Source organism: Curtobacterium sp. UCD-KPL2560, from assembly GCF_001705035.1.
Lineage (GTDB): Bacteria > Actinomycetota > Actinomycetes > Actinomycetales > Microbacteriaceae > Curtobacterium.
Map to the genome: position 1 here is coordinate 1 of NZ_MCIG01000023.1, position 40,558 is coordinate 40,558.

39 protein-coding genes and 1 pseudogene are annotated in these 40,558 nt (G+C 72.0%); 31 read left to right on the forward strand and 9 right to left on the reverse strand.

Annotated features, from left to right (window positions below; genetic code table 11):
* A pseudogene (locus BEP24_RS16540) lies at window positions 1-203 on the forward strand (TerC family protein); the annotation flags it as partial.
* 272 nt (window positions 204-475) lie between these two features.
* Here BEP24_RS16540 and BEP24_RS07565 read toward each other — a convergent pair.
* A complete protein-coding gene (locus BEP24_RS07565) occupies window positions 476-1,504 on the reverse strand; it encodes a TerC family protein (RefSeq protein WP_065961968.1) in 1,029 nt (342 codons plus the stop codon).
* Window positions 1,505-1,736: 232 nt separating this feature from the next.
* On the opposite strand from BEP24_RS07565, the gene ftsY reads away from it, so the two are divergent.
* A complete protein-coding gene (ftsY, locus tag BEP24_RS07570) occupies window positions 1,737-2,606 on the forward strand; it encodes a signal recognition particle-docking protein FtsY (RefSeq protein WP_065961969.1) in 870 nt (289 codons plus the stop codon).
* Between the two features lie 114 nt (window positions 2,607-2,720).
* On the forward strand, window positions 2,721-2,879 hold the full coding sequence (locus tag BEP24_RS17505) for a hypothetical protein (protein ID WP_171898750.1): 159 nt from the start codon (window positions 2,721-2,723) through the stop codon (window positions 2,877-2,879).
* 100 nt (window positions 2,880-2,979) lie between these two features.
* On the opposite strand, the gene lipA is transcribed toward BEP24_RS17505, so the two are convergent.
* From lipA to BEP24_RS07585, 3 genes are all read right to left on the reverse strand, one after another.
* Window positions 2,980-3,963 (reverse strand): lipoyl synthase, encoded by a 984-nt coding sequence (lipA, locus tag BEP24_RS07575; RefSeq protein ID WP_065961971.1) that lies wholly within the window; start codon window positions 3,961-3,963, stop codon window positions 2,980-2,982.
* Complete coding sequence (gene lipB / locus BEP24_RS07580; RefSeq protein ID WP_253181625.1) at window positions 3,960-4,583, reverse strand: lipoyl(octanoyl) transferase LipB; 624 nt, start codon at window positions 4,581-4,583, stop codon at window positions 3,960-3,962. Before lipB ends, lipA begins: the two co-directional genes overlap by 4 nt.
* 166 nt (window positions 4,584-4,749) lie before the next feature.
* Window positions 4,750-5,547 carry a nucleotidyltransferase domain-containing protein gene (locus BEP24_RS07585; protein WP_065961974.1) on the reverse strand — a complete coding sequence of 266 codons (798 nt, stop codon included), beginning with the start codon at window positions 5,545-5,547 and terminating at the stop codon, window positions 4,750-4,752.
* Between the two features lie 77 nt (window positions 5,548-5,624).
* Between BEP24_RS07585 and ffh the strand changes: the two genes are divergently transcribed.
* Complete coding sequence (ffh, locus tag BEP24_RS07590; protein ID WP_065961977.1) at window positions 5,625-7,181, forward strand: signal recognition particle protein; 1,557 nt, start codon at window positions 5,625-5,627, stop codon at window positions 7,179-7,181.
* A 162-nt stretch (window positions 7,182-7,343) separates the two neighbouring features.
* A complete protein-coding gene (locus tag BEP24_RS07595; protein WP_065961979.1) occupies window positions 7,344-9,317 on the forward strand; it encodes a hypothetical protein in 1,974 nt (657 codons plus the stop codon).
* Window positions 9,318-9,504: 187 nt separating this feature from the next.
* On the opposite strand, the gene BEP24_RS07600 is transcribed toward BEP24_RS07595, so the two are convergent.
* Window positions 9,505-10,635, reverse strand: coding sequence for a glutamate--cysteine ligase (locus BEP24_RS07600; RefSeq protein WP_065961983.1), 1,131 nt, complete (start codon window positions 10,633-10,635; stop codon window positions 9,505-9,507).
* A gap of 78 nt (window positions 10,636-10,713) precedes the next feature.
* Between BEP24_RS07600 and BEP24_RS07605 the strand changes: the two genes are divergently transcribed.
* The 5 genes from BEP24_RS07605 to trmD all read left to right on the forward strand — a co-directional run bounded on the left by BEP24_RS07605 (window position 10,714) and on the right by trmD (window position 14,935).
* Complete coding sequence (locus tag BEP24_RS07605; RefSeq protein WP_065961986.1) at window positions 10,714-12,834, forward strand: FAD-dependent oxidoreductase; 2,121 nt, start codon at window positions 10,714-10,716, stop codon at window positions 12,832-12,834.
* A gap of 175 nt (window positions 12,835-13,009) precedes the next feature.
* Complete coding sequence (gene rpsP, locus BEP24_RS07610; protein WP_065961987.1) at window positions 13,010-13,417, forward strand: 30S ribosomal protein S16; 408 nt, start codon at window positions 13,010-13,012, stop codon at window positions 13,415-13,417.
* 4 nt (window positions 13,418-13,421) lie between these two features.
* Window positions 13,422-13,658 (forward strand): RNA-binding protein, encoded by a 237-nt coding sequence (locus tag BEP24_RS07615; RefSeq protein WP_065961989.1) that lies wholly within the window; start codon window positions 13,422-13,424, stop codon window positions 13,656-13,658.
* The gene (gene rimM / locus BEP24_RS07620; RefSeq protein ID WP_253181626.1) at window positions 13,651-14,238 is read left to right on the forward strand and encodes a ribosome maturation factor RimM; all 588 of its coding nucleotides are present in this window, start codon (window positions 13,651-13,653) and stop codon (window positions 14,236-14,238) included. The genes BEP24_RS07615 and rimM overlap by 8 nt, the downstream gene beginning before the upstream one ends.
* A 7-nt stretch (window positions 14,239-14,245) precedes the next feature.
* The gene (gene trmD, locus BEP24_RS07625) at window positions 14,246-14,935 is read left to right on the forward strand and encodes a tRNA (guanosine(37)-N1)-methyltransferase TrmD (protein ID WP_065961993.1); all 690 of its coding nucleotides are present in this window, start codon (window positions 14,246-14,248) and stop codon (window positions 14,933-14,935) included.
* Between the two features lie 145 nt (window positions 14,936-15,080).
* On the opposite strand, the gene map is transcribed toward trmD, so the two are convergent.
* Window positions 15,081-15,869 carry a type I methionyl aminopeptidase gene (map, locus tag BEP24_RS07630; RefSeq protein ID WP_065962033.1) on the reverse strand — a complete coding sequence of 263 codons (789 nt, stop codon included), beginning with the start codon at window positions 15,867-15,869 and terminating at the stop codon, window positions 15,081-15,083.
* Window positions 15,870-16,037: 168 nt separating this feature from the next.
* On the opposite strand from map, the gene rplS reads away from it, so the two are divergent.
* The 9 genes from rplS (at window position 16,038) to BEP24_RS07675 (ending at window position 23,320) form a co-directional block, all read left to right on the forward strand.
* Window positions 16,038-16,394, forward strand: a complete 357-nt coding sequence (gene rplS / locus BEP24_RS07635; protein ID WP_065961995.1) for a 50S ribosomal protein L19 — start codon at window positions 16,038-16,040, stop codon at window positions 16,392-16,394.
* A gap of 198 nt (window positions 16,395-16,592) precedes the next feature.
* On the forward strand, window positions 16,593-17,339 hold the full coding sequence (gene lepB, locus BEP24_RS07640; protein WP_065961996.1) for a signal peptidase I: 747 nt from the start codon (window positions 16,593-16,595) through the stop codon (window positions 17,337-17,339).
* Window positions 17,336-18,040, forward strand: coding sequence for a ribonuclease HII (locus BEP24_RS07645; protein ID WP_083230194.1), 705 nt, complete (start codon window positions 17,336-17,338; stop codon window positions 18,038-18,040). Before lepB ends, BEP24_RS07645 begins: the two co-directional genes overlap by 4 nt.
* 185 nt (window positions 18,041-18,225) lie before the next feature.
* Complete coding sequence (locus BEP24_RS07650) at window positions 18,226-18,549, forward strand: DUF2469 family protein (RefSeq protein WP_065962000.1); 324 nt, start codon at window positions 18,226-18,228, stop codon at window positions 18,547-18,549.
* A 114-nt stretch (window positions 18,550-18,663) separates the two neighbouring features.
* Window positions 18,664-19,014: an Lsr2 family protein gene (locus BEP24_RS07655; RefSeq protein WP_065962001.1), complete on the forward strand. Its 351-nt coding sequence runs from the start codon at window positions 18,664-18,666 to the stop codon at window positions 19,012-19,014.
* Between the two features lie 153 nt (window positions 19,015-19,167).
* Window positions 19,168-19,536, forward strand: a complete 369-nt coding sequence (locus BEP24_RS07660; RefSeq protein ID WP_065962003.1) for a YraN family protein — start codon at window positions 19,168-19,170, stop codon at window positions 19,534-19,536.
* The gene (locus tag BEP24_RS07665) at window positions 19,533-21,053 is read left to right on the forward strand and encodes a YifB family Mg chelatase-like AAA ATPase (protein WP_083230195.1); all 1,521 of its coding nucleotides are present in this window, start codon (window positions 19,533-19,535) and stop codon (window positions 21,051-21,053) included. Before BEP24_RS07660 ends, BEP24_RS07665 begins: the two co-directional genes overlap by 4 nt.
* Window positions 21,050-22,363, forward strand: a complete 1,314-nt coding sequence (gene dprA / locus BEP24_RS07670; RefSeq protein ID WP_083230196.1) for a DNA-processing protein DprA — start codon at window positions 21,050-21,052, stop codon at window positions 22,361-22,363. The genes BEP24_RS07665 and dprA overlap by 4 nt, the downstream gene beginning before the upstream one ends.
* A gap of 27 nt (window positions 22,364-22,390) precedes the next feature.
* The gene (locus BEP24_RS07675; protein ID WP_065962006.1) at window positions 22,391-23,320 is read left to right on the forward strand and encodes a tyrosine recombinase XerC; all 930 of its coding nucleotides are present in this window, start codon (window positions 22,391-22,393) and stop codon (window positions 23,318-23,320) included.
* A gap of 97 nt (window positions 23,321-23,417) precedes the next feature.
* On the opposite strand, the gene BEP24_RS07680 is transcribed toward BEP24_RS07675, so the two are convergent.
* The gene (locus BEP24_RS07680) at window positions 23,418-24,047 is read right to left on the reverse strand and encodes a M23 family metallopeptidase (protein WP_083230197.1); all 630 of its coding nucleotides are present in this window, start codon (window positions 24,045-24,047) and stop codon (window positions 23,418-23,420) included.
* 257 nt (window positions 24,048-24,304) lie between these two features.
* Here BEP24_RS07680 and BEP24_RS07685 point away from each other — a divergent pair, with 257 nt between their 5' ends.
* From BEP24_RS07685 to BEP24_RS07730, 10 genes are all read left to right on the forward strand, one after another.
* Window positions 24,305-25,747, forward strand: a complete 1,443-nt coding sequence (locus BEP24_RS07685) for a sugar porter family MFS transporter (protein ID WP_065962008.1) — start codon at window positions 24,305-24,307, stop codon at window positions 25,745-25,747.
* A gap of 286 nt (window positions 25,748-26,033) precedes the next feature.
* Window positions 26,034-26,930, forward strand: a complete 897-nt coding sequence (rpsB, locus tag BEP24_RS07690) for a 30S ribosomal protein S2 (protein WP_065962010.1) — start codon at window positions 26,034-26,036, stop codon at window positions 26,928-26,930.
* Between the two features lie 80 nt (window positions 26,931-27,010).
* Window positions 27,011-27,838, forward strand: a complete 828-nt coding sequence (gene tsf, locus BEP24_RS07695; RefSeq protein WP_065962012.1) for a translation elongation factor Ts — start codon at window positions 27,011-27,013, stop codon at window positions 27,836-27,838.
* Window positions 27,839-27,993: 155 nt separating this feature from the next.
* The gene (gene pyrH / locus BEP24_RS07700) at window positions 27,994-28,713 is read left to right on the forward strand and encodes a UMP kinase (protein WP_065962014.1); all 720 of its coding nucleotides are present in this window, start codon (window positions 27,994-27,996) and stop codon (window positions 28,711-28,713) included.
* A gap of 47 nt (window positions 28,714-28,760) precedes the next feature.
* The gene (gene frr, locus BEP24_RS07705) at window positions 28,761-29,315 is read left to right on the forward strand and encodes a ribosome recycling factor (RefSeq protein ID WP_065962015.1); all 555 of its coding nucleotides are present in this window, start codon (window positions 28,761-28,763) and stop codon (window positions 29,313-29,315) included.
* Complete coding sequence (locus tag BEP24_RS07710) at window positions 29,315-30,310, forward strand: phosphatidate cytidylyltransferase (protein WP_065962018.1); 996 nt, start codon at window positions 29,315-29,317, stop codon at window positions 30,308-30,310. The genes frr and BEP24_RS07710 overlap by 1 nt, the downstream gene beginning before the upstream one ends.
* A gap of 119 nt (window positions 30,311-30,429) precedes the next feature.
* The gene (locus BEP24_RS07715; protein ID WP_065962019.1) at window positions 30,430-30,987 is read left to right on the forward strand and encodes a DivIVA domain-containing protein; all 558 of its coding nucleotides are present in this window, start codon (window positions 30,430-30,432) and stop codon (window positions 30,985-30,987) included.
* A 60-nt stretch (window positions 30,988-31,047) separates the two neighbouring features.
* The gene (locus BEP24_RS18035; RefSeq protein WP_253181624.1) at window positions 31,048-32,004 is read left to right on the forward strand and encodes a lytic transglycosylase domain-containing protein; all 957 of its coding nucleotides are present in this window, start codon (window positions 31,048-31,050) and stop codon (window positions 32,002-32,004) included.
* Between the two features lie 12 nt (window positions 32,005-32,016).
* Complete coding sequence (locus BEP24_RS07725) at window positions 32,017-32,319, forward strand: hypothetical protein (RefSeq protein ID WP_065962021.1); 303 nt, start codon at window positions 32,017-32,019, stop codon at window positions 32,317-32,319.
* Complete coding sequence (locus BEP24_RS07730) at window positions 32,316-33,056, forward strand: alpha/beta family hydrolase (RefSeq protein ID WP_065962023.1); 741 nt, start codon at window positions 32,316-32,318, stop codon at window positions 33,054-33,056. The genes BEP24_RS07725 and BEP24_RS07730 overlap by 4 nt, the downstream gene beginning before the upstream one ends.
* 129 nt (window positions 33,057-33,185) lie before the next feature.
* Here BEP24_RS07730 and BEP24_RS07735 read toward each other — a convergent pair whose 3' ends face one another.
* Window positions 33,186-35,042: a hypothetical protein gene (locus BEP24_RS07735; protein ID WP_065962025.1), complete on the reverse strand. Its 1,857-nt coding sequence runs from the start codon at window positions 35,040-35,042 to the stop codon at window positions 33,186-33,188.
* A 205-nt stretch (window positions 35,043-35,247) separates the two neighbouring features.
* Here BEP24_RS07735 and BEP24_RS07740 point away from each other — a divergent pair, with 205 nt between their 5' ends.
* A complete protein-coding gene (locus BEP24_RS07740) occupies window positions 35,248-36,981 on the forward strand; it encodes a hypothetical protein (protein WP_065962027.1) in 1,734 nt (577 codons plus the stop codon).
* Window positions 36,978-37,994 carry a tetratricopeptide repeat protein gene (locus BEP24_RS07745; RefSeq protein WP_065962029.1) on the forward strand — a complete coding sequence of 339 codons (1,017 nt, stop codon included), beginning with the start codon at window positions 36,978-36,980 and terminating at the stop codon, window positions 37,992-37,994. The genes BEP24_RS07740 and BEP24_RS07745 overlap by 4 nt, the downstream gene beginning before the upstream one ends.
* A gap of 168 nt (window positions 37,995-38,162) precedes the next feature.
* Here BEP24_RS07745 and glgB read toward each other — a convergent pair whose 3' ends face one another.
* Window positions 38,163-40,523: a 1,4-alpha-glucan branching protein GlgB gene (gene glgB, locus BEP24_RS07750; RefSeq protein ID WP_253181627.1), complete on the reverse strand. Its 2,361-nt coding sequence runs from the start codon at window positions 40,521-40,523 to the stop codon at window positions 38,163-38,165.
* Between the last annotated feature and the right edge of the window lie 35 nt (window positions 40,524-40,558).

Genomic DNA, 40,558 nt, shown 5'->3' on the forward strand with positions numbered 1-40,558 from the left:
ACAACCTGTTCGTCTTCCTCATCATCATGACGACCTTCGCGGTGCCGAAGGAGTTCCAGCAGAAGGTCCTGCTGGTCGGCGTCGCGATCGCCCTCGTCGCCCGCGGTGTCTTCATCGCCCTCGGCGTCACGATCATCGAGAACTTCTCGTGGGTGTTCTACCTGTTCGGCGCCCTGCTGTTCTGGCTCGCCTGGTCGCAGGCCACGTCAGCGGCGGATCGCGCCTCCCGCCCGCCCGGGTGTGCTCCGCGAAAGCGACAGTTCGCGGGTCCCGTCCGGCGGCTGGTGCGCGAAAGCGACACATGGGCGCGAACAGTCCGGAGCGATCTGTCGCTTTCGCGAGGGCGCCGCAGACAGAGGGCGCCGCAGACAGGGGGCACCGCAGACGGAGCGCGCGGCAGACAGGACGTGCCGCAGACGGACGGGAGGCGCGGTGCCAGCTGGCACCGCGCCTCCCGTCCCTCAGGCGGTGGCGACTACTTCGCGTCCGCCTCGGTGGCCGTCTTCGGCTCGCCCGTCGGAGTCAGCCCGCGCTCCTGGCGCTTCTTCGAGACCACGAGCGACGCGATCGTCGCGACGGTGATCGTCAGCGCGATGAAGCTCAGCGAGAACCAGATCGGGATCTCCGGGGCCCACTCGATGTGCTCGCCGCCGTTGATGAAGGGCAGCTCGTTGACGTGCATGGCGTGGAAGACGAGCTTCACGCCGATGAAGGCGAGGATGACCGCCAGCCCCTGACCGAGGTAGATGAGCCGCTCGAGCAGTCCCGCGATGAGGAAGTACAGCTGGCGGAGACCGAGGAGCGAGAACGCGTTCGCGGTGAACACGATGAACGCGTCCTGCGTGAGACCGAAGATCGCGGGGATCGAGTCGAGGGCGAACAGCACGTCGGTCAGGCCGATGGCGACCATGACGAGCAGCATCGGGGTGAACAGGCGCTTGCCGTCGACGCGGGTGGTGAGGCGGTCGCCGTCGTAGTCCTTCGACGTGGGGATGATGCGACGCAGGACCCGGATCAGGCGGGAGTCGCCCTCGGACGCGTCGTGCTCGCCGCTGCTGCGGGCCTGCGACCAGGCGAGCCAGAACAGCAGGGCGCCGAACAGGTAGAACACCCACGAGAAGTTCTCGATGATCGTGACGCCGAGGGCGATGAAGACACCGCGGGCGACGAGGGCGATCGCGACGCCGACCAGCAGGACCTTCTGCTGGAACTCCTTCGGCACCGCGAAGGTCGTCATGATGATGAGGAAGACGAACAGGTTGTCGACCGACAGGGCCTTCTCGGTCAACCAGCCGGCGAAGTACTCACCGCCGGCCTGGCCGCCGCCGAACACGAGGATGCCGACACCGAACAGGATCGCCAGGCCGACGTAGAACGCCGACCAGAAGGCGGACTCCTTGATGTGCGGGACGTGCGGCGTGCGCACGTGCGAGTAGAAGTCGAACACCAGCAGCGCGAGGATGCCCGCGAGGGTGATGAGCCATACGTACAGGGGGACGTCCAACAGAGTTCCTTCAGGGAGGGGCGCACCACGAGGAGTGGGTACGCCGAAGCCTGAAGGTCTCTTCCGCCGCCTGACCGTGCCGCCGGGATCCGACGGGCCGTGCAGGAGACCGGTGCCCCGGGCCTGGATCGTCCCAGACCGTACTGACGGGCACACCGCGAGAGGAATACTCCCCTTCTCACGACGAGCGTAGCGGGCGACCGGCACCTCCGCCGCGGCCTAAGCTGGGAACATGGCGAGTTCCTGGTCCCTGTCCTCCCGGCTCCGCGGTCTGTTCCAGCGGAAGACCATCGACGAGACCACGTGGGACGACCTCGAGACCGCGCTCATCGGTGCGGACTTCGGCCCCGACATCGCGGACGAGGTCATCGAGGACCTGCACGCCCGCGTCGACCGGTACGGCACGACCGACCCGGCGGACCTCCAGCGCATGCTCCGCGAGGTGCTCGAGGAGCGCCTGTCGAAGCTCGACACCACCCTCAAGCTGAGCAACCGCCCCGCGGTCGTGCTCGTGGTCGGGGTGAACGGTGTCGGCAAGACCACGACGATCGGCAAGTTCGCCAAGTTCCTGAAGACGTACGACCGCACCGTGCTCGTGGGCGCGGCGGACACGTTCCGTGCCGCCGCGGTCGAGCAGGTCGCGACGTGGGCCCAGCGCGCCGGCGTCGACGTCGTCCGTCCCGCACAGCCCGGGCAGGACCCGGCGTCGGTGGCGTACCAGACCGTCGAGAAGGCCATCCACGACGGCACCGAGATCGTCGTGATCGACACCGCCGGCCGCCTGCACACCAAGGCCGGGCTGATGGACGAGCTCACCAAGATCAAGCGCGTGGTCGAGAAGCAGACCGAGATCGCGGAGGTCCTGCTCGTCCTCGACGCCACGACCGGCCAGAACGGCCTCGCCCAGGCGCAGGCGTTCATCGAGGGCGCGGGCGTCACCGGGCTCGTCATCACCAAGCTCGACGGCTCCGCGAAGGCCGGCTTCGTCCTCAGCGTGCAGGAGAAGACCGGCATCCCGATCAAGCTCATCGGGCAGGGCGAGGGCATCAACGACCTCACGGGCTTCACGCCGCACGTCTTCGTGCAGAACCTCGTCGGCTAGGCGCTGCGGTCACCAGGCCTCGGGGTACGACAGCCTGACGATCGCCTGGGCATCGCCTGTGCGACACGTGTACCGTCATCGCCGTACTGCCCCGTGAGACCAAGGAGACACCCCATGCCCGCTCTGCTGATCATCGCGATCATCGTCGGCCTCGTCCTGCTCTTCAGCGGCATCTTCGTCGGTGCCCTCAAGTTCCTGCTGTGGATCGGCATCGTCCTCATCCTGCTGTCCGTCATCGGCTGGCTGCTGCGGAGCATCCGCGGTCGCGCGTAGCGATCGCGGGTCACGTCGCGACGTGACCGCTTGACGGACGGGAGGCGCGGTGCCAGCTGGCACAGCGCCTCCCGTTGCGTCGTCCGGTCGCGTCCGTCGCCTACACGGCCTGGCGACCCGGCGATGCGTCGAGCAGGTGGGCCAGGTGCGGCGGCACCGCGCCGCCGCGCGCGACGGTCGCCCGCGCCCACAGCCGGCCAGCGCGGTAGGACGAGCGGACCAGGGGTCCGGCGAGGACGCCGGCGAACCCGATGCCCTCGGCCACCTCGCGGAGCTCGACGAACTCCTCCGGGCGGACCCAGCGCGCGACCGGCAGGTGACGGGGTGACGGCCGGAGGTACTGGGTCAGCGTGATGATGTCCGTCCCGGCGTCGTGGAGCTGGTGCAGGGCGTCCTCGACCTCGGCGCGCTCCTCGCCCATGCCGAGGATGAGGTTCGACTTCGTCACGAGTCCCGCGTCGTGCCCCTGCGTGATGACGTCGAGCGACCGGTCGAAGCGGAAGGCGGGTCGGATGCGCTTGAAGATCCGCGGCACGGTCTCGACGTTGTGCGCGAAGACCTCGGGCCGGGCGTCGAACACCTGCCCGAGCTGGTCGGGCCGGCCGGAGAAGTCGGGGACGAGGATCTCGACGCCGGTGCCGGGGGAGTGCTCGTGGATCGCTCGGATGGTCTCGGCGTAGAGCCAGGCACCGCCGTCCTCGAGGTCGTCGCGGGCGACCCCGGTCACCGTGGCGTACCGCAGGCCCATCTCGGCGACGGAGTCCGCGACCCGGCGGGGCTCGTCGCGGTCGAGCGGCTCGGGCTTGCCCGTGTCGATCTGGCAGAAGTCGCACCGTCGCGTGCACTGGGACCCGCCGATCAGGAAGGTGGCCTCGCGGTCCTCCCAGCACTCGAAGACGTTCGGGCAGCCGGCCTCCTGGCAGACGGTGTGCAGCTGCTTGTCGCGGACCAGGCCGGAGAGCTCGCGGAACGCCGGGCCCTGCACCGCCCGGGTCTTGATCCACGCGGGCTTGGTCTCGATCGGGGTCTCGGCGTTCCGGGCCTCGACGCGGAGCATCCGGCGGCCCTCGGGGGCGAGTGTCATGCGGTGGTCTCCTGTCGGGCGGTGCTGCTGATGCGTCGGCCGGCGCGCATGCCGTCGACGGCGTGCTGGACCCGGTCGGCGACGACGCCCGCGACCTCGTCCACCGTGACGGTGCGCCCCGCGGCGGCGCTCAGCGTGGTGACGCCGGCGTCGGCGATGCCGCACGGGACGATGGCACGGTAGGCGTCGAGCGCGTTCGTGCAGTTGAGCGCGATGCCGTGGCTGGTGACGCCCTCGGCCACGTGGAGCCCGATCGCTCCGACCTTCGCGTACGGCGCGTCGGCAGGTCCAGGGACCCAGGCGCCGCTCCGGCCCTCGACTCGCTCCGCTCGGACCCCGGCGGCGGCTGCGGCGTCGACGAGGACCTGCTCGAGGTCCCGGACCCAGGCCACGACGTCGAGCGGCTCGGCGAGCCGGACGATCGGGTACGCGACGAGCTGCCCCGGACCGTGCCACGTGATGCGGCCGCCGCGGTCGACCTCGACGACGGGGGAGCCGTCGGTCGGCAGGTCGGACGGCTCGGTCCGGCGGCCCGCGGTGTACACGGACGGGTGCTCGCATAGCACGACGACGCCGGGAGAGCGCCCTGCGACGACGTCGGCGCGCAGGCGTCGCTGCAGCGCGAGGCCGTCGTCGTACCGGAGCGGGCCCTGCGGGCGGAAGACCTCGAGTGTCGGCACGGGATGACCGTACGCTTGTTGTTGGACGGAGTCCAGTAACTCGGCGATCCTCGCGGATCGGGTCGCCGTGCGCCCTGCGACCGTCAGGAGCTGCGACCGGGCCCGGTCACCGCGTCAGTCGTGTGACCTCGCCGCGGAAGAAGTCGTCCGCCCGGGCGCGTGCCTCGTCGGTGGGGCCGCCCGGGGGCAGGTGGTCGAAGGCCGCGGCCCGCTCGAGCTCGTCCGCGACGAATCGCTCGAGCACGCCGGGGGTCGATCCGGAGCCCAGTTCCCGGGTCGCGGCCTTCACCTCGATGAGATCGGCCACGGCCTCCCGAACCCCGGCCGGCACCGAGGTCTCCTGCACGAGCGTGGGCAGGTCCATCGGTGGGAGCGCGGAGTCCGGGTGCTCGCGCAGCCACCGCAGGGTCGTCACCGGGCGGAGCACGTAGAAGAAGCGCTTCAGCGTCGTCTGCCGTTCCTGCTGCCGGAGCGCCACGTGCAGGTGGTGCCGACCGATCCGACCTCGGTCGGCGACGGCCGCCAGGAACGCCAGGGCGCGGTCGCGGAAGCCTTCGTCCCCGGAGTAGACGATGGGGGACCGGAGCCACTCGCCGACCGTCGCGTTCCCGTTCACCGCGAGACGGACGGCCTTCCCGAGGTCCCAGCCGTTGACGTCGAAGACCGCGTCGAGCGGGGTCTCGATGACGTCGCGCGCCGGCCAGAGCGACAGGTAGTCGTCCGGCTGCCGGACGTAGACGAAGCGACAGTCGTAGTCGCTGTCCGGCGACGGGAAGCCCCACGCGCGGCTCCCGCTCTCGATCGCCCAGGGCACGGCGACGCCGTGGTCCGTCCGGACGCCGGCCAGTCGCGCGTCGATCTCGTCGACGACGGCAGGGTCGAGGGAGTCGGGGACGTTCCGCATGTCGCCGAGGCTACCCGTGGACCCGGCCGGGACCCGGTCCCGGCCGGTCGGGGACGGCCCTGTAGGATCGACGGATCATGGCGCAATTCGGCTCTCTCTCCGACCGGCTGACCGAGACCTTCCGCAACCTGCGGAGCAAGGGTCGGCTCACCCCGTCCGACGTCGACGGCACCGTCCGCGAGATCCGACGGGCGCTCCTCGACGCCGACGTCGCGCTCGAGGTCGTGAAGTCCTTCACCGCGGCCGTCCGCGAGCGTGCGCTCTCCGACGAGGTGAACAAGGCGCTCAACCCGGCGCAGCAGGTCGTCCAGATCGTCAACGAGGAACTCGTCGGCATCCTCGGCGGCCAGCAGCGGCGGCTCGAGTTCGCCAAGCGACCGCCGACGGTCATCATGCTCGCGGGCCTGCAGGGTGCCGGCAAGACGACCTTGGCGGGCAAGCTCGGCAAGTGGCTCAAGAAGGACGGCCACACGCCGATGCTCGTCGCGGCGGACCTCCAGCGCCCGAACGCCGTGCAGCAGCTCCAGGTCGTCGGCGAGCAGGCCGGCGTCCACGTCTTCGCCCCGGAGCCCGGCAACGGTGTCGGTGACCCGGTCAAGGTCGCGAAGAACGCGATCAAGGCCGCGGTCGACCAGCAGTACGACACCGTCATCGTGGACACCGCCGGACGACTCGGCGTCGATGCCGAGCTCATGAAGCAGGCCGCGAACATCCGCAAGGCCGTCGACCCCGACGAGGTCCTGTTCGTCATCGACGCGATGATCGGTCAGGACGCCGTGAACACCGCGCGCGCCTTCCAGGAGGGCGTGGACTTCACCGGCGTCGTGCTGTCGAAGCTCGACGGCGACGCCCGCGGTGGTGCGGCCCTGTCGGTGGCGAGCGTCACCGGCCGGCCGATCATGTTCGCGTCCACGGGTGAGGGCCTCGACGACTTCGAGCCGTTCCACCCGGACCGCATGGCGAGCCGCATCCTCGACCTCGGCGACATCCTCTCGCTCATCGAGCAGGCGCAGGGTGCCTTCGACGAAGAAGAAGCCCGCAAGGTCGCCGAGAAGATCGCGAGCGACTCGTTCACGCTCGACGACTTCCTCGGGCAGATGCAGCAGCTCCGCAAGGCCGGCTCGATCAAGGGCATGCTCGGGATGCTCCCGGGCGCCAAGGGCATGCGCGAGGCGCTCGACAACTTCGACGAGAGCGAGATCGTCCGCACCGAGGCGATCATCCAGTCGATGACGAAGCAGGAGCGCCAGCTGCCGAAGCTGCTCAACGGCTCCCGTCGTCTCCGCATCGCCCGCGGTTCCGGCACGACCGTGACCGAGGTCAACGCCCTCGTGAACCGCTTCGAGCAGGCCGCGAAGATGATGAAGACGGTCGCCCGCGGTGGCGTGCCGCAGATGCCCGGCATGGGCCCGATCCCCGGGATGCACGGCGGCAAGAAGAAGCAGCCCGCCGGCGGCGCGAAGAAGAAGAAGGTGGGCAACCCCGCCAAGCGCGCCGCGCTGGCCTCGGGTGCTCCGGCACAGCCGCAGCAGCAGGCCCCGAGCGGTTCCGGCTTCGGCTTCGGCGGTGCCAAGGGCGGCAAGGCCCCCACCGAGGAAGAACTCGCGAGCCTGCAGAAGTTCCTCGGTCGCTGAACCCGCGTCGCCGACGCGACGACAGCACGGACGGGAGGCCCGTGGCGAGACCGCCACGGGCCTCCCGTCCGTCTCCCGACCGGTAGCAATGGCATGCAAAATACTGTCAGATCACATGGTGTTCGCTGATCGCACGCAATCCGCGTGAACGAGAGGAACTCCATGAAGCGCAACACCCGCCGTCTCTGTGCGGTGCTCGGTGCCGCCACGATCGTCGGTACCGCGATCATCTCCGGTCCGTCCGCCGCACTCGCTGCGCCCGGCGCGTCCTTCGGGCTCGCCGCGTCCTCGGCGCCGCACGCCGACGGGCTCCGGATCCAGACCGTGGAGGGCAAGGAGAGCGAGTCGGACAGCTCGGCCTCCTTCACGGTGTACTCGACGCACCCGGAACTCGTCGCCGAGGGCCCGGCGTTCGACCGGTTCGAGGTCGTCGTCCGCTACGGGGGCGAGCGTGTCTGCAGCATCGACGAACCGTCGTCGACCGGGGCCGCGCGCTGCGCCCTCGACCTGTCGACGATCCCCGGCCCGCAGCTCGTCGCGAAGGCGTACCGCGACGGCGAGGTCGTCGCGTCCACCGAGCTCCGGGTCACGTACCGTGCCGAGCCGCCCGTGATCGACCGCGTGGAGCGCGCCGCCGACGGCGCCTTCACGATCGCCGGGCACACGCTCTTCGAGAACCCCGGCAACCGCTTCCGCGCCGCCGTCCGGGGCCTGCCGCAGCTCGGTTCGACGAACGTCGCGGCGGACGGCACGTTCCGGCTGCAGGTGCCCGCTCGGTACGCCGGACAGACGCTCGGTGTCTACTTCGAGTACGACGGCGGCACCACGTCGTACGCACGTCGCGTCGAGCTGACGGTCGGCGAGGACGGGGTGCAGCTGCCGCTCACCGTGACCTCGGTCGGCGGCCACTCCTCGGGGCTCGCGGCCGGCCTCCCGCTGTACTCGGTGGGCGCCTCCGCGGTGGACTTCGCGGCGCACGGACCCGCGTTCGACCGGTTCGAGGTCGTCGACACCGCGACCGGCACGACGCTGCTCGACCTCCGCGAACCGTCGAGCACGGGCGACGTCGCGTCGACGATCGACTTCTCGTCGGTGCCGGCCGGGCCGTTCGAGGCACGTGCGTTCCGCGGCGACGAGCAGATCGCCTCGATGAAGTTCCAGGCGATCGTCCTGCTCCGTGACGCCCCGGCGGTCGCCGGCGTGCACGAGACGGCCACGGGTTTCCAGCTCGACGGCTCGATCGACGCGAAGCCGACCGGGAGCCGGCTCTTCGCCGAGGTGTCCCTCGGGGACGACCAGTGGACGGCCGTGGTCCGCCCGGACGGCACGTTCAGCGTGGACCTGCCCGCCGAGCTCGCCGAGCGCGAGGTCTCGGTGCGGGTCGCGCACGTCGGGCGCCCGAACGTCTCGTCGCCGTCGGTCACCACCACGGTCCCGGCGCGCGAGGGTGGCTCGGTCGAGCCGGAGCCGATCGTGGCCGTCCCGGCCCCGGGGCCGGTGGACGGGGGCTTCACCCCGACGCCCGGCGGTGGTGACGGTGGCGACAACGGCGGTGGTGACAACGGCGGTGGTGACAACGGTGGTGGTGACAACGGCGGTGGCGACAACGGCGGCGGCGACGAGGGCGGCCCGTCCGACGGCACCCCCGTCATCCGCGGCGCCGAGGACCAGGGCGGCAAGTGGGTCGCGGTCGTGCAGACCGCGCCCGGCCTCGAGGTCCACGTCACGGCCGACGGCGGCCTCTCGGCGACCGGTCGTGCCGACGAGCACGGCGTCGCACGGATCCCGACGCAGCTGAGCTCGTCGTTCGACTTCCCCGTGATCATCGACGCGTACCGCTCCCGCTTCGACCGCGTCCGCACCGAGGGCGTGCTCGGGGACACCGGCGCGAACGTCGCCGACGGTGCCCACGCCCGCGTCGTCCGCGGCGCGACGGGCACCGCACGCTTCGACGCCGCCGGGTTCGAGGGCCGCGCGTCGATCACGCTGGCCGACGGGACGCACCTCGCCGACGCCCTCGTCGGGTACAACGGCCTCCTCCGGGCCGTGACCCTGCAGGGCGTCCCGGCCGACGCGGACCACGTGCTCGTCCGCTTCGGCGCCGGCGCGCCGGTCTCGGTCCCGATCGAGGGCTGACCCGGGATCGGCGTCGCCTGCGGGCGGCGCCGGCCGGGTGCCGTCCCGATCCAGCGCGGTCCCGTCCGGCGCTGCGCTGACCGGGACCCGGCCTGGTCGAGCGGCGCCGTCACGGAGCGCGCGTCCCACCGGACGGGAGGCGCGGTGTCGGCCGGCACCGCGCCTCCCGTCCGACAGGTGGTGGCGTCTAGAGCGAGTCGCGCAGCTCGGTGACCAGGTGGCGGACGACCGCGCGCAGGTCGCCGCCGTGCTCCTGCGCGACCTGGAGCTGCCGCTGGTACGAGGCGCCGTCCGCGATCATCGTGTCGAGGTGGTGCAGCTCCTGCTGGCAGCCGAGCCGTTCGGCGATCGGGTCGAGGCGCTGCACGAGGTCGTGCACCTCGTCGGTGACGAGGCGTTCGTCGCCCGCCGCGTTCGTGATGATCTCGGCGTCCATGCCGTAGCGGGCGGCGCGCCACTTGTTCTCGCGGATGAACCACGGCTGCATCGACGGCAGCGTCTCGCCACGGTCGAGCCGGTCGGACAGGGCCGTGACGAGGCACTGCACGAACGCGGTCACCGCACCGACCTCGTGCAGGGTCGAGATGCCGTCGGAGACGCGGTTCTCGAGCGTGCCCCAGCCCGGCGAGGGCCGGATGTCCCATCGCAGGTCCTTGAACCCGTCGATCACGCCGGTCTTCGTCAGGTCGTCGACCACGGTCTCGAAGCCCGACCACTCCTCGATCGACGGCGGGAGGCCACCGGTCGGCAGCTGCTGGAACATGAGCGCACGGTTCGAGGCGTACCCGGTGTCGGTCCCGCCCCAGAACGGGCTCGACGCGGTGAACGCCTGCAGGTGCGGGACGTAGGCGAGCATCGCGTTCATGATCGGCACGGCCTTGTCGCGGTCGTCGATGCCGACGTGCACGTGGACACCCCAGATGAGCATCTGGCGACCCCACCAGCGGGTCCGGTCGATGAGCGTCGTGTAGTGCTCGCTGTCAGCCGTGATCTCCTGCTGGTCCCAGACCGCGAAGGGGTGCGTGCCGGAGCACATCACCTGCGCGTCGAGCGGCTCCGCGGCGTCGACGACCTCGCCGATGATGCCCGCGAGCTCGCTCGTGGCACCCCCGACGGTCTCGTGGACACCCGTGACGACCTCGACGGTGTTGGTGAGGAGTTCCTCGGTCACCCGGTCGTGGTCCCCGAGGCGCTCCTGCACCGCGGCGATCACGGCGGGTGCCCGGGGAGCGAGGTCGCCGGTGTCCCGGTCGACCAGCGGGAGCTCCCACTCGACGCCGATGGTCGACGGGCGGGACTCGGTGAAACGGATGTCCATGCGGCCATCCTGCCCGTGATGTTGGAGGGTCGGCACAAGGAACACCGGCCCGGGAGCGGCGTCCGGCAGAGTAGGGGCATGAGCACCGTCGCCCAGCCGGACCTCGCGGTCCTGTCGTCGCCCTGGACCCTCGGCCCCCTGCACCTGTCGAACCGCGTCGTGATGGGGTCGATGCACACCGGACTCGAGGTGCGCGACGACGGCGGAGCAGCGATGGCGGCCTTCTACCGGGAGCGCGCGGCAGGCGGGGTCGCGTGCATCGTGACCGGGGGCATCGCGGTGAGCGACGAGGCCCGCGGCGGCCCCGACTTCGCGGTGTTCGGGGCGGACGGCGCCGACGAGCGCTTCCGGGTCGCCGTCGACGCCGTGCACGACGAGGGCGGCACCGTGCTCGCGCAGCTGTTCCACGCGGGTCGGTACGCGCTCGTGCAGGGCGTGACCGACCGGCACGGCCGACCCCAGCGGGCGGTCGCGCCGTCCGCCCTGCCGTGGGCCGCCGCGCGCGGGGTCGTCCCGGAGGAACTCACCGGGGACGAGGTCCGGTCGACGATCGAGGACTTCGCCGCCGCCGCGCGGTCCGCCCGGGACATCGGCTTCGACGGCGTCGAGATCATGGCGTCCGAGGGCTACCTCGTGAACCAGTTCCAGTCGCCGCTGACGAACCACCGCGAGGACGAGTGGGGCGGCACCCCGGAACGCCGTCGGCGCTTCGCGGTCGAGGTCGTCCGTGCCGTCCGGGCCGCGGTGCCCGACCTCGCGGTGACGATCCGGCTCTCCGGCGCGGACCTCATGCCCGGGTCGACGACCGACGACGAGGTCGACGCGCTCGTCCGGGACCTGCTGCCGCTCGGGCTCGACGGCGTCTCGGTGGGCATCGGCTGGCACGAGTCCCGCACGCCCACCGTGCAGGCCTCGGTGCCGCACGGGGCCTGGGTGTCCTACGCGGAGCGCATCGCCCGCGTCGTCCGGACCTCGGACCACCCGGACGTCCGCGTGATCGCGTCGAACCGGATGACCGACCTCCGCGACGGCGAGACGGTGCTCCGCGACGGCCTCGTCGACGCGGTCGCCCTCGCCCGCCCGTTCCTCGCCGACCCGGACATCGTCGCGCGGTCGCTCGGCGGCAGGTTCGACCTCGTGAACACCTGCATCGGCTGCAACCAGGCCTGCCTCGACCGGTCGATCGTCGGCGCCCCGGTGTCCTGCCTGGTCAACCCGCGCGCCGCGCGCGAGCTCACGTTCCCGGCCCGACCCACGCGTCGGGCGCTGCGGGTCGACGTCGTCGGCGGGGGACCGGCCGGCCTGGCCGCCGCGGTCGACGCCGCACGACGCGGCCACACCGTGACGCTGTGGGAGGCCGACGCGTCGCTCGGCGGCCAGTTCGCCCTCGCCGCCGCGATCCCCGGCAAGGAGGACTACGCGGCGACCGTGCGGGCGGCCGTCGCCGAACTCGCGGACCGCGGTGCCACGGTGCACCTCGGGCGTCGCGCCGCCGTCGCTGACCTGGCCGGGAGCGACGCGGTGCTGCTGGCCCTCGGCGTCGTCCCGCGACCGCTCGACGTGCCGGGCGCGGAGCTGCCGCACGTCGTCTCCTACGAGCAGGCCCTCCGCGAGGGCGTGCCGGCGGGGACCGTCGCGATCGTCGGCGGCGGCGGGATCGGCGTGGACACGGCGGCGTTCCTCGTCGAGTCGCCCGACGAGGTCGTCCGCGCCGCGGAGTTCGCCGAGCGCTGGGACGTCGACGTCGCCCGGGACGTCCTCGGCGACGTACCGCAGCGGCTGCCCGCGGCCGACCGGGTCACGCGGCCCGGCCCCGAGGTCACCGTGCTCCGGCGCGCCGGCAAGATCGGCCAGGGGATCGGCATCACCTCCCGCTGGGTGGCCGTCGGGCGCCTGCGGGACGCGGGTGTGCACCTCGTCGCCGGGGTCCGCGCGTACCTGCGGATCGAACCGGGCACGCTGTGGATCCTCGACGAGGCGGGCGTCGAGCGCGCCGTCCCGGCCGACCACGTCGTGGTGTGCGCCGGACAGGAACGCGCCCTCGGGGCGGAGGAGACCGGACCCGACGGGCTGGTGGCGGGCCTCCGGGCTGCCGGCGTGCCGGTCGCCGTCGTCGGCGGGGCCCGCGACGCCAGCGGGGTCGACGCGGTCCGGGCGACGAGCGAGGCGCTCGAGGCGGTCCGGCGGCTCGCGCCCTGACGTCCCCGGCGGGTCGCGGCTCGCTTCTCGCGCGGAAACCTGCAAGAATGAACGGTCGAATCGCGTCTGCTCGACCCTCTATCCAGCAGGTCGCGACTTCCCTCGAGCTTCCACCGCGCGTGCCCCCACGCCCGCGGTTCCGGTTCAACCACAACATCACGCAACAGGAGTAATTGTGGCTGTCAAGATCCGTCTCAAGCGCCTCGGCAAGATCCGTGCGCCCTACTACCGCATCGTCGTCGCCGACTCGCGCACCAAGCGCGACGGTCGTGTGATCGAGGAGATCGGTCAGTACCACCCGACCGAGGAGCCCTCGGTCATCAAGATCGAGTCCGAGCGTGCGCTCTACTGGCTCGGCGTCGGCGCACAGCCGACCGAGCAGGTCGCGGCGCTCCTCAAGCTCACCGGCGACTGGGGCAAGTTCAAGGGCGAGGGCAACACCGAGTCCACCGTCAAGGTCGCCGAGCCGAAGCAGGCCTTCGTCGCGGACACCGCCAAGAAGGCCGTCCTCAAGCCGAAGTCGGAGAAGACGGCACCCGCCGCCGCTCCGGCCGACGACGCCGCCGAGACGACCGAGGCCTGATTCCTTGCTCGAATCCGCGCTGACGCACCTCGTCAAGGGGATCGTCGATCACCCGGACGACGTGCGCGTCGCCAGCTCCACCTCCGCGCGGGGCGAGGTCCTCGAGGTGCGTGTGCACCCCGAGGACCTCGGCCGCGTGATCGGTCGTGCCGGTCGCACCGCGAAGGCGCTCCGCACCCTCGTCTCGGCGCTGGCCGACGGCAAGCGGGTGCGCGTCGACGTGGTCGACTCCGATTCCTAGGGAGACGACCATTCCCAGCGAGACGACCCAGCTCCGGGTGGGGCGGATCACGAAGGCGCACGGGCTCAAGGGCGGCATCAAGCTCGAGCTCTACACCGACGACCCGGACCGTCGGTTCACCCCCGGAGCGGTCTTCACGCTCCAGGTCCCGGCGGAGTCCCCGTGGGCAGGCAAGACCCTCACGCTGGATGAACTCCGTTGGTACAACGGTCACCCGGTCGCCTTCTTCGAGGGCGTCGAGGACCGGACCGGTGCCGAGACGCTCGCCCGCGCGATCCTCTGGATCGAGCAGGACGCCGACTCCGACACCGGTGAGGACGACGCCTGGTACGACCACCAGCTCGTCGGGCTCCGCGTGCTGCGGGACGGCGTCGAGGTCGGCACCGTCGCGCGTGTCGACCACCTGCCCGCCCAGGACCTGCTGGCGATCGACACCCCCGACCGCGGCGAGGTGCTCGTGCCCTTCGTGGCAGCGATCGTCCCGGCGGTCGACATCGCCGCCGGCACCGTCACGGTGACCCCGCCCACCGGTCTGTTCGAGGACCCGGAGGACACGTCCCGTCCCGAGACGGTCTCGTAGGCACCGCGTGCGCATCGACATCGTCACGATCTTCCCGGAGTTCTTCTCCGTGCTCGACGTCTCCCTGCTCGGCAGGGCCCGCCAGGAGAAGCTGCTCGACGTGCACGTGCACGACCTGCGGCACTGGACGACCGACCGGCACCGGACCGTCGACGACACCCCGTACGGCGGCGGCGCCGGCATGGTGATGAAGCCCGAGCCGTGGGCCGAGGCCCTCGCCTCGGTCCTCCGCGAGGACGGCTCCTCCACGCTCGTGGTCCCGACACCGGCCGGCACCCCGTTCCGCCAGTCGATCGCCCGGTCGCTCGCCGAGCACGAGCACCTCGTGTTCGCCTGCGGGCGGTACGAGGGCATCGACGCCCGGGTGTTCGAGTGGGCGTCGACGCGGGCGACCGTGGTCGAGCTCTCACTCGGCGACTACGTCCTGAACGGCGGCGAGGTCGCGGCCATGGCCATGATCGAGGCCGTCGGTCGACTCGTCCCCGGCGTGGTCGGCAACCCGGAGTCGCTCGTCGAGGAGTCCCACGAGGACGGCCTGCTCGAGTACCCCTCGTACACGAAGCCGGCGGTCTGGCGCGACCTCGCGGTCCCGGACGTGCTGCTCAGCGGACACCACGCACGCGTCGCCGCATGGCGGCACGAGCAGCAGGTGGAGCGGACGCGTCGCGTCCGGCCCGACCTGCTGCCCGACGCGTAGGGCGCGGTCCCCGCGACACGACGGACGGGAGGCGCGGTGCCGGCCGGCACCGCGCCTCCCGTCCGTCGTGTGGTGCGTCCGTCGTCCGCCGCGTCTGCCGCGTCCGTCGTGTCCCGCCTCGGTCGCGTCGGTCGCGTCCCTCGCGTCAGCTCGACGCGTCGCGCTGTGCGCGCCGGAGGGTGAGGACCTCCGGTCCGGCCTCGGTGACGGCCACGGTGTGCTCGACGTGCGCGGCCCGGGAGCCGTCGACGCTCCTGAGTGTCCAGCCGTCGGCGTCCTGCACGAGTTCGTCGGTGCCCTGCATGAGCCAGGGCTCGACCGCGACGACGAGGCCCGGGCGGAGCTTCAGGCCGCGACCGGGACGCCCGTCGTTCGGGACGTGCGGGTCGCCGTGCATCGTGCGACCGACGCCGTGGCCGCCGAACTGCGTGTTCACGGCGAAGCCGGCGTCCTTCGCGACCCGGCCGATCGCGTACGAGACGTCGCCGAGCTTGTTGCCCGGCCGGAACTGGTCGATGCCGGCCGCGAGGGCCTGCTCGACGGTCGCGACGAGCCGCTGGTCCTCGTCGCGCGGCGTGCCGACCTGCACGGTGACGGCGGAGTCGGCGACCCAGCCGTCGACGCTCGCGGCGAAGTCGAGGCTCACGAGGTCCCCGTCCACGAGCACGCGGTCGTGCGGGAGGCCGTGCAGCGCGGCGTCGTTCACCGAGGTGCACAGGTTCTTGCCGAACGGCGAGTTGCCGAACGAGGGGTGGTAGTCGACGTAGCAGCTGACGGCGCCCCGCTCGGCGATCATCCGCGCGGCGACGCGGTCGAGGTCGAGCAGGTTCACGCCGACGTCGACGGTCGTGAGCAGCTCGTCGAGGACGTCGGCCACGAACCGGCCGGCCACGCGCAGGCCGTCCAGCTCGGCGGGGGTGCGGAGTTCGATCATGGTCACCATCCTGCCCTGGTTGGTGCGATCACCGGACCTGTGGCAGGATGGGTGGCTGTGCCCTGGCTGGACTCTGCCACGGGGGAGTCGCCGACACCGGGCACACCACCATCTTTCCGAACATCGATCCGCGGCGACCCGTGTGCGTCCGCAGAGAGTGAACCGCTCATGAGCCAGCTCCTCGACAACGTCGACGCAGCATCGCTGCGTACCGACGTCCCCGACTTCCGCGCGGGGGACACCGTCAAGGTCCACGTCAACATCGTCGAAGGCACGCGTTCGCGTATCCAGGTCTTCCAGGGCGTCGTCATCGGCCGTCAGGGTCACGGCATCGGCGAGACCTTCAAGGTCCGCAAGGTCAGCTTCCAGGTCGGCGTCGAGCGCTGGTTCCCGGTGCACTCGCCGATCATCGACCACATCGAGATCGTCACCCGCGGTGACGTCCGTCGCGCCAAGCTGTACTACCTCCGCGAGCTCCGCGGCAAGGCAGCCCGCCGCAAGATCAAGGAGAAGCGCGACGCCTGATCGCCTTCACAGTGAGGCCCGCGAGCCGGGTACGCTGCGAACCCCTCGTCCATGTACGGTTGTGCATCGGCGGGGGGTTCACCCTTTCCCGCACCCGTTCCCGGGGGTGGGCACCGCATGCTCCTGGTGAGCGTGGTCGAGCGTCCGATCCGGGCGCGGTCGCAACGCTCCACGTGAGCGCGGAGAACGAGAGCAGGAATGACGGACACGACGCAGGAACCGGGGCGCCGCCCGCGATCCGACAAGAAGGCGAACGGGGTCCTGACGTTCCTCCGTGACCTCGTCATCATCTTCCTCGCCGCGCTGCTGGTGTCGTTCCTCGTGAAGACGTTCCTGATCCGGTCGTTCTACATCCCGTCGGCGTCGATGGAGAACACGCTCCAGATCAACGACCGGGTGATCGTCAACGAGCTCGTCCCGGACGCCGTCGCACTGAAGCGCGGCGACGTCGTCGTGTTCAAGGACCCGGGCGGCTGGCTCGCCGGGGCCGACGTGCCGAGTGTCGCGCCGACGACGCAGCCCGCGAAGGCGATCGACTGGTTGCTGACCCAGGTGGGCCTCGGCACCGGCGACAGCGACGACCACCTCATCAAGCGCGTCATCGGGCTGCCCGGCGACAAGGTGTCGTGCTGCAACGACCTCGGTCAGATGTCCGTGAACGGCGTCCCGATCAAGGAGCCGTACCTGAAGCTCCCGCTCGGTGAGACGCGCGCGTCCGGCACCGACTTCTCGGTCACCGTGCCGAAGGGCACCATCTGGGTCATGGGCGACAACCGCTTCGACTCGAAGGACTCCCGCTACAACGGCGACACCCCGTCGAAGGGCTTCGTGCCGTTGTCCGACGTCACCGGGCGCGCCTTCGTGATCTCCTGGCCGACGAGCCGCTGGACGTGGCTGGACGACTACCCCGAGGTCTTCGCCGGCGTGGAGGAGCGCGACCGGTGACCGCCGTCCGGCCGTCGCTCCGGTTCGAGAAGCGGCTGCTCGGGGAAGACCGCGTCACGGTGCTCGGCATGGACGAGGTCGGCCGCGGGGCGATCGCCGGGCCGGTCGCCGTCGGGGTCGCCGCGGTGACGCTCGACGTCGGGCGCGTCCCGCAGGGGCTCGCCGACTCGAAGCTGCTCAGCGCCGCACGTCGCACCGAGCTGGTGCCCGTCGTCCGTCGCTGGGCGCGCACGGCGGTCGGGATGGCACCGGCGGAGGTCGTGGACCGGCAGGGCATCGTGCCCGCGCTCGGACAGGCCGGTGCGGCGGCGATCGCCGACCTCGTCGCCGACGGGCTGTCCCTCGACGGAGCCGTGGTGGTGCTGGACGGGTCGTTCGACTGGCTGACGCGTGCGGTGCCGCCGTCGCTCACCGCCGGCCGGCCGCTCGACGTCGTCGTCCGGGTCAAGGCCGACCGGGACTGCGCCTCCGTCGCCGCGGCGTCCGTCGTCGCGAAGGTCGAGCGGGATGCGCTGATGACCGCCGCGCACGCGGTTGCTCCGCACTACGCGTGGGCGTCGAACAAGGGCTACGGGTCGGCTGCGCACTACGACGGCATCCGTGCCGTCGGGGTGCACGCGCTGCACCGGACCAGCTGGCTCCACCAGGCGTCGGCGGTGGCGCTCGACGGGTTCGAGGAACTCGACGCGGTCGGTCGCTGACCGGGGCCGACGCGCGCGTCCGTGTCGCCGGGGGACCGGGTGCGACGCACGGGTCCGTGTCGCGGGAGGTCCGGGTGCGACGCGCGCGTCCGTGTCGGCGCGGGACCGGGCGCGACGCACGCGTCCGTGTCGCCGGAGGTCCGGGCGCGACGCACGCGTCCGTGTCGCCGTAGAATGGATGCGCGATGGATGACGACGAATTCGACGACTACGACCGTGAGGTCGAACTGGCCCTGTACCGGGAGTACCGCGACGTCGTGTCGCAGTTCCGCTACGTGGTCGAGACCGAGCGGCGTTTCTACCTGGCGAACGAGGTCGACCTCGTCCGCCGTGACACCGAGCACGACTTCTACTTCGAACTGTCGATGAGCGACGTCTGGGTGTGGGACGTCTACCGTTCCGACCGTTTCGTGAAGTCCGTCCGGGTGTTGACGTTCAAGGACGTGAACGTCGAGGAACTCACCTCGCGGGAACTCGAGCTGCCGAAGGAACTCGCGCTCGACGAGTGATCGTCGTTTTCACCGTGCATTCTTTCTGCGTCATCCGGCGGAGTGGTCTGCGCATTCCGGTGACATTCCCGCTAACCTGACGTGGACACCCGTCCCCGCAACCAGGAGCAGACAATGGCACAGAAGGTCACCGTCCAGCTCGTCGACGATCTCGACGATTCGCCCATCACCGACGGACAAGGCCGCACGGTCGAGTTCTCGTTCGACGGTTCGCACTACGAGATCGACCTCTCCGACGACAACGTCGACAAGTTCCGCGAGGCGATCTCCGACTACGTCGCGGCGGCCCGCAAGGTCTCCGGTCGTCGTTCCGGTGGCGCGTCGACGCCGAAGTCCGCTCCCAAGCGTGGCAATTCCGAGGAGCTCGCGAAGATCCGGGAATGGGCGAAGGAGAACGGGTACGAGGTGTCGAGCCGCGGTCGTATCTCGACCCAGGTGCAGGAAGCGTACGCAGCCGCGCACTAGTCGCGAGCGCGTGTGAGCCCCGGGTGACCATCGGTCGCCCGGGGCTTCGTCATTCCTCCACAAGCCCGAGAATTGTCGGCACTGTCCACAGGGCATTCCGGGTGTCCCGCGACTCCGCCCGACGGCGTCATCCTTCCGGCAGGAGGTGGCGACATGGACGGATCGACAGGACGCCGCGGTGCGCTCGGAGCGACGGGCGAGCGGCTCGCAGTGGAGTGGATGGAGGCGAACGGCTTCCGGGTGGTCGACCGCAACTGGCGGTGCCGCACGGGTGAGGTCGACGTGGTGGCCTGGCACGGCGACACCCTCGTCTTCGTCGAGGTGAAGACGCGGGCCGGGACGTCGACGGGGCACCCGTTCGAGGCGATCACCCCGGCCAAGACGGCGCGGCTCCGGCAGCTCGTCGGGCGCTGGTCGGCGGCGCACCCGGAGGTCTCCGCGCCGGCCGTCCGCATCGACGCCGTGGCGGTGCACGTGGACGGTCCACGGCACGGGATCGAGCACGTGGCGGGTCTGCTGTGACCGGGATCGGGCGCGCCTCGGCCGTCGCGCTGCTCGGGGTGAGCGGTCGCCGCATCGAGGTCGAGGCCCACCTCACGAGCCACCTCCCCGGGTTCAGCATCATCGGGCTGCCGGACACGTCCCTCGGCGAGGCACGCGAACGGGTGCGGGCGGCCGCGGCGAACGCCGGGGCGCCGCTGCCGGCGCGGCGGATCACGGTGAACCTGACCCCGGCGGCGATCCCGAAGCGCGGGTCCGGGTTCGACCTGGCCATCGCGATGGCGGTGCTCGCCGGGGCCGGTGTCGCGCCGGACGTGCACGAACGGATCGTCTACATCGGCGAGCTCGGCCTCGACGGTCGGCTGCGGCCCGTCCCCGGGGTCGTGCCGATGTTGCTCGCGGCGCGGGAGTCGGGTGCCGAACGGGTCGTCCTGCCGACGGGGAACCTCGACGAGGCCCGGTTCGTGCGCGGCGTCGCGGTGCACGGGGTCGACTCGCTCCGCGCGGCCGCGATCGCGGCGGGGGCCGCGCTGCCGAGCGTCGAGGTGGATCCCGTCCCGAGCCCGAGCGTCACCACCGAGCAGCTGCCGGTCGCCGAACTGGCGGACGTCGTCGGCAACCCGACCGGCGTCCGCGCCGTGGTGGCCGCTGCCGCGGGTGGCCACCACGCGCTGCTGCTCGGACCACCGGGAGCCGGCAAGACGATGCTCGCGGAGCGCCTGCACGGGATCCTGCCGGACCTCGACGACGAGGCGGCGCTCGAGGTCGCCGCCGTCCGCTCCGTCGCCGGTCACGGAGCGGCGTCGTGGACCACCCGTCCGCCGTGGGAGGCACCGCACCACTCCGCCTCGGCGGTGTCGCTCATCGGCGGGGGGAGCGGCACCGTCCGACCGGGGGCGGTGTCCCGGGCGACCCGTGGCGTGCTCTTCCTGGACGAGGCGCCTGAGTTCCCGCGGGCGGTGCTCGACGCGCTGCGGCAGCCCCTCGAGTCGGGCACGGTCACCGTGCACCGAGCGGTCGGCGCCGCGGAGTTCCCCGCGCGGTGCCAGGTGCTGCTCGCGGCGAACCCCTGCCCGTGCGGCAACGCGGGCCAGGGGACCCTGCCGTGCGAGTGCTCACCGGCGGCCGTGCGGCGCTACCTCGGGCGGATGTCCGGGCCGCTGCTCGACCGGATGGACATCCGCGTCCGGGTGCCCCGCGTGACCACGGCGACGATCCGGAGCGGGGACGGCTCGACGCCGACCACGGCCCGGGCACGCGCGGACGTCGAACGGGCGCGCGCGGTGATGGCCGAGCGGCTGCGGGGGACCGGGTGGTCGCGCAACGCCGAGGTGTCCGGAGGGTGGTTGCGGCAGCCCGGCCACTCGGAACCCGGGGCGACCGCCGTGCTCGACCGGGCGCTCGACCTCGGGACCCTGACGATGCGCGGGTGGGACCGGACGATGCGGCTCGCGTGGACGCTCACCGACCTGCAGGGCGCTGAGCGCCCGTCGGACGTGCACGTCGGCCAGGCCCTGGCGCTCCGGAGCGCCCTGTGAACGGGGCGGGCGGTCTGCTGGACCTCGCCGGGGCCGTGCTCGACGGCGGGCTCGACCAGGTCGACCCCGCCGAGGCGGCGGCGCGTGTGGCGTGGTCGACGCTCGTCGAGCCGGGCGACGGGCTCGCCGGGGGCCTCGTCGCCGGCGTCGGTGCCGGTCGTTCGCTGCTCGCGCTGCGCGCCCGCTGCGAGGCGGGTCCGGGGAACGGGCCGGGCGGCTGCGACGACCTGCTCGCGCTCGCGCTGGACGCGCAGGTCCCCGGGTCGGAGGACCCCGTCGCCTACGCCGATGCCCTGGCGTCCGCGGTCGAGCGATGGGCGCCCCGGGTCGCCGTGCTCGACCCGACCGCCGCGCTCGCGGCCGCTGCCGCCGTCGGCGCCCGGCTGCTGGTGCCCGACTGTCCGGGGTGGCCGGAGCGCGTCGACGACCTCGACGTGCACGCCCCGGTCGTGCTCTGGGCCCGGGGTCGCCCGGAGGTCGTCCGTCCGTCGCTGTCCGTCGTCGGGTCGCGGGCGAACACCGTGGCGGGGGCCGAGGCCGCGGCGGAGATCACCTCCCTCGCCGCCGACGCCGGCTGCTCGGTCGTGAGCGGTGGCGCGTACGGCATCGACGCCGTCGCCCACCGGGTGTCGATCGCCGCCGGTGCACCCACCACCGCGGTGCTCGCGGGCGGCATCGACCAGCTCTACCCCGCCGGCAACGCCGACCTGTTGCGGAACGTCAGCAGGCAGGGCGCCGTGCTCGCGGAGTCGCCGCCGGGGACGCGACCGACGCGCTGGCGGTTCCTGGCGCGGAACCGGCTCATCGCCGCCCTCGGCGACGCGACGGTCGTGGTCGAGGCCGGTGCACGGTCGGGTGCGTTGAACACCGCGCACCACGCCGGGCAGCTCGGACGGCCGGTGTTCGCCGTGCCGGGGGCGTTCTCGTCGTCCGCGTCGGTCGGCTGCCACCGGCTCGTGGCCGACGGGCGGGCACAGCTCGTGGTCCGCCCGGAGGACCCGGTGCGGGCGGTGGTCGAGCCGGCGGTGGGCGGCGGGGCCGTCGGCGGAGGGGCGGTGCACACGCCGGGGCCGCGCGGGCGACCGTCCGGCGACGGTGTGGACGGGGACGGTCGGGCAGCACCGCTCGTCGGTGCGCGGCTCGACGCCGAGGTCCTCCGGGTCCTCGATGCACTCGCGCGGCGCCCCCTGCCGGAGCACGAGGTGGTGGTGCGGAGCGGCATGTCGCCGTCCGAGGTCGCGGACACCCTCGCGCTCGCCGAACTGCAGGGGCTCGCCACGCACACCGCGTCCGGGTGGGTGCGGGCGTGACCGGGCCGCGCGACCTACGCTGGGCACGTGACCGGGACGGCGGACGGGCGGCTCGTGGCCGCGGTGGAGGTGTTCCTGGAGCACGTCCGGAACGCCCGCGGTCTCAGCGAGCAGACGGTCCGCGCCTACGCGAACGACCTCGACCAGCTCGTCGCCTTCGCCCACGAGCGCGGGGCCCGGCAGACCTCGGACGTGACACTCGAGCTCCTGCGGGACTGGTTGTGGGAGGCCGACCAGCGCGGTCTGGCCCGGTCGACCCTCTCCCGGCGGTCCTCGTCGGTGCGCGCCTTCACCCGCTGGGCCAGCGAGTCGGGCGTGGTGCCGACCGACGCCGGTGTGCGGCTCCGCGCCCCGAAGCGCGCGGCGCACCTCCCACGGGTGGTGGGCTCCGACCAGGTGCGGCGGCTCCTCGACGGCCTTGCGGTCCGTGCGGCATCGGACGACCCCGGGGCGCTCCGTGACCTCGCGGTCGTCGAGTTGCTCTACGCGACGGCGATCCGCGTGAGCGAACTGGTCGGCCTCGACCTCGGGGCCGTGGACCGGAGCCGCCTGACGGTCCGGGTGCTCGGCAAGGGCGGTCGCGAGCGGGTGGTGCCCTTCGGGGTGCCCGCGAACGACGCCCTCGAGGCGTGGACCGCCCGGGGTCGTCCCGTCCTGGCCGCGCGGTCCGAGAACGCCGGCGACGCACTGTTCCTCGGCGACCGGGGTGGACGGCTCGGCGTCCGGAGCGTCCACCGGACCGTCGCGCGGATCCTCGCCGACCTGCCCGGGGACGGTCCGAGCGGACCGCACACCTTCCGGCACACGGCGGCGACGCACCTGCTCGACGGGGGAGCGGACCTGCGGGCGGTGCAGGAACTGCTCGGGCACGCGAGCCTCGGTACCACGCAGATCTACACGCACGTGTCGTCAGCGCGTCTGCGGGAGGTCTACCGCACGGCGCACCCGCGAGCCTGACGAACGGCGGGCCAGCGAGTCTGACGAACGGCGCACCAGCCAGCCTGGCGAACACACCAGCGAGCCTGAGCGGCACAGCCCGACCCGCGTCTCCGACTCATCCCGGCCACGCGGACTCCGGCAGGAGCACCGGCCACGCCGCCGCCGGCAGGTAGGGCGTCGGGTCGACGTACCGACCGTCCACCCGTGCCCCGAGGTGCACGCACGACGCCTCGGCTGAGCAGTGCCCCACCGCGACCGTGCCGATCGGATCGCCCCGACGGACCACCTCGCCGCCGGCGACGAGCGGGGTGACCGAGTCGAGCGTCGACACCAGCCCGTCGCCGTGGTCGATCGACACGACCCCTCGGCCGGCCACCTGTCCGGCGAACGAGACCACCCCGTCGGCGACCGCGACCGTCTGCGTCCCGACCGCCGCGTCGACGTCGATGCCCCGGTGGCCCGCGGCGTACTCGTCTGCGGGGGCCTCCCACCCGCGCTCGACGACCCGGCCGCCCGTCGGCCACACCCAGGGCGCCTCCGACCGGGTCCCGGCGTCACCGACGACCCGACCCGCGGCCGGATCCGGGACCGAGGCCGGGACGAGGAGCGAGACCGAGACCGAGACCGGGGTCGGGACCGGGTCCGGGGTCGGGACCGAGACCGCGACAGGGACCGGTGCAGGGACCGCTGCGACCAGTGCGATGACCAGTCCGAGGACCAGTGCGACGGGACCTGACGAACGCATGCCCCGAGCGTCGCAGCGGCGTGCATCACCCCGCACCGACGCGAGCCGACCTGTGGACGGCGGGCCGCGCCTCCAGGCCTGTGGAGGACGGGACACGCGCGTCCTGCCGACCGGCGCACGGCCGGTTGTGCCCCGGGCCCGCTGTGGGGGTACAGTCTGGGTCGCTCCGGAACCACGCAACGCCGCTCGGACGGCGAACCTGCCGACCGCCGGGGCACCGTGCGCCACCCAGCACGGCGGCAAGAACCTGGAGCATCGTGTCGAACACGTCCACCCAGCACGGCGAGGACCGTGCGTTCAAGGGGAAGGTCACCCTGTTCGCCATCGCGGCGGCTGTCGGCGGCTTCCTCTTCGGATTCGACTCCTCCGTCATCAACGGAGCCGTCGACGCGATCAAGGGCGAGTTCGGCCTGACCGAGGCAGCGAGCGGCTTCGCCGTCGCCTCGGCCCTGATCGGCTGTGCCTTCGGCGCCTACTTCGCCGGTCGCCTCGCCGACCGCTGGGGTCGCACGCGCGTCATGTTCTGGGCCGCCGTGCTCTTCTTCGTGTCCTCGATCGGCAGCGCCTTCGCGTTCGCGACGTGGGACCTCGTGGTCTGGCGCCTCGTCGGCGGTCTCGGCATCGGCACCGCCTCGGTCATCGCGCCGGCCTACATCTCCGAGGTCTCCCCGAAGGCCATCCGCGGCCGCCTGGCATCGTTCCAGCAGCTCGCGATCACGCTCGGCATCTTCGCCGCGCTGCTGTCCGACCAGCTGTTCGCCGTCACCGCCGGTGGCGCGTCGGAGCAGGTGCTCGGTCTCGCCGCGTGGCGCTGGATGTTCCTCGTCGGCGTCGTCCCGTCGGTCGTCTACGGCGTCCTGGCCATCACGCTGCCGGAGTCCCCGCGCTTCCTGCTCGCCAAGGGCCGCAAGGAGGACGCCCGTGACGTGATGGGCAAGATCGTCCCGCGCGACACGGTGAACACGAGCCTCGAGGAGATCCAGGACGGCATCGAGAAGGAGGCCAAGGAGAAGAAGGGCTCCATCCGGGGCAACCGCTTCGGCCTGCAGCCGATCGTCTGGGTCGGCATCATCCTCGCCGTCCTGCAGCAGTTCGTCGGCATCAACGTGATCTTCTACTACTCGACGACGCTCTGGCAGGCCGTCGGGTTCAAGGAGGAGGACTCGTTCCTCATCTCGACGATCACCTCGATCGTCAACGTCGCCGTCACCTTCATCGCGATCTTCAGCGTCGACAAGCTCGGCCGCAAGCCGCTGCTCGTCGCCGGTTCCGCGGGCATGTTCGTCTCGCTCACGATGGTCGCGGTCGCGTTCTCGCAGGCCGCGATCGTCGACGGTGCACCGCAGCTGCCCGGCGCGTGGGGCATCATCGCCCTCGTCTTCGCGAACCTGTTCGTCGTGTCGTTCGGTGCGACCTGGGGCCCGCTCATGTGGGTCCTGCTCGGCGAGATGTTCCCGAACCGCATCCGTGCGACGGCGCTCGGCGTCGGCTCGGCCGCGAACTGGATCGCCAACTTCGTGGTCACGATCACGTTCCCGGTGCTCTCCGGCTTCAACCTGACGGTGACCTACGGCATCTACGCGCTCTTCGCGCTCGTGTCCCTGTTCTTCGTGATCGCCAAGATCCCGGAGACGAAGGGTCGCTCGCTCGAGGAGATGGGCATCACGGCCGAGGGCGACACGGTCGACGCCAAGGCCTGACCCACGCCGGTCGCCGGACGGGAGGCCCGGATCACCCACGCCGATCGGCGTGCGTGATCCGGGCCTCCCGTCTGTTAACATGACTCCCGCAGCGCGCTCAGCGCGCTGACTTCGCGCGTCCACTGTGCTCATCCAACGGCACGTCCACCGGCCACCGGTCCCGCTCCCACGAGCGGGCGGCCGTGCGGACAGGGCGCCAGGGGCCCCGACCACCGGTCGGGACCGACAACAACCGCAACCGTGCTCACGGCCCAACAGCCGTGCGCCGAGAACAAGGAGGGACGGCATGGCCGTCGTCACCATCCGCCAGCTGCTCGACAGCGGCGTCCACTTCGGACACCAGACCCGTCGGTGGAACCCGAAGGTGAAGCGCTTCATCCTCGCCGAGCGCTCGGGCATCCACATCATCGACCTGCAGCAGTCGCTGGCCTTCATCGACCGCGCGTACGACTTCGTCAAGGAGACGGTCGCGCACGGTGGCACGATCCTCTTCGTGGGCACCAAGAAGCAGGCCCAGGGCTCCATCGCCGAGCAGGCGACCCGCGTCGGCCAGCCGTACGTCAACCAGCGTTGGCTCGGCGGTCTGCTCACGAACTTCCAGACGGTCTCCAAGCGTCTCGCGCGCATGAAGGAGCTCGAGGAGATCGACTTCGACGACACGACGAAGGGCTTCACCAAGAAGGAGCTCCTCATCAAGAAGCGCGAGCTGGACAAGCTCCACAAGACCCTCGGTGGTATCCGCAACCTCACGCGGACCCCGAGCGCGCTCTGGATCGTCGACACCAAGAAGGAGCACCTCGCCGTCGACGAGGCGCAGAAGCTCGGGATCCCGGTCATCGGCATCCTCGACACCAACTGCGACCCCGACGAGATCACGTACCCGATCCCGGGCAACGACGACGCGATCCGCTCCGTCGGCCTCCTCACCCGCATCGTCGCCGACGCCGCGGCCGAGGGCCTGAAGACCCGCCACAACGGTGGCGACGAAGAAGAGGCCGAGCCCCTCGCCGAGTGGGAGCAGGAGCTCCTCGGTGGCGAGCAGGCCGCTCCGGCAGCCGACGCCGCGCCGGTCGCCGAGACCCCGGTCGAGGAGAACGACGCCGACGCGCAGGTCGCCGCGAAGGAGATCGGCGAGCCGATCGCCGAGGCCGACAAGAACGCCGAAGCCACCCCCGCCGAGTGACATCCGGGGGCGCCGGGCCGGTCGGCTCGGCGCCCCCTCCTTCTCTCTCCACAACTCCAGTCCAGAAAGGACTCCAGCCAATGGCCAACTACAGCCTTGCTGACGTGAAGAAGCTCCGTGAGGACCTCGGGGCCGGCATGATGGACGCCAAGAACGCGCTCGTCGAGGCCGACGGCGACTACGACAAGGCCGTCGAGCTCCTCCGCATCAAGGGCGCGAAGGCCGTCGCCAAGCGCGACGACCGTGCGACCTCCGAGGGCGTCGTCGTGGCGTCGACCGAGGGTGGCGCCGCCACCGTCGTCGAGCTCGCCAGCGAGACCGACTTCGTCGCGAAGAACGAGAAGTTCACCACCCTCGCCGACAAGGTCGTCGCCGCGGTCGCCGCCGCCGGCGCGTCCGACGTCGAGGCCGGCAACGCCGCGCCGCTCGACGGCAAGACGGTCGCCGAGGCGATCGACGAGGCCGCCGCCGCACTGGGCGAGAAGCTCGCGCTCCGCACGGTCACCCGTGTCGAGGGCGACGCCTTCGAGGTCTACCTGCACAAGACCAGCCAGGACCTGCCGCCGCAGATCGCCGTCGTCATCGCCTACTCGGGCTCCGACGCCGCCGAGGCCCGCTCGATCGCGCAGCACGTCGCGTTCGCGAACCCGACGTACCTCACCCGCGACGAGATCCCGGCCGAGGCGATCGAGAAGGAGCGCGCGACCGTCGAGGCGATCACGCGCGAGGAGGGCAAGCCGGAGGCCGCCCTCCCGAAGATCGTCGAGGGTCGCCTCAACGCCTACCGCAAGCAGGTCGCGCTGCTCGAGCAGGACTACGCGAAGGACAACAAGCTGTCCGTCGCGAAGGCCGCCGAGAACGCCGGCATCACCATCCAGGGCTTCGCCCGCGTCAAGGTCGGCGCGTAACGAACCCGTGACGGGGTCAGGAACCGAGAACCGGTTCCTGGCCCCGTTTTCGCGCGCCGAGGGGCGCGCACCCGGCCTGGAGGCGCGACCCGCCTCCGCCGGACCGGCTGCGGCCGGGTAGATTCCCACGAGACATTCGACGAAGGGTGCGCCACATGACGAACGAGAAGACCGGACGCCGCCGGGTCCTGCTGAAGCTGTCGGGGGAGGCCTTCGGAGCCGGGTCGCTCGGGGTGAACCCGGACGTGATCGGCACCATCGCGAAGGAGATCGCCGCGGCCGCCCAGGACGTCGAGGTCGCGATCGTGGTCGGCGGCGGGAACTTCTTCCGCGGTGCCGAGCTGTCGCAGCGCGGGATGGACCGCGGCCGTGCCGACTACATGGGCATGCTCGGGACCGTGATGAACGCCCTCGCGCTGCAGGACTTCCTCGAGCAGGCCGGGGCCGCCACGCGCGTGCAGTCCGCGATCAGCATGACCCAGGTCGCGGAGCCGTACATCCCGCGGCGCGCCGAGCGGCACCTCGAGAAGGGCCGCATCGTCATCTTCGGTGCCGGCGCGGGCCTGCCGTACTTCTCGACCGACACCGTGGCCGCACAGCGCGCGCTCGAGATCGACGCGCACGAGGTGCTCGTCGCGAAGAACGGCGTCGACGGGGTCTACACCGCCGACCCGAAGAAGGACACGAGCGCCGAGAAGCTCGACCACGTGACCTACCAGGACGCCCTGCTGCAGGGGCTGAAGGTCGTCGACGCCACGGCCTTCTCGCTCTGCATGGACAACGGCATGCCGATGCACGTGTTCGGCATGGAGGGCGCCGGCAACGTCGCGGCGGCGATCCGCGGGGAGCGGATCGGCACGGTGGTCAGCAACTGACCCCGGCCGCTGACTAGACTCGACAGCAGTACCGAAGGAGAACCACCGTGATCAGTGATGTCCTGACCGAAGCCACCGAGAAGATGGCGAAGGCCGTCGACGTCGCCAAGGACGACTTCGCGACCGTCCGTACCGGACGCATCAACGCCGCCCTCTTCCAGAAGATCCCGGTCGACTACTACGGCACGCCGACGCCGCTCGCGCAGCTGGCGTCGCTGCAGACGCCCGAGGCCCGCACGCTCATCGTCACGCCGTACGACAAGTCGGCGCTGAAGGAGATCGAGCGCGCGATAGCGACGTTCCCGAACCTCGGCGCGAGCCCGACGAACGACGGCGAGATCGTCCGCGTGACGATCCCGGAGCTCACCCAGGACCGTCGCAAGGAGTTCGTGAAGCTCGTGCGCGGCAAGGGCGAGGACCACAAGGTCGTCATCCGCAACATCCGTCGTCGTGCCAAGGACGACCTCGACGCGCTGAAGGGTGAGATCTCCGACGACGAGATCGCCCGCGGCGACAAGGACCTCGAGTCGCTCACGAAGAAGCACGTCGACCAGATCGACGACGCGCTGAAGAAGAAGGAAGCCGAACTCCTCGAGGTCTGATGCGTCTCCCCGACCCGGGCGGCGACCGCCCCACGCAACCGCGCCCGTCCGCGAAGAAGGGGCTCCGTCAGGACTTCGACGCCCGTGCCCGCGCGGCGCGCGCCGACTTCGAAGCGCAGCTCCGTCAGCGCAAGGCTGAGTTCGGCGCGCGCAACGAGGCACTCACGGCGCGGACCGGGCGGAACCTGCCGGCCGCGATCGCCATCGCCCTGGCGTTCGCGGTCGTCATGCTCGGGTCGCTCCTGCTGTGGAAGCCGTCGTTCATGGTCGTCGCAGCGTTCCTGCTCGGCGTCGCCGTGTACGAACTCGCGAGTGCGATGCGCTTTGCCGGCCGGGACGTCCCGCGCATCCCGAGCGTCGTGGCGGCGGTCGGCATGGTGCCGGCCGCGTTCCTCGGCGGTCAGGTCGCGGCGCTGTTCGCGGTGCTCGGCGGCATCCTGCTCATCGTGGTGTGGCGGCTCGTCGAGGTCGCGGTCGAACGCGAGAAGCCCCCGGCCGGGCACGTCGCGCGGGACCTGACGAACGGGCTGTTCGTCCAGGCGTACATCACGGTGCTCGGCGCCTGCATCGTCCTGCTCTCGGCGCAGCCCCGCGGCGAGCTCTGGGTCATCGCCTTCATCCTCGTCGTCGTGGCCGTCGACACCGGTGCCTACGCGACCGGGCTCAACCTCGGCAAGCACCCGATGGCACCGCGGATCAGCCCGAAGAAGACCTGGGAGGGCTTCGCGGGGTCCGTCGCGGCGAGCATCGTCATGGGCATCCTGGTCGTCTGGCTCATGCTCGGTCTGCCGTGGTGGACCGGCATCGTCCTCGGCGTCCTCATCTCGGGGTCGGCGACGCTGGGGGACCTCACCGAGTCGATGATCAAGCGGGACCTCGGGATCAAGGACATCTCGTCCTTCCTGCCCGGGCACGGGGGACTCCTCGACCGGATCGACAGCATCCTGCCGTCGGCCGCGGTCGCGTACGGGCTGTTCCTCGTCGTCGTGCACTGACGAGCTGCCGCAGGGCCTCGGTCGCGCGCGCACGCGCTCCCCGTGGTCGCGTCGCCGTCGTGCACTGACAGGGTGGCGTGAGGCGCGTCCAGCCAGCCCCATGGTCGAGTGCTGGCAGAATGTCGCCCGTGGCCACCACCTTCCCCACCGCAGACCGGAAAGCCCTCGGGTACGACGTCGACGAGGTCGACCGGTTCCTCGAGGACGCCCGACGCGCGTACACCGCCGCCGACACCGCTCCCGGCATCGAGGCAGCGAAGATCCGCGCGACGGCCTTCTCGATGAAGAAGGGCGGGTACTCGACGGCCCACGTCGACGCCGCCCTCGAACGCCTCGAGGACGCCTTCGCCGCCCGGGAGCGCGAGCGTGAGATCGCCGACGTCGGCAAGAAGGCGTGGTACGCCGAAGCCCGCACCAAGGCCTCGGACGTGGTGGCCCGGCTCGAACGTCCGGACCGACAGCGGTTCGCCCGCACGAGCCCGCTCGGCACCGGCTACCACCCGAAGGACGTCGACGCGTTCGCGCAGCGCCTGGCCGGGTACTTCCGCGACGGCAAGCCGCTGAGCCTCACCGAGGTCCGCTCGGTCGTGTTCCGCCCGAAGCACGGCGGCTACCGCGAAGCGCAGGTCGACGCACTGCTCGACGCCGTCGTCGAGGTCATGCTCGCCGTCCGCTGACGACGCGCTGGCAGGCGGTGCTTCTCATCGCGTGACCATTCCGTTATCCTGGACGGACTCATGGGCAGGCACACGGCAGACCTCAGCGAAGACCGCGGCACCCGCGACCACCTCGACCGTCCGGTCGTCGGTGAGCGCCGCGCGGCACGTGACCGACTCCGCACCTCGGAGCACGCGGTCATCCACACGGCACCGCAGGCCGTGACGGCCTCGATCCCGGCGGCACCCGAGAGCGCACCCGCTCGCAAGGAGCGCACCGCGACCACCGGCTCCGTCCCGCGTACGGTCGTCGACCACCGCGTCGTCGCCCAGCGTCGAGCCACCCCGTCCGCTCGGGTGACCGTGGCACGGACCGCGCCGAAGCGATCGGTCGGGTCGTTCATGCGGTCTCGCGCGACGATCCCGGCGCTGTCCTTCTTCGCGGTCTTCGGGTTCGTCGGCGGCTCGCTCTTCAACCCGATGCAGCCCGACGTCGCCCAGGCCGCGGTCACCGCGCCCGTGCTCGTCAAGGCGCCGGTCGCTCCCCAGCAGTACTCGACGCACGGTACGTACGCCGCGTTCGACGTGTCGCGCGACGAGTACGGCGTCACCGTGCCGGCCCCGAAGGTCGCGGCCCCGCCGGTCGAGGCGACCGACGACGCGACCGACAGCGCCGCGGCGGCGAAGCAGAAGATCACCCCGTCGAACGCCGTCGCACCCGCAGCGGCGACGCCGAACCCGGGCAGCGCGCAGGCCATCGCGCAGCAGCTCGTCGCCGCCCGTGGTTGGGGCTCCGACCAGTACAGCTGCCTCGTCTCGCTCTGGAACAAGGAGTCGGGCTGGCGCGTCAACGCGTACAACCCGAGCGGTGCGTACGGCATCCCGCAGGCGCTCCCCGGCAGCAAGATGGCGTCGGCCGGTGCTGACTGGCAGACGAACCCCGCCACGCAGATCACCTGGGGCCTCAACTACATCTCCGGTGTCTACGGCACGCCTTGCAACGCGTGGGGTCACAGCCAGCGGCTCAACTGGTACTGATCGGTCCCGGGGGTGCCGCGCAGCAACCGACCGCGGCGTCCCCGCGGTGCGGTTCCCGAGTCTGAGGACGAGGTCGGTCTTGACCGCCTGATGTCCGGGTGGAAGCGGACCGAGGTCCGGCGCGGTCGGACCTTCACCGTCCAGCCCGTCTCGGCTGCCTCCGCCCAGAAGGAGTACGTCTGCCCCGGGTGCGGTGGCACCGTCCTGCCCGGGACCGCCCACGTCGTCGTCTGGCGTGCCGACGGCGTGCTCGGCGACGAAGCCGACCTGGCGTCACGCCGTCACTGGCACAACCACTGCTGGAGCATCGCATGAGCACCGAGATCCGGTCCGGGACGGAACTGCCGGCGCATCGCACCGACGTCGAGCTCGTCACGGACGACCACCTCACCCTCGTCGGCGAACTCGCGGAGCCCCTCGGGCGACCCGCCCGTGGGACGCTCGTGACCCTGCACCCGCTGCCGACCGCGCAGGGGTTCATGGACTCGCACGTGCTCAAGAAGGCCGCCGCCCGGTTGCCCGAGCTCGCCGACATCGCGGTGCTCCGGTTCAACTTCCGGTCCGTGACGTCGCCCCGCGGCACCTCCGAGGGCACGTTCGGCGAGGGGGAGTCGGAGGGCTTCGACCTCCGCGCGGCCGTGCACGAGGTCGTCGCCCGGGGGCTGCCGACGCCGTGGCTCGTCGGGTGGTCGTTCGGCACCGAGGTCGCGCTCAAGCACGGGCTCGAACACGTCGCGGCCGGGAACGTCGCCGGAGTGGTCCTGCTCTCGCCGCCGCTGCACCGCACCACCGACGCGGAGCTGGCCCGGTGGGCCTCCGTCGACGTCCCGGTGTTCGCCCTCGTCCCCGAGCACGACGACTTCCTGCAGCCGGACGAGGCGGTGCGCCGGTTCGCCGTCGCACCGAACGTCCGCGTGGTCCCCGTGGCGGGCGCGAAGCACCTGTGGGTGGGGGAGCGGTACGTGCGGACGGTGCTCGACGCCGTCGCCGACCTCGTCGTGCCGGGCAGCGCGCCGCTGCCGACGCACGTCGACGACGACATCGCCCGCTGACGCCCGCACCTGCCTGACGACCGCAGCTGCCCGACGACTCCGCGGACCACGTCGGGACGCGGGCCGGCCTGGAGGCGCGTGGTGCGCCTCCAGGCCGGTCACCGCGCAGCGGCGTCCGTCAGTGGCGCGTCAGCGACCGTCCGCGTCGTGGTCGTGGTCGTGGTCGTCGTCGGTGGCTGCGCCGCCGGTGCCGTCCTGGTCGACCGCGGCCATGAGCCCGGTCGCGTGGGTCAGCACGCCACGCAGGTTCTCGAGGTAGCCCGCCACGGCGTCGCGTTCGGTGCGGATCGCGGCGAGCCGATCCTCGGACTCCGCGACGATCGCGGCGGTGCGCTCCTCGGCGTCGGCCACCATGCGGTGCACCCGTGCCTGCGCGTCGCTGATGATCGTCCGGGCGTGCTCCTGCGCCTCGGCGGTGCTGCTGCGCTCGAGGTCGTCGGCCTCCTGCTGCAGGCGCTCCGCACGCTCCCGCGCCTCGGCGGCGCGGCGGGTGGCCTCGGACAGCTGCAGGTTGGCCTCGTCGAGGTACTTCTGCGTCTCGGCGACCGTCTCGCGGTGCTTCTGCAGGTAGTCCTGCTCGGCGTCGTCGCGTCGGGCGGCGATCTCCGTCTCGAGCGCGGTCGCGGCGTCCTCGCGCTCGCGGGCGATCTCGGCACGCACCTCGTCCCGTTCCTTCGCGAGGACGGCCCGCATCGTGTCGACCTCCTGCTGGAGTGCCGCGCGCTCGGCTTCGAGGTCGGCGAGTTCGGCGCGACGGCGCTCGGCGATCTCGACGTCGACCTCGGTGTGCTCGCGCTCCCGGCGGGCTGCGAGCTCGTCGGCGTGTTCGCGGGCGGCCCGCTCGGTCGCGGCGTCGGCCTCGGCGCGCTCCCGCTCGATCCGTTCGGCGTGCTGCGCGAGCTCGCGCTCGATGCGCTCCGTGGTCTCCTGGACACGCCGGGCGTTCTCGGCCGCGGTCTGCTCCTCGTCGACGCGGAGCTGTGCGCGGGCGGCTGCGAGCTCCTGCTCCAGCGCGGTCCGGGCACCGGCGAGCTCGCGCTCCCACTCGGCCCGGGCGGCCGCGAGTTCCTCGTCGAGGACCCGGCGACGGTCGCCGACCTCGGCGTCGAGCTCGGCGCGGCGACGGGCGATCTCTGACTCGAGCTCGGCGCGGCCGGTCTCGAGCGCCAGGGCGTGCTCGCGCTGCTGCTCGTCGCGCTCACGCTGCCACGCGGCGCGGCCCTCGGTGACCTCGCGCTCGAGTGCGGCGCGGCGATCGGTCTCCTCGCGGTCGAGGTCGTCGGTGCGGCGGGTGTGCTCGGCCTCGAACACGCTGCGGCGGTGCTCGGTCTCGCGGTCGAGCGCGGCGGCGGCGGTCTGTGCGTCGGCGGCGTCCTGCTGCGCTGCCTCGCGGAGCTCGGCGACCTCGTGCTCGACGCGTGCCCGCAGGGCGTTCGTCTCACGGATCGCGACGGAGCGGACCTCGGCCGCCTCGGTCACGGCGGCACCGCGGACGGCTGCTGCCTCGTTTCGGGCGTCCTGGGTCAGCAGTCCGGCCTCGGCGCGGGCGCGCTCGATGGTGTCGGCCGACTCGGCGCGGGCGCGGGTCAGCTCGTCGGTGGCGCGGCTGCGGGCGTCCTCCAGGGTCTCGGAGGCCTCCTGGCGCGCCTCGCGCAGCAGACGGTCGGACTCGGCGCGACTCGCTGCACGGAGTCGCTGCGCGTCGATGTCCGCCTGGCTGATCAGGCGGGTCGACTGCTCCTCGGCGACGCGGAGGGTGGACTCGAGCCGGGTGCCGAGTCCGCTGTACGTGGGCGTGCCCGCCTCGTCCAGCTCGCTCTGCAGGTCGGAGACCCGGGTCTGCAGCAGCCGGATCTCCTTGGCGGCCTCGGCCCGGTCGTTGTTCGACTTGATGAGCTCGCGACGCAGCTCGTTGAGGGCCCGGTCGACGTCGTCGCGGCGGTACCCGCGCAGCTCGGATCCGAACTCGGCCTCGTCGTTCGCCACGTGTCGCTCCTGGGGGTCGGCGGAGGGCCAGCCCTTGGCCCGCGACGATCCTAGCGGCGGTCCGGCGCCCCACCCTGAGTCCTCCACAGGGCCTCGTGCCGCCGTCACGACCCCACGGGGATGCGACTTCCAGCGTGCCTCGCTATCCTGAGGCGCTGATTCGCGCGCCGACATCCCCCACCCCGGCGCGGTAGGGAGAAGATCCGTGCGATTCGTCCTGGCGATCGTCAGTTTCGTCATCGGTCTGCTGCTCGTCGGGCTCGCTGTCGGCCAACGCACCGTCTTCGCGCCACCCGCGTCGCTCGTCGCGCAGTCGACCAGCAAGGCCGAGGTCCCGGTGACGGTGATCCCGGGGTCCACGCTCAACGCGAACCCCGGGTACCAGCGCATCAACGTCTCCGGCTCCGGCGACGTGTTCGCGGCGTACGGCCGGACGAGCGACGTCCAGGCCTGGATCGGCGACGCGAAGCACACCACGCTGCGGTTCGACGCCGAGCAGGACCGGCTCGTCGGCAAGACCACCGGCAGCGCCCGCTCCGTCCCGGACCCGTCGGGCAGCGACCTCTGGTACCAGGAGTGGCAGGGCGCCGGGCAGTTCACCGTCCGGCTCCCGTCCGACGTCTCCGTCGTGATCCTGGGCGACGGGTCCTCGGCGGCACCCACCGACGTGTCCGTGACCTGGCCACGGGACACCGCGACGCCGTCGGTCGGACCGCTCCTCGTGGGCGGCGGCCTGTTCCTGGTCGGCGGGCTCGCCCTGCTCGTCTGGGCGTTCCTGCACCAGCGCCGCGGCCGGGGTCCGCGTCGTCGGAGCGGTGGGTCCCGTCCGCCGCGCGTGCGCGCCTCGCGCCGTGCCGCTGCCGCCGGTGCACAGGTGCCGAGGCCGAGTCGACGCGGACGCCGTCCGTTCCTGGTCGTCCCGATCGTGCTCGTCGGTGCGCTCAGCCTCGCCGGCTGTTCGTCGGACTACTGGCCGCAGGGCGGTGGCGCGGCGACGCCGACCCCGAGCGCCTCGGCGACCGCGGCGACCGCGGCAGCCCCGACCGCGGCGTCGAAGCAGCAGATCTCCCGCATCGTCGAGCGTGTGGCCGACGTCGCCGCGAAGGCCGACGCCGCGAAGGACGCGAGCATGCTCGAGTCGCGGTTCACGGGTGCGGCGCTCGACCTCCGCAAGGCGAACTACGCGATCCGCGCCAAGGACGACAAGGCAGAGGCGCCCCCGGCGATCTCCGCGAAGGAGGTCTGCGTCGCCCTGCCCCAGCAGACCGACACGTGGCCACGCACGGTCTTCACCGTCGTGGCCGAGGACTGCCAGGCGAAGACGGCCCCGCAGGCGCTCACGCTCGTGCAGGCGAGCGCGCGGGACGACTACAAGGTCGCCTACGACGTGTCGCTCGAGGCCGCGGCGCAGATCCCGAGCCTCGCGCCGACGTCGGTCGGGGCTGCCCGGCTCGCCGGCGACACCAAGCTGCTCCGCATCGCGCCGGACGAGATCGCGAAGGCCTACGGCGACGTCCTCGCCAAGGACTCCGAGAGCGACTCCGCGTCGCTGTTCGAGTCGGAGGGCGACGGCCTGCGCTCGACCATCGGCAAGGCGTACAAGGACAAGAAGGCCGAAGGGCTGCCGGACACCGCGAAGATCGAGTACTCGTCCGAGGTCCCCGACGACAGCGCGATCGCGATCGCGACCGACGGAGCCGGTGCGCTCGTGTCCGCCGACCTCGACGAGATCGAGAAGGTCACGCCGACGGCCGCCGGCGCCGAGGTGAACACCCAGGGCGCCGTCCAGGCCCTGTCCGGTGTGAACTCCAGCACGAAGGGCATCAGCGCGACCTACAGCGTGCAGCTGCTCTTCTCCGTGCCCCCCGTGGGCAGTGATGACAAGGTGGTGCTGCTCGGCTTCACGCAGGGCCTGACCGCCGCGAGTGAGGTGCAATGACCAACGTCCCCCCGACCCCGTCCGGTCTCCGCGGAGCCGTCGACCTGTCGTCCCTCGTCGAGCGTGCGCAGCGCCCGGCCCAGAACGCCCCGGGCACGCCGCCCGCGGGCGCCGGGCAGCCCGTCGCGCCGTCGGCTCCGGGCAGCGACTCCGACCAGGGCACGCCGACGGTCCCGTCGCTCGTCCTCGACGTCACCGACCAGACCTTCCAGGACATCGTGGAACTCTCCACGGTCGTCCCGGTCATCGTCGACATCTGGGCCGAGTGGTGCGGGCCGTGCAAGCAGCTCTCCCCGGTCCTCGAGCAGCTGACGGCCGAGTACGACGGTCGCGTCGTGCTCGCCAAGGTCGACGCCGACACGAACCCGCAGCTCGTCCAGGCCTTCCAGGCGCAGTCGATCCCGACCGTGGCCGCCGTCATCGGTGGACGTCCGCTCGGGCTCTTCGTCGGCGCGCTGCCCGAGGCCCAGGTGCGCGACGTCTTCGAGCAGGTCGTCGCGGCGGCCGAGCAGAACGGTGTCACGGGCCGCGTGCGCGTGGACGGCCAGTCCGCCGTCGAGGGCGGAGCCGAGCCGCAGGGCGACGCCGAGCCGGAGCCGCTGCCCCCGCACCACCAGGCCGCGTACGACGCCATCGAGCGTGGTGACTACGCCGCGGCGGTCCAGGAGTACAAGACCGCGATCGCGCAGGACCCGAACGACCAGATGGCCGTGGCCGGCCTCGCGCAGGTGTCGCTGCTCGACCGTCTCGCGGGCCGGTCGGCCGACGAGGTCCGGAGCGCAGCCGCCGCCGGACCGCAGGACGTCGTGGCGCAGCTCGCGGTCGCCGACCTGGACATCAGCGGCGGACACGTCGAGGACGCCTTCGGACGCCTGCTCGACCTGGTGCCGACGGTGTTCGGGGCCGAGCGCGAGGCCCTCCGACTCCGGCTCGTCGAGTACTTCGAGCTCGTCGGGGGCGACGACCCCCGGGTCGTCGCCGCACGCCGGCGTCTGGCGAGCGCCCTGTACTGATCGGCCGAGCGCACACACGAGACGCCCCCGGGAACGGGGGCGTCTCGTGTTCCCGGACTCGGCCCGTCGGCGCGCAGTCGCCGGACGCGACCTCCGGTCGGACGGGAGCCGCGGTACCGACCGGCACCGCGCCTCCCGTCCGCCCTCGCCCCACCAGGGGCGACCGACTCAGCCGGCCAGCCGCAACCAGACCGCACCGAGCGGCGGCACCACCAGGTGCGCCGACGCCGGGCGGCCGGCCCAGGGCGTCTCGTCGGCGGTGACCGACCCGAGGTTGCCGACACCCGAGCCGCCGTACTCGACGGCGTCGGTGTTGAGGACCTCGTGCCACTCGCCGGCGCTCGGCAGGCCGAAGCGCCGCTCGACGGGCACGCCCGAGAAGTTCACGAACACGGCGATCCGGTCGTCGCCGTCCTTCCGCAGGAACCCGAGCGTCGAGTGCGGTGCGTCGCCGCCCTCGATCCACTCGAACCCCTCGGGGGAGGAGTCGTGCGTCCACAGCGCCGGGCTGTCCGTGTACACGCGGTTCAGCGCGGCGACGAGGTCCTGGACGCCACGGTGGCCCGGGTCGTCGAGGAGCCACCAGTCGAGCCCGCGCGCCTCGGACCACTCCGACGGCTGGGCGAACTCCTGGCCCATGAACAGCAGCTGCTTGCCCGGGTGCGCCCACATGAACGCGAGGTAGGCGCGCAGGTTCGCGAGCTTCTGCCACTCGTCGCCGGGCATCTTGCCGTAGAGCGAACCCTTGCCGTGCACGACCTCGTCGTGGCTGATCGGCAGGGTGAACTGCTCGCTGAACGCGTAGACGAGCGAGAAGGTGATCTCGTCGTGGTGGTACGCGCGGTGGGCCGGGTCACGCTCGATGTACTGGAGCGAGTCGTGCATCCACCCCATGTTCCACTTCTGCCCGAAGCCGAGGCCGCCGGCGCTCGTCGGCTGGGTGACGCCGGGCCAGGAGGTGCTCTCCTCGGCGATCATCACGATGCCGGGGTAGCGCTTGTAGGCGGTGGCGTTGGTCTCCTGCAGGAACGAGATCGCCTCGAGGTTCTCGCGCCCGCCGTGGATGTTCGGCAGCCAGTCGGTCCGCGAGTAGTCGAGGTAGAGCATCGAGGCCACGGCGTCGACGCGGAGCCCGTCGATGTGGAACTCCTCGAACCAGTACAGGGCGTTCGCCACGAGGAAGTTGCGGACCTGCGGCTGCCCGAAGTCGAACACGTACGTGCCCCAGTCGAGCTGCTCGCCGCGGCGGGGGTCCGGGTGCTCGAACAGTGCGTAGCCGTCGAACTTGGCGAGCGCCCACTCGTCCTTCGGGAAGTGGCCGGGCACCCAGTCCATGATGACGCCGATGCCCGCCGAGTGCAGGCGGTCGATGAGGTAGCGCAGGTCGTCCGGGGTGCCGAACCGTGCGGTCGGGGCGTAGTACCCGGTGACCTGGTAGCCCCACGAGCCACCGAACGGGTGCTCGGCGAGGGGCAGGAACTCGATGTGCGTGAACCCGAGGTGCTGCACGTGCCCGATGAGCTGGTCGGCGACCTCGCGGTACGACAGGCCGGGGCGCCACGAGCCGAGGTGCACCTCGTACACGCTCATCGGTGCGTCGTGGGTCGTCGACTGCGCCCGTCGTTCCATCCACGCGGCGTCGCCCTCGGACCACGTGTAGTCGGACGCGGTGATGACCGACGCGGTGAGCGGCGGGACCTCGGTGCGGCGGGCGAACGGGTCGGCGCGCTCGACCCAGCCGGAGTCGGTGAGGATCTGGAACTTGTAGCGCTGCCCGACGAGCGCGCCCGGCCAGAACAGCTCCCAGACGCCGAGGTCGTCCAGGCGGCGCATCGCGGTGGTGCGTCCCTCCCAGCCCTCGAAGTCGCCGATCACCCGGACCGCGGTGGCCCGCGGTGCCCACACCGTGAAGGCGACGCCGTCGACCCCGTCGACGGTGCGGACGTGCGCGCCGAGGTGCTGCCAGAGCTGCTCGTCGCGGCCCTCGCCGAACAGGTGCAGGTCGAGCTCGCCGATGGTCGGCGCGAAACGGTACGCGTCGTCCGTGGTCCACGTCGCGTCGTCGGCGTCGGTGGACTCGTCGAAGTCGTAGTCGGCCTCGACCCGGTAGCGGCCGAGCGTGCCGGCGGTGGCACCCGCCCACATGCCGTCGCCCTCGTGCGTGAGTTCGACGTCGTCGCCGTCCGGCCGGACGATCCGCACGGCCGAGGCCAGGTGGCGGACGACCCGGACGCTCGTGCCGCCGTCGACCGGGTGCGGGCCCAGCACGTCGTGCGGCTGGGACCAGCGACCCTCGGCGACCTGCTGGCGGAGCCAGTCCTCGACCGGCGCCGGGCGCGGCCCGTCCGGCGAGGTGGCGGTCGACGCGGGCGTGCCCGACGGCTGCTGCGGTCCGGTGGTGGCGGACCCGCTCGACGCGGGGTCGGGCGTGGGCGCACTCGCCGGCGCGCTCGCCCGGCCGCCGAGGGTCGCGGACTCGGCGACGCCACGGTCGGGGCGCTCACCGGGGGCTGACGGGGCGCCCGGCAGGTCCTCACCGGGGGCGGAGACGCGCGGCTCGTACC

Excerpts from the sequence above, each read along its gene's own strand:
- ftsY (WP_065961969.1), top strand. The coding sequence starts at position 1,737 with ATGGCGAGTTCCTGGTCCCTGTCCTCCCGGCTCCGCGGTCTGTTCCAG.
- BEP24_RS17505 (WP_171898750.1), top strand. The coding sequence starts at position 2,721 with ATGCCCGCTCTGCTGATCATCGCGATCATCGTCGGCCTCGTCCTGCTC.
- lipA (WP_065961971.1), bottom strand. The coding sequence starts at position 3,963 with ATGACACTCGCCCCCGAGGGCCGCCGGATGCTCCGCGTCGAGGCCCGG.
- BEP24_RS07585 (WP_065961974.1), bottom strand. The coding sequence starts at position 5,547 with ATGCGGAACGTCCCCGACTCCCTCGACCCTGCCGTCGTCGACGAGATC.
- ffh (WP_065961977.1), top strand. The coding sequence starts at position 5,625 with ATGGCGCAATTCGGCTCTCTCTCCGACCGGCTGACCGAGACCTTCCGC.
- BEP24_RS07595 (WP_065961979.1), top strand. The coding sequence starts at position 7,344 with ATGAAGCGCAACACCCGCCGTCTCTGTGCGGTGCTCGGTGCCGCCACG.
- BEP24_RS07600 (WP_065961983.1), bottom strand. The coding sequence starts at position 10,635 with ATGGACATCCGTTTCACCGAGTCCCGCCCGTCGACCATCGGCGTCGAG.
- BEP24_RS07605 (WP_065961986.1), top strand. The coding sequence starts at position 10,714 with ATGAGCACCGTCGCCCAGCCGGACCTCGCGGTCCTGTCGTCGCCCTGG.
- map (WP_065962033.1), bottom strand. The coding sequence starts at position 15,869 with ATGATCGAACTCCGCACCCCCGCCGAGCTGGACGGCCTGCGCGTGGCC.
- rplS (WP_065961995.1), top strand. The coding sequence starts at position 16,038 with ATGAGCCAGCTCCTCGACAACGTCGACGCAGCATCGCTGCGTACCGAC.
- lepB (WP_065961996.1), top strand. The coding sequence starts at position 16,593 with ATGACGGACACGACGCAGGAACCGGGGCGCCGCCCGCGATCCGACAAG.
- BEP24_RS07650 (WP_065962000.1), top strand. The coding sequence starts at position 18,226 with ATGGATGACGACGAATTCGACGACTACGACCGTGAGGTCGAACTGGCC.
- BEP24_RS07655 (WP_065962001.1), top strand. The coding sequence starts at position 18,664 with ATGGCACAGAAGGTCACCGTCCAGCTCGTCGACGATCTCGACGATTCG.
- BEP24_RS07660 (WP_065962003.1), top strand. The coding sequence starts at position 19,168 with ATGGACGGATCGACAGGACGCCGCGGTGCGCTCGGAGCGACGGGCGAG.
- BEP24_RS07680 (WP_083230197.1), bottom strand. The coding sequence starts at position 24,047 with ATGCGTTCGTCAGGTCCCGTCGCACTGGTCCTCGGACTGGTCATCGCA.
- rpsB (WP_065962010.1), top strand. The coding sequence starts at position 26,034 with ATGGCCGTCGTCACCATCCGCCAGCTGCTCGACAGCGGCGTCCACTTC.
- tsf (WP_065962012.1), top strand. The coding sequence starts at position 27,011 with ATGGCCAACTACAGCCTTGCTGACGTGAAGAAGCTCCGTGAGGACCTC.
- pyrH (WP_065962014.1), top strand. The coding sequence starts at position 27,994 with ATGACGAACGAGAAGACCGGACGCCGCCGGGTCCTGCTGAAGCTGTCG.
- BEP24_RS07710 (WP_065962018.1), top strand. The coding sequence starts at position 29,315 with ATGCGTCTCCCCGACCCGGGCGGCGACCGCCCCACGCAACCGCGCCCG.
- BEP24_RS07715 (WP_065962019.1), top strand. The coding sequence starts at position 30,430 with ATGTCGCCCGTGGCCACCACCTTCCCCACCGCAGACCGGAAAGCCCTC.
- BEP24_RS18035 (WP_253181624.1), top strand. The coding sequence starts at position 31,048 with ATGGGCAGGCACACGGCAGACCTCAGCGAAGACCGCGGCACCCGCGAC.
- BEP24_RS07730 (WP_065962023.1), top strand. The coding sequence starts at position 32,316 with ATGAGCACCGAGATCCGGTCCGGGACGGAACTGCCGGCGCATCGCACC.
- BEP24_RS07745 (WP_065962029.1), top strand. The coding sequence starts at position 36,978 with ATGACCAACGTCCCCCCGACCCCGTCCGGTCTCCGCGGAGCCGTCGAC.